Genomic DNA, 49043 nt, shown 5'->3' with positions numbered 1-49043 from the left:
GAACCGATGGGTCCGAGCGAGTACCGCCCGTCGGCCGGATGTCCGGCGGCTGACGGGTGCCAAGCGGCCACCTGACCGGCCCGGTTCACGTAGCGATGCGTGAGCCGGGCCGTCGGCGTACCCCGGGGTCCGGACGGGACCGCGGCGCAGTCGGTCCGCCGCGGCGTAGCGCACCAGCTACTCGGCGTACACGGCGACGTCCTCGTCGCACCTCGAACACCGTTGGAACGGCCGTTGTGATCTCAGTGAATCCCGCACCGTCAGGGGAGGGCGGGGAGTGGCGAGTGTCGGTACTCCTCCATCGCGTCGAGCAACCAGTCCGCGAGGTACTGGGCGAACGACCCGCGGACCAGGAGCCGGTACGACGGCGCCTCGTCGAGCTGGTGGAGCACCACGTTGACCTTGGACACCGTCGTCTGGGCGCAGCGGCCCGGCGCGAAGGCGCGCGGGTGCAGATCGAGTGAGCAGCCCTTCTCCAGCACCTGGCGTGCGGCCGGGCCGGTCAGTTCGAGCGTCGTGCGGTTGGCGGAGACGTCCACGACCGATCCGGGCTCGTCTGCCAGCGCCGCGCGCAGAACCCGCTCGGTGGTCGGCCCCGAGCCGTCGGGGCCGACGACGAGCCACTCGTCCGGGCCCAGCCACAGAACCTGGAGGTCGCCTGCTCGGACGGCGGTGTCGGCCTGGGCCGGCAGAGCCGCGCCGAGCGCCTTGCCGACCCGCGCCGCGGCCGCGCCGGCCGGGTCGAGCCGGAGGTTGAGCTGGGCATGGAACGGGACCTCGCGCAGCCGGACACCTCGTTCGCCGGTGACAGCAGGGCCGAGATGGGGGTACCCACGGCCGGAGGCTGGGGGAGTGTCGGTGAGGTGTCCGAGCGGACTCTGCCGCAGCTGGTCAGCCGTCACGGCGGGCTCCCTTCGGGTCGTAGAGGACGGGGTCGGCGACGGTCGCGGCGACCGTGCGGCCGTCTGCGAGCGGTGCGAGAACGGTCTCGCCGATCCTGTCCCGGCCGCCTCGGACGAGGGCGAGAGCGAAGGTCCGGCCGAGTGCGGCGCTGCGGTAGCTGGAGGTCACGTGGCCGAGCGAGGGCACCGGGCCGGCCGTGGTGTCGACGCCCTCGGCCACCAGCTGGGAGCCCTCCGGCAGCAACTCGGCGCGGTCGACCGGCAGCAGCGCGACCAGGTGCTTCCGGTCGGCCCGCGCGGTGTCCGCCCGCCGGAAGGACCGCTTGCCGACGAAGTGCTTGTGGCGGGAGACGATCCACTCCATGCCGAGGTCCTGCGGGGTGACCGTGCCGTCCGTGTCCTGGCCGACGATGGGGTATCCCTTCTCCGCGCGTAGCACGTGCATGGTCTCGGTGCCGTAGGGGGTGATTCCGGCCGGGCCGCCCGCCGCGATCACGGCCTCCCACACGGCGAGGCCGAACCAGCTCGCGACGTTGATCTCGTACGCCAGCTCGCCGGAGAAGGAGATGCGGCAGATCCGGGCCGGGATGCCGCTGGCCAGTCCGGCCTGACTGGCCGTCATGAATGGGAATGCCTCGTTGGAGACGTCCAGATCGGGCGCGAGGGCGGTAAGGACCTCACGGGACCGGGGGCCGACGACGGCGACGGTGGACCACTGCTCGGTCACCGAGGTGCAGCGCACGCGCAGCTCGGGCCACTCGGTCTGCAGCCACTCCTCGAGCCAGTCGAACACGGCCGCCGCGTTACCCGTGGTCGTCGTCAGGTAGTAGTGGTCGTCGGCGAGCCGCACGGTGACACCGTCGTCGAAGACCATGCCGTCGGGACGGCACATGATGCCGTAACGGGCCGATCCCACGGCCAGTTTGGCGAAGCCGTTGGTATAGATGCGGTCCAGGAACGCCCCGGCGTCGGGGCCGACGATGTCGATCTTTCCGAGGGTGGAGGCGTCCATGACCGCGACGCCTTCGCGGGCCGCTCGGCACTCCCGCAGCACGGCGGCGTCCATGTCCTCATCCGACTCCGGGTAGTACCGGGGGCGCTTCCACTGGCCGACGTTCTCGAAGACCGCGCCGTGCCGGACGTGCCAGGGGTGGATCGGCGTGGTGCGCACCGGGTCGAAGAGTGGGCCGCGCTCGCGCCCGGCGAGGAGGGCGAAGGAGACGGGTACGTACGGGCCGCGGAAGGTGGTGGTGCCCACCTCGCTGGGCGAACTCGCCCCCAGCAGGCGGGCGATGGCGCCGATCGCATTGACCCCGCAGCCCTTGCCCTGGTCGTGGGCGGTGCCGATGGTGGTGTAGCGCTTGATGTGCTCGACGGAGCGCATCCCGGCCCGGATCGCCCGCTGGACGTCGGCGACGGTCGCGTCGCGCTGGGAGTCGATGAAGTGGTCGCGCCAGGTGGCCGGTTCGCCGTCCTCGCCGGGCACGATCCAGACCGGACGCGGCGGCGCGGGCGGCTCGTCGCCCGTGCCGGGTGGCACCGGCGGGACGGCCGCGGGGAACCCGGCGCGGGTCGCGGCCTCCGCTCCGGCCGAGAAGCCCTCGCCGAGGCAGCCGGCGAGGTCGTACGTGCCGCGCCCGGCTCCGACGGCCTGGACGCGCTGGGCGTTCACGTCCGGGACGAACGCGGCGATCGCCTCCGCGTACCGCACGGTGCCCCGGGACTGGCTCCACAGATGCACCGCCGGGCTCCAGCCGCCCGAGACGGCGAGCAGGTCGCAGGCCGCCTCGCGTACCGGCCCGGTCAGCGCGTCACCGCCGGTCAGTCCGCTGATCCGCACCGCCGTGATCCGCTCCGCACCGGCGGTCGCGACCACGGCGGACCCGGGGAGCACCTCGATCCCGACGCGGCGCGCGGCGGCGACCAGCGCGGCGGGCGGCTGCGGGCGGGTGTCCACCAGTGCGGCCACTTCGGCGCCGGCCGCGGCGAGTTCGAGGGCCGTGGCGTAGGCGTGGTCGTTGGTGGTGAACACGACGGCGCGCCGACCGGGGAGGACCGCGTACCGGTTGAGGTAGCTGCGGACGGCGGCGGCCGACATCACCCCGGGGCGGTCGTTGCCCGCGAACACCATCGGACGCTCGTGCGACCCGGTCGCCAGGACGACCTGACGGGCCCTCAGGTGCCAGAGCCTCTGGCGGGACACGCCCGGGACGGGGTGCGGGCCCAGGTGGTCGGTGCGGCGCTCGGCGACCAGCAGGTAGTTGTGGTCGTGGTAGCCGATCGCGGTGGCGCGGGTGAGGATCCGGGTCTCGGGCTGGGCGGCGAGTTCGCCGCGGACGGCTTCGACCCAGTCGAGTGCGGGGCGCCCGTCGATCTCCTCGCGGCCGCTGAGCAGCGCGCCACCGAGTTCCGGCTGGTCGTCGACCAGGACGACCCGGGCTCCGGAGCGCCCGGCGGCGAGTGCGGCGGCAAGTCCCGCCGGGCCGCCGCCGACGACGAGGACGTCGGTGTGGAGGTGCATCTTGTCGTGGACGGCCTCGTCGGGCGCCTCGTCGAGCCGGCCCCGGCCCCGCAGGCTGCCGGCCCGCAGCCCGTCGTACAGCTCGACCGTGGTGGCGAGCAGCATCGGTTCCGAGCAGGGGCCGTCGACCTGCACCAGTGCGTGGGGTTCGTCGACGCCTGCCGTGACGATCCCGCGTGGACGCTCGCGGTAGAGGCTGGGGGCGGTGCCGAGGACGCCGTTGGCGAGCAGCGCGGAGGCGAGGGTGTCGCCGCGCAGCCCGGAGTACTCGACCCCGTCGTAGCTGAACCGCAGCACGGTCGTGCGATCGACGCGACCGCCCTCGGGGAGGCGGTGGGTCATGCGTTCACCTCGGGCTTCGGCTGCCCGGCCGGGTAGACGGCCAGGATGTCGTGGGTGACGGTGTGGCGGATGGCGTTGAACCAGCGGCGGCATCCGGCGGCGTGGGACCAGCGCTCCGCGAACGGGCCCTTGGGGTTGTCGCGGACGAAGACGTACTCGGCCCACTCGGTGTCGGAGAGCGCCTCGGGGTCGGCCGGGTAGGCGACGTGGGCCTGGCCGCCGTAGTGGAACTCGGTCTCGTCGCGTTCCCCGCACCAGGGACAGGCGATGAGCAGCATGTGTCCTCCTGTGAGGGCTGAGGGCTCAGTGTGCGACGGCGGCGGCGCCGTGCTCGTCGATGAGGGCGCCGGTGGTGAAGCGTTCCAGCGCGAAGGGCTCGTTCAGCGGGTGCGGTTCACCGGTGGCGATGGTGTGGGCGTAGACCCAGCCCGAGGAGGGTGTCGCCTTGAAACCGCCGGTTCCCCAGCCGCAGTTGAGGTAGAGGTTCTCGATCGGAGTCGGTCCGATGATCGGCGAGGCGTCCGGGGTGACGTCGACGATGCCGCCCCAGGTGCGCAGCACGTGGGCGCGGGCGAAGGCCGGGAACAGTTCGAGGGCCGCCGCCATCTGGTGCTCGATCTGGTGGAACGAGCCGCGTTGGCCGTAGCCGTTGTACGAGTCGATTCCCGCGCCCATGACCAGTTCGCCCTTGTGTGCCTGGCTGACGTACACGTGCACGTGGTTGGACATGACGACGGTCGGGTGCACGGGTTCGAGCAGTTCGGAGACCAGGGCCTGCAGCGGGTGGCTCTGGAGCGGCAGACGCAGGCCGAGCAGGTCGGCGAGGGTGCTGGTGTGCCCGGCGGCGGCCAGCGCGACCCGGCCGGCGGCAATCCGGCCGCGGGTGGTCTCGACGCCGACGACCCGCTCGCCGTCGCGGACGAAGCCGGTCACCTCGCAGTTCTGGATCAGGTCGATGCCGTACTCGTCGGCCTTGCGCGCCAGGGCCCAGGCGACGTGGTCGTGCTTGGCGATGCCCGCGCGGGGCTGGAGGGTCGCGCCGAGGACCGGGTAGCGCACGTCCGGCGAGGTGTTGACGATCGGGCAGAAGGTGCGGACCTCGTCCGGGTCGAGCCACTCGGCGTCGACCCCGCCGAGCCGGTTGGCGTTGACCCGCCGGGTGCCCTCACGGACGTCCTGCAGGGTGTGCGCGAGGTTGAGCACGCCGCGCCGGCTGAACAGGAAGTCGTACTCCAGCTCCTCCGGCAGCTCCTCCCACAGTTTCAGCGCGTGCTCGTAGATCGCCGCGCTCTCCTCGCAGAGGTAGTTCGAGCGGATGATCGTGGTGTTGCGTGCCATGTTGCCGCCGGCCAGCCAACCGCGTTCGAGCACCGCGACGTTGGTGATGCCGTGGTTGCGGGCCAGGTAGTAGGCGGTGGCCAGTCCGTGGCCGCCCGCGCCGACGATGACGACGTCGTAGGACGGCCTTGGGTCGGGCGTGCGCCACAGCCAGTCGGGGTGCTCGGGAAGCTGGTGGGACATGGCAGGACTCCTGGGCTCCTGGGCGGGGCGGCGGGGTGGCCGGGAACCGGGAGACCAGGATGAGCAGCCGCCGCCGATCGTCGGCGCCGTGCAGCCATCGTGACTCGCCTCCCTGACGTGTGGAGGGCAACGAAGCTGTTTCAGATTACGCACACAGTTGCGTCACCCACAACAGTCGGGAGGGGCTGGCCTCGGTGGAAAACCTGGCATCACAGGCTGGTACGGCTTGACGCCGATCCGAGCCGCGCGGAGACTGTTGCGCCATACGGAGCTGGTTTCACTTGAGGAAACTTGCTGTCGACGTCGTGTTGAACGTCAGTTCCCCTGCCCCATCCCGCCTCGCCATCGCCCGACAACCGCCTGGTTGCGGTACCGCACCCACCGGGCGCCGACAGCTACGGCAGGAACACATGACCTTTCAGCAGTACGACTTCATCATCGTCGGCGGAGGATCGGCCGGTTGTGCGCTCGCGGCCCGGCTGAGCTCGGACCCGGGGAACCGGGTGCTGGTACTGGAGGCCGGGCGGCCCGACTACCCGTGGGACGTCTTCATCCACATGCCGGCCGCCCTGACCTTCCCGATCGGGAGCCGCTTCTACGACTGGAAGTACGAGTCCGAGCCCGAGCCGTTCATGAACGGACGGCGGATCTACCACGCCCGGGGCAAGGTCCTGGGCGGCTCCAGCAGCATCAACGGCATGATCTTCCAGCGCGGCAACCCGCTGGACTACGAGCGCTGGGGCGCCGACCCCGGCATGAAGACCTGGGACTACGCGCACTGCCTGCCGTACTTCAAGAAGATGGAGAACTGCCTGGCAGACCGGGAGGCCCGGCGCGAAGCAGCCGATGGCCCCGGTTTCCGTGGCCACGACGGCCCGCTCGTCATGGAGCGCGGGCCGGTCACCAATCCGCTCTTCGACGCCTTCTTCGAGGCCGTCCAGCAGGCCGGGTACCCGCTGACCGATGACGTCAACGGTCACCGCCAGGAGGGCTTCGCCCCCTTCGACCGCAACCTGCATCGCGGCCGCCGCCTCAGCGCCGCCCGCGCCTACCTGCACCCCGTCATGGGCCGCCCGAACCTCGAAGTGCGGACCCGGGCGCTCGCCACCCGCGTACTCTTCGACGGCAAGCGGGCCGTCGGTGTGGAGTACGCCCGCCGGGGTTCGCTGGAGCGCGTGCAGGGCGGGAAGATCATCCTCTCCGGGGGCGCGGTCAACTCCCCCCAACTGCTTCAGCTTTCGGGCGTCGGCAACGCGGACGAGCTGTCCGCCCTCGGTATCAGGCCCGTCCACCACCTGCCCGGCGTCGGCGAGAACCTCCAGGACCACCTGGAGGTGTACGTCCAGCACGCCTGCAGGCAGCCCGTCTCGGTGCAGCCGCAACTCCAGCTCTGGCGGCGGCCGTTCATCGGCGCGCAGTGGCTGTTCCTGCGCAGCGGGCCGGGGGCGACCAACCACTTCGAGGGCGGCGGCTTCGTGCGCAGTAACGAGGACGTCGACTACCCCAACCTGATGTTCCACTTCCTGCCGATCGCCGTCCGCTACGACGGCTCCGCGCCGGCCGGAGGGCACGGCTACCAGGTGCACATCGGCCCGATGTACTCGGACGCGCGAGGCTCGGTGAAGATCAAGTCGCGCGACCCCCGCGTCCACCCCGCACTGCGCTTCAACTACCTCTCCACCGCCCAGGACCGGCGGGAGTGGGTCGAGGCCATCCGCGTCACCCGGCACATCCTCGGCCAGGACGCCTTCGCCGAGTTCAGCGACGGCGAGATCTCGCCCGGCCCCGCCGTGGAGACCGACGAGCAGATCCTCGACTGGGTCGCCCGCGACGGCGAGACGGCCCTGCACCCCTCCTGCACCTGCAAGATGGGGACCGACGACATGTCAGTCGTCGACCCGACCACCATGCAGGTCCACGGCCTGGAGGGGCTGCACGTGGTGGACGCCTCTGCGATGCCGTACGTCACCAACGGCAACATCTACGCCCCGGTGATGATGCTCGCGGAGAAGTCCGCCGACATCATCCTCGGCAGCACACCCCTCGAACCAGACCACGCCGAGTTCTACCGCCACCGCAAGGCGGCGTGAGCCGCGCGGAGTTCCGGCTGCGGCGGCGGGGAACAGCTGGACCGGCGATCGGCAGGGGGCCGGGTGGTGTCGAGCAGGGTGATCAGGCGCCGGTAGGTGTCGTCATCCGGCACTCTGTGTATTCCTGCACCGTCTGTGCCGTGGTGCGGTGCGTGCGCTCGATGGTCTGCCCCCAGTGGGTTCCGGCGATCATCAGTACGGCACCGAGGGCGGACCAGACCGTGAGCCGTTCGCCGCCGAGGCTGATTCCGATGGCGACGGCCCAGATCGGTTCGGTTCCCAGCAGAAGGCTGGCCCGGCTGGCGGAGGTGCGTTGCACGGCCCAGGTCTGGGCGAGGAAGGCGAACACGCTGCAGAACAGGGCGAGGTAGATCAGCTGGGTCCAGGTGGTAGCACTGCTGCGGGTCAGGTCGGACAGGTGGGCGACGGCGGCTGGCAGGAACAGTGCCGAACCGACGACGGTTTGGGCGGTTGTCAGGTGGAGCGGGTCCATGGGTCGGTCGGTGGTGAGCCGTCCGACGAGCGCGACGTGCCCGGCCCGTACGACTGCGGCGGCGAGCATCAGGACGTCCCCGAGTCGTGGTGCGTGCAGTCCGGTGCTGGAGGTGAGCAGCCCGACGGCCAGGACGCAGAGGCAGGCGGCGAGGAAGAACGTCGGGGGCAGGCTGCGGCCCCCGGTGCGGTCCATCAGGGGGGTGAGCACGATGGTCAGGCTGATGATCAGTCCGGCGTTGGCGGCGCTGGTGTGTGCCACCCCGTAGGTCTCCAGCACGAGAACGGTCGCCTGGGTGACTCCCAGGACGGACCCGGTGCGGACCTCGTCGCGGGACCAGCGGCGCGTCCGGTGTCGAGAGGCGACCAGAGCGCCGCACGCGAGTGCGGAGATCGCATACCGGGCGAACAGCACCGCCAGGACCGGGAGCGCGGCGGTGGCCGTCTTGGCTGCCAGGTAGCTGGAGCCCCAGACGAGTGCGACCAGGAGAAGTACTGCATCGGTACGGCGGGCAACGGGCATGCCCCCACGCTGCCCGACCAGGGAATTGAAGGCCACAACCAACTTCTTAAACAAGCCTGTAGTACCCCTACACTGTCGGCGTGGATGAGCGGCAGCTGCGGATCCTGCGGGAACTGGGAGAGCTGGGGAGTGTCACCGCGGTCGCCGAGGCGCTGCACGTGACGCCGTCCGCGATTTCGCAGCAGCTGCGGCTGCTGCAGCGTTCGATCCCCGTACCGCTCACCGAACGCGCCGGACGCCGGGTGGTGCTGACCGACGCCGGGCAGACCCTGGCGGGGGCGGCCATCGAGGTGGAGACCGCATTGGCCAGAGCACGCCACGCCGTCACCGACTTCACAGAACAACCGGACGGTGAGGTATCGGTGGCGGCGTTCCACAGCGCGGCCTCGGCGTTCTTTCCGCCTCTGCTGCGCAGCCTCGCCGGCCCGGGTCGTCCTTGCCTAGCTCTCGCCGACGAAGATGTCACCCAGGACCGCTTTCCCGTCCTCACCCGTGACTACGACCTTGTGGTCGCTCACCGCCTTGACCACGCTCCGCCGTGGCCGCGCACCGTGATCGCCGGCACTCTGCTGCGCGAGCCCCTCGATGTCGCCCTGCCGGTCGGCCACCCCCTCGCCTCCAACCGGCAGCTCTCGCCGCGGGACGTGGCCGACCAGCCGTGGATCACGGTCCACGACGGCTTCCCGCTGATGGCCACCATCGAGGCCATCGCCAGCGTCGCCAACCGCCGGCTCGACATCGTCCACCGCATCAACGAGTTCGCGGTGGTCGCCGAGGCCGTGGCCGCCGGCGGTGGCCTGGCACTGATGCCGCGCTGGACCGCCCGCCCACACCCCGACGTGGTTCTCAGGCCGCTGAGTGGAGTCCAGGCCCGACGACACATCGATGTGCTCCACCGGCCCGAGCGTGCGGCACGAAAGGCCGTCCGGACGGTCCTCGCCGAACTGCACCGCGCCGCCGCGGCGATCCAGGGCCGAGACACGGGCACGCCCCAGCCGGATGCCGGCACCTCAGCCGGACTGTGACCGGCGCAGCGTGGTGTGCGAGCTCGTCGGAACAGCAGCCGGCAGTGATCGGATCGCCGCCTCCCACGTCCTCGGAGTCAGCCGGAACTCCCGGCGGCTGAGCATCCAGGTCTCGCAACCCGGCCGTCAGTGGAGCGGGTGCTTCACCGCGAGGGTGGTGACGCGGGCCTTGAGGGCGGTGGCCTTGTCGGCGTCGAAGCCGGGGAGCAGCGCCTCGGCGATGACGTCGGAGACCCTCCGATGGGGCGCGGAATACGGCTCAGCCGGTCGCGACCGCAGCGGCCGGGACGAGGGTGCGGCGGAGCCGGTTGAACGCCTTGGCCTGGTTCATCGCGAGTACGGCGACGGCCTGCCCGTCCCGCAGGTACACGGCAGCGAAGGAACGGCTGTCGAGGTCCCCCTCGATGATCCGGGGTCCGTCGCCCGGCCGGACGTGCCCGGCGAGCTGGATCCGCGCCAGGTACTGGTCGGACCAGAAGTAGGGGGCGGAGGCGGGTCCGGGTGCGGACGCACCGGACAGGAGTGTGCGGGCCGCGGTCCTCGGCTGCTCCATCGCGTTGGTCCAATGCTCGATGCGCGCGTGCCGCCCGGTGAAGGGGTTGGGGCAGCGGGCCACATCGCCGACGGCCACCACGTTGGGGAGGCTCGTCGCGCACCCGGCATCGCAGACCACCCCGTCGTCCACCCGGACGCCGGAGCCCGCGAGCCAGCCTGTCGCGGGACGGACCCCGACGCCGACCACGACGACCTCGGCGGGCAGTACGTGTCCGTCCGCCAGCCGTACACCGGAGACACGGCCGTCGCCTTCGAAGTCGGCGACGCCCACGCCGCACAGCAGGCGGACCCCGTGGTCGGTGTGGAGCGAGGCGCAGACCCGGCCCATCTCGCGACCCAGCGCCCGCTCCAGGGGCACATCGGCGGTCTCGACGATGGTGACGTCCAACCCCAGCCGGTGAGCGGTGGAGGCCACCTCGGCGCCGATGAAACCGGCGCCGATGACGACGACCCGGGGCAGGCCGTCGGTGAGGTCCGCGCGCAGGGCCTCGGCGTCGTCCAGCGTGCGCAGGGTGTGGATGCCGGCCAGCCCTTCCGAGCCGGGGATCGTCCGGGGGCTTGCGCCGGTGGCGATGACGACCGCGTCGGTGCGCAGCTCGCGGCCGCCGGCCAGGGTCACCGTCCGGCTCGCCGGATCGAGGCATACCGCCCGCTCACCGAGCAGCCAGTCCACGCCCAGCTCCCGGTACTCGTCCGGGGTGCCCAGGGCGAGCGCTTCCGCGTCGATGCCGCCTGAGAGGAACTCCTTGGACAGCGGCGGGCGGTCGTACGGCCGGTGTCGCTCCTCGCCGACGACCACGAGGGAGCCGTCGTACCCCTGGGAGCGGAGCTCACGGGCGGTGCCGAGGCCCGCGAGCGAGGCTCCGACGACGGCGATCGTTCTCATGCCGGCTCGCCGACGGTGATGTCGAGCAGGACGAAGCCGTCCTGCACGGAGACCTGGTGGGTGCGCAGCGGCTCCTTGGCCGGGAGGCAGGTGGGGCGGCCGGTCCGCAGGTCGAACGAGGCGGCGTGCAGGGGGCATTCGATGAGGCAGCCCTCCAGCCAGCCGTCGGCGAGGGACGCGTCCTGGTGCGTGCAGGTGTCGTCGACGGCGTAGAGGGCTCCGTCCGCGTTGAAGATGGCGATGGGGAAGGGGACGCCCTCGGTGACCCGGAGGGCCTCGCCGGGGGGCAGGTCCTCGATCCGGCACACCGTGATCATGTGGAACCTCCAGAGCCGCCAGAGAGCGATTCATGTCGCGTATTACACAACGCGATTCGTTATGCGCAACATGGTTTCTCCGAGGTGAGGCCTTGTCAAGGGTCGCGGAGGCCACTGGATGTGCATAATGTTGCGCCATGAGCAACAGTGCGGGGGAATCCCCGGTGCAGTCCGTCGATCGGGCGGTGACGATCCTCGAACTCCTCGCCCGGCGCGGCGAGGCGGGGGTCACCGAGATCGCCGCCGAACTCGGTGTGCACAAGTCGACCGCGTTCCGGCTGGTCGCCGCCCTGGAGCTGCGTGGGCTCGTCGAGCAGCCCGGCGAGCGCGGGAAGTACCGCCTCGGCCTGGGCCTGGTGCGGCTCGCCGGCGCGGCGACCGTCCGACTCGATCTGTCCCAGCAGAGCCGACCGATCTGCGAGCGGCTGGCGGTCGAGGTGGCCGAGACCATCAACCTGGCGATCCTCGACGTGGACGCCGCCGTCAACATCGACCAGGTGCTCGGCCCGTCGGCGATCACGACGCACAACTGGGTCGGCCAGCGGACCCCCCTGCATGCGACCTCGAGCGGAAAGGTGCTGTTGGCGCACCTGCCCGAGGCGGCACTGGAGAAGCGGCTCGCCGAGCCGCTGGAGCGGTACACGCCGCGCACCGTCACCGACCCCGAGGAGCTGCGGAAGCAGCTTGAGTCCGCTCGCAGGGACGGATTCGCCTGCACGATCGAGGAGTTGGAGACGGGGCTGAATGCTGTGGCTGCTCCGGTCTTCGCTCACAACGGGCAGGTCGTGGCCGCGATCAGCGCCTCCGGGCCGTCGTTCAGGCTGTCCGAGGGACGCCTCCGCGAGGTGGCCGCTGCGGTCCGGGCCGCCGCCGAGGAGGTCTCCGGACGCCTCGGCTACATGCGCATCCGCTGAGCGCAGGGCGCCGGGTGTCCGCCCGGCGCCCCACTCGGGTCTCTCTCCAGCGAACGTCAGAGCTCCGCAGCGGCAGCCTCGACGACCGGGCGCTGCACCGCGACGCCCTTGCGGTACCGGAGGTACAGCCCCAGGCCGCTCGCAGTGATCACGGCGGTGAAGAGCACCGCGCCCCACTGGAAGTACCAGTGGTCATCGCCGTAGACGGCCGCGCGCGGCCAGGCCAGGTTGACCGTCATCGCCGCCCCGTAGAGCACCGCGAAGGCGTTCACCGGCAGGCCCCAGCGGCCCAGGTTGAAGTACGGGCCGTGGTCGGGCCCCGGCCACCGCCCGCGCAGTCGGCGTAGCAGCATCGGGCCGGTGACCATCAGGTAGGGGATGTAGAAGAGGATGATCGCGACCGAGGTGAGGATGTAGAAAACTCGCTGGTTGCCGATGTTGACCACCAGCAGGGCGATGGTGAGCACACCGGTGACGACCGCCGGGACGATCGGCGTCCTCGACCGCGGGGAGACCCTGGCGATGGCGTGGCCGAAGGGCAGCCGGCCGTCGCGGGCCATGGCGAAGAGCAGCCGGATGGCGGCGGTCTGTACCGCCAGGCAGCAGACGGTGATGGCGATCGCCGAGCAGATCAGGAAGGCGTCGCCGAGGCCGGTGCCGAGGGTGGACTTGATGAGGTAGGGCATGCCCAGCGTGCCGAGTTCCCGGGCGTCGATGTCGCCGACCGCCATCATGCCGACCAGCATCAGCAGGCCGCCCGCGAGGAACGCCGCCGTGATGGCGCGGAGGATGGCCCGCGGGGCATGGCGGCGCGGCTCCTTGGTCTCCTCGGCCAGGGCTCCCGCAGTGTCGAAGCCGTAGAAGACGTAGGCACTCATGATGGACGCGACCAGGAAGGCGCCCAGGTAACCCGAGGAGTGGCCGGCGCCGGTGCCTGCGGTCTGCAGGACCACCTGCGGGCCGCGGTGGATGTGGACGGCCAGCATGACGATCAGCAGCGTGACGCCGATCAGCTCGACCGCCACACCCAGGTTGTTGATCTTCGCCATCAGCCGGACGCCCACGATGTTGACGACCGTGGTGAACACCATCAGGCCGAGGGCGAGCACGATCGCGTTCTTGGCACCGTTCGGCGTCGAGGTCACCCCGGCGTCGTCGGCGCCGCCGACGATCTGGAAGGCCAGTGAGACCTGAGGCAGGATCACCTGGTAGGCGACCGCCACGGCGGCGGCCGTGACCACCGCGCCGATGGCCATGATCCAGCCGGACATCCACGAGGTGACCGGGCGGGCTGTCTGCTTGGACCACTGGTAGACGCCACCGGCCAGCGGGAACTGCCCGGCCATCTCGGCGAAGCAGAGGGCGACGGCGAGCTGCCCGAGGAAGACCAACGGCCAGGACCAGATGAAGGCCGGTCCGCCGGCGCCGAAGCCGAAGCCGAAGAGCTGGAAGACACCGGTCATGATCGAGATGTAGCTGAAACCGGCGGCGAAGCTGGAGAACGAGCCGAGGGAGCGCTCCAACTCCTGGCGGTAGCCGAACCGGGCCAGGTCGCGCGTGTCGTCAGCAGGTTGTCCGGAGGCAGTGGTGCTGGTGTTTCCCGAGGTGCTCATGGACGCTCCAGGTGCAAGGCAGGTGTCGGGACGCGGGGGACCCCAAGGACCGGCGGGGGCGGCGAAGGGGGCCGGGTCGGCCTCGGCCGGAGAACTTACTCAGCCGGAGAACCAGTGCTGGGGGACTGGGTTGACGGTGCGCCAGATGTGCTTGGTCTCCTGGTACTCGCGCAGGCCGGAGGGGCCGAGTTCGCGGCCGGTGCCGGACTGCTTGAAACCACCCCACTCGGCCTGCGGGACGTACGGGTGGTAGTCGTTGATCCAGACAGTGCCCAGACGCAGCCGGGCCGCCAGCCGCTCGCCGCGGCCGGGGTCCCGGGTCCAGACGGCACCGGCCAGTCCGTACGGCGTGTCGTTGGCCAGGACCAGTGCCTCGTCCTCGTGGTCGAAGGTCTCGACGGTGAGGACGGGGCCGAAGACCTCCTCGCGGACCACGGCCATGCCGGCGTGGCATCCGTCGAGGACGGTCGGCCGCAGGAAGTAGCCGGCCTGGAGTCCGGGCTCGGAGCCGGGAGCCGGCCGAGTAGACCTGTCCCGAGTGCAGGAACGCGGCGGTGAGCGCGAAGTCCACCGCCGCCTCCAGGTCGGCATCGGCGAAGACGATGTTCGGGTTCTTGCCGCCGAGTTCCAGTGCGACCTTCTTGACCGTGGCAGCCGCCGCCCGCATGACGGACTGTCCGGTGGCCAGGCCGCCGGTGAAGGAGACCAGGTCCACCCCGGGGTGTTCGGCCAGTGTCGCCCCGACCGGCCCGGCGCCGAGCACCAGGTGCGCCGTGCCGCCGGGTGCGCCGGCCTCGGCGAGCCGTTCCCGGAGGATCTCGAAAAGGCGGATGGTGGTGAGCGGGGTGATCTCGCTGGGCTTGGCGACCACTGTGTTGCCCGCGGCCAGCGCCGGGGCGAGTTTCCAAGTGATCTGCAGCAGCGGGTAGTTCCACGGCGTGATCAGTGCGCAGACGCCGACCGGCTCGTGGACCATCCGGCTGACCGCGTCCGAGCGCCCGGTGTCGACCGTGCGGCCCGCGTCGGTGGTCACCAGGGCCGCGTAGTAGCGCAGGACGGCCGTCGAGTCGTCGACGTCGAACCGGCTCTCGGCCAGGGTCTTGCCGGTGTCGAGCGACTCCAGTCGGGCCAGTTCGTCGCGCTGCTCCTGGAGCGCGTCGGCGACGGCGGTCAGCGCGGCGGCGCGCCGGGTGGCCGGGGCGCGGGCCCAGGAGCCCTCGTCGAACGCGGCGCGGGCGGCCCGTACGGCTCGATCGGCGTCGCGCGCGGACGCCTCGGCGACGGTCGCCAGGGCGGAGGCGTCGAACGGGTTGACGATCTCGCGCTCGCGACCGTCCTCGGCCGCCGTCCAGGCATCGGCGATGAGCAGTGATGCGGAGCGGATCGATGGGCGCATGGCCGCCGCCTCCTCGGATGAGTTGCGTAATTTGAGACGATTGTCTTTATCCGCAACGTGCCGCCGAGTATGGAAGGACGGAAAAGGGGTGTCAAGGGGGTGGGCCGTGACTCCTCCCAGGCGCACGGGAGTTGGGGGTGGAGTCTTGACACGGTCCGACCGGCGGTCGACGCTGTTCCATATCGCGCATTGATTTGCGCATTATGCAACTCCGATCTCCCAAGAGGGGGCGGATCACTTGACAGCTCACCCGAAGGTCGTGATCGTCGGCGCCGGAATCGTGGGATGCGCGCTGGGCGACGAACTCACCGCGCGCGGTTGGACGGACGTCACGGTGCTCGAACAGGGACCGCTGTTCGCCACCGGCGGGTCCAGTTCGCACGCTCCCGGTCTGGTCTTCCAGACCAACTCCTCCAAGACGATGACCGAGCTCGCGCGTTACACCGTCGACAAGTACTCCGCGCTCTCGGTGGACGGACAGTGGTGCTTCCGCAAGGTCGGAGGCCTGGAGGTCGCCACCACACCGGAGCGGGTGGAGGAACTCAAGCGCAAGCACGGCTACGCCGCCTCCTGGGGCGTCCGGGCCCACCTGCTCGACGCGGACCAGTGTGCCGAGCTCCACCCTCTGCTCGACCGCAGCCAGGTGCTCGCAGGATTCCACACCCCGGACGACGGCCTGGCCAAGGCACTGCGGGCCGCCGAGGCGCAGGCCCGCCGGGCGATCGCGCGGGGCGCGCGGTTCCTCGGGCGCCACACCGTGACCGGGATCGATTCGGCGCACGGCCGGGTCGCCGCCGTGGTGACCGAGCGGGGCACCTTCCCCGCCGACGTCGTGGTCTCCTGCGCCGGGTTCTGGGGGCCGAGGATCGGGCGGATGGCCGGTCTCGCCGTGCCGCTGGTCCCCATGGCCCACCAGTACGCCAGGACCACCCCGGTGCCCGCACTGGCCGGCCACAACTCCAAGCTGCTGGAGGCGTCCAAGCCGATCCTGCGGCACCAGGACCGCGACCTGTACTTCCGCGAGCACGTGGACCGGATCGGCATCGGCTCCTACGCCCACCGCCCGATGCCCGTCGACCTCGCCGGGGTGGTCGCCCCCGGCGGTCCGATCATGCCCTCGATGAAGGCGTTCACCGAGGAGGACTTCGAGCCGGCCTGGAACGATTCCAAGACGCTGCTGCCCGCGCTGGCCGGGACGAAGGTCGAGGAGGGCTTCAACGGCATCTTCTCCTTCACCACGGACGGCTTCCCGCTCCTGGGCGAGGCGCCCGAGCTGCGCGGCTTCTGGGTGGCGGAGGCCGTGTGGGTGACGCATTCGGCGGGCGTGGCGCAGGCCATGGCGGAGTGGCTGGTCGAGGGCAGGCCGCGCACCGACCTGCACGAATGCGACCTGAACCGCTTCGAGCAGGTCCAGCTCGCACCCTCCTACGTGCACCGGCGCAGCTGCCAGAACTTCGTCGAGGTCTACGACATCCTCCACCCGCTGCAGCCGATGGAGGAGCCGCGCCCGCTGAGGGTCAGCCCGTTCCACACGCGGCAGCGGGAACTCGGCGCGGTCTTCCTGGAGGCCTCCGGCTGGGAGCGCCCGCACTGGTACGAGGCCAACGCCGACCTGCCCGAGGTGGCCGGCATCCCGGGGCGGGGCGAATGGGCCTCGCGGTACTGGTCACCCATCGCGGGCGCAGAGGCGCTGGCCACCCGTGAGCGAGTCGCGCTCTACGACATGACGGCCCTCAAGCGACTGGAGGTCACCGGCCCCGGAGCGCTCGGCTTCCTGCAGTACCTCACCACCAGCCAGCTGGACAAGCCGGTCGGTTCGGTCACCTACACCCTGCTGCTCGACGAATCCGGCGGAGTGCGAAGCGATCTGACCGTGGCTCGGCTCGGCGGGCACCGTTTCCAGGTCGGCGCCAACGGCAACCTCGACCTCGACTGGCTCACCCGGCACCTGCCGGAGGACAGCACGGTCCAGGTCCGCGACATCACCGCCGGCACCTGCTGCCTCGGCGTCTGGGGCCCGCTCGCCCGCGAGCTGGTCCAGCCACTGACCGACGCCGACTTCTCGCACCGCGGCTTCGGCTACTTCAAGGCCAGGCACGCGTACCTCGGCAACGTCCCGGTCACCGCGATGCGCCTGAGCTACGTCGGTGAGCTCGGCTGGGAGCTGTACACCACCGCCGACGCCGGGCCGCAGCTCTGGGACACCCTGTGGCGGGCGGGCCGACCGCTGGGCCTGGTCGCCGCCGGCCGCAGCGCGTTCAACAGCCTCCGCCTGGAGAAGGGCTACCGCTCCTGGGGGGCGGACCTGACCGTAGAGCACAACCCGTACGAGGCCGGCCTCGGCTTCGCCGTCCGGATGGACAAGGGCGACTTCCTCGGCCGCGACGCGCTGGTCGGCCTCGGTGAGGAGACCGTCTCCCGCCGGCTCACCTGCTTGCTGCTGGACGACCCGCAGGCCGTGGTGATGGGTAAGGAGCCGGTGTACGTCGACGGCGCACCGGCGGGCTACGTCACCAGCGCCGCGTACGGGTACACCGTCGGCAGGTCCATCGCCTACGCATGGCTGCCGACCGCCGCGGCCGTCCCCGGAAACCGGGTGCACGTCGAGTACTTCGGGGAGCTGCTACCCGCCACGGTCGCCCAGGAGCCGCTGTTCGACCCGGAGATGGCACGCATCCGCCGGTGATCCCGGTCGGCCATCCGTCAGGCATCCCGGTTCCCCACTCACGAGAGGCGACCGCCGTGACCGCGACCGAACTCCCACCGAGCCTGATCAGCACCCTGCCCGGATCCTCCTACACCGACCCGCAGATCTTCGCGCTGGAGCAGGAGAAGATCTTCGAGGCGATGTGGTTCTGCGTCGTGCGCGCCGCCGACCTGGATGCGCCGGGCAAGTTCCGGACCGTGCAGGTCGGCCGGGAGAGCGTGCTGGTGACCCGTTCCCGAGACCACACGATCAAGGCCTTCCTCAACATCTGCCGCCACCGCGGTGCCCGGATCTGCACCGAGGAGTCCGGCGAGGTCAAGCGGAACTTCCAATGCCCCTACCACGCCTGGACGTACGGGCTGGACGGCAAGCTGGTGGCCGCGCCCAACCTGACCAGCATGCCCGACGTCGACCGGACGGCCTACGGCCTGGTCCCGGTGCACGTGCGGGAGTGGCTCGGGTACGTCTGGGTCTGTCTGGCCGACGACCCGCCGTCCTTCGAGGACGACGTGATCGGCGCCGCAACCGAGCGGCTCGGCGACCCGCACGCGATCGACCACTACCAGGCCGACGAGCTCGCCGTGGGGCGGCGCATCCGCTACGAGGTGCGGGCGAACTGGAAGCTGATCATCGAGAACTTCATGGAGTGCTACCACTGCGCCACGATCCACCCCGAACTCACCGAGGTGCTGCCCGAGTTCGCCGGCGGCTACGCGGCCCAGTACTACGTCGGGCACGGTGCCGAGTTCGCGACGGAGGCCGAGGGCTTCACCCTGGACGGAAGTGCCGGGGTCGAGCGGATCCCCGGCGTCTCCGAGGAGCAGGACCGCAGGTACTACGCGATCACCGTCAAGCCGCAGGTGTTCATCAACCTGGTGCCCGACCACGTGATCGTCCACCGGATGTACCCCCTCGCGGTGGACCGCACGGTCGTCGAGTGCGACTGGCTCTTCATCAAGGACGTGGTCGAGTCGGGTACGGACCTGTCCCGCTCGGTGGAGCTCTTCCACCGGGTGAACGTGCAGGACTTCGAGGCGTGCGACCGCACCCAGCTTGGCATGGATTCCCGCGCCTACGCGCGGGGCGGCGTGCTGGTGCCGAGCGAGCACCACATCGGGGCCTTCCACGAGTGGGTGACGGAACGGCTCTGCGGCTGACCCGTCCGTCCCTGCCGGATCACACCCACAGCGAAAGGTGTCGTGCAATGTCCCATCAGGTCAAGGGAGTCATCGCCTCCGCCAAGGGCGAGCCGGTGCGGGTCGAGACGGTCGTGGTGCCCGACCCGGGCCCGGTGAGGCGCTGGTCGCCGTGCAGGCCTGCGGCGTCTGCCACACCGACCTGCACTACCGCGAGGGCGGCATCAGCGACGACTTCCCGTTCCTGCTCGGCCACGAGGCCGCGGGCGTGGTGGAGGCGGCCCGCGAGCTGACCGGCGGCTTCGGCGCGGACGTGGTGGTCGAGGCGGTCGGCCGCCCGGGGACGTACCAGCAGGCCTTCTACGCCCGCGACCTGGCGGGGACGGTGGTGCTCGTCGGCGTTCCGACCCCGGAGATGAAGCTGGAGCTGCCCCTGCTGGACGTCTTCGGCCGCGGCGGCGCCCTGAAGTCCTCCTGGTACGGCGACTGCCTGCCCTCCCCGGGACTTCCCGATGCTGATCGACCTGTATCTGCAGGGTCGCCTGGACCTGGACGCGTTCGTCACCGAGACCATCGCCCTGGACGAGGTGGAGAAGGCCTTTGAGCGGATGCACGGGGGCGACGTGCTCCGCTCGGTCGTGGTGTTCTGACAGCGGCCCGGGTGAACGCCTGGTCTTGCGGGGGTTCCGCACCGCCCAGACGTGCCCGCCCACATGCCCGCGCAGAGAGACCAGCCGTGCAGCTTCGTGTGCTTTGCCGCAGGTCAGGTAGGGTGCCAGAGTGTTCCGCCGATCTGGGGTGGGGGCAACGCTCTGTCATCTGCACGTTGGCGGGCGCCGTGGTTTGGGGCGTCGATTGCTGCTCTGATCGGCGTACCGGGCGGCGAGCACGAGCAGTCGGCTGCGGTTGACGTGGAACCAGCTACGCCTGGCGCGGATGCTCAAGGACGCCGGGGCATCCCGGCGCACGGGAACCAGCGGTCGGAGTGGGACGCGGGGTGCCGGTTCGACTTCGAAAATCCGGAGCATCGCTGACAGCCCGAGTGGTGGCGATGACGGTTGAATCACCGTTGGGGCATGCGAGCTGATGTCGACGTTTCTGGCGAACAGTCAGTCAGCTGTCTGGGCCGGGCCACCCTGTAGGGGTGGTCCCGGGTGTCCGTTCAGCCGGCGGTGCGCAGGAGGCAGGTGAGGCGGGCGGTGCACACCCGTCGGGCGGTCTCGTCGGTGATGACGATCTCGTAGGTCGCCGTGGTGCGGCCGAGGTGTGCGGCGGTGGCGACTCCGGTCAGCAGGCCGGAGCGGACGCTGCGATGGTGGGTGCAGTTCAGGTCGACGCCGACGGGGTACTTGGTGGGGCCGCCGTGCAGTGCGGCTGCCGTCGAGCCGAGGCTCTCGGCGAGGACGGCCGAGGCCCCGCCGTGGAGGAGGCCGTAGGGCTGGGTGTTGCCCTCGACGGGGAGCGTGCCGACGACGCGGTCGGCGGAGGCGTGCTGGATGCGGATCCCCATGCGGTCGCAGAGCGCGCCCAGGGAGAAGACGGCCGGCAGGTCGATTCCCGTGGCGGCCCACTGGTCCAGGATCTCCTGGGGGAAGGTGGTCGTGGTCTGGTCGAGCATGTGCGTCAGGCTCCGGTTTCGTTGTCGTGCGCCGTCGCGTCTCCGTCAATTGCTACGGAAATGTAGCTTCAGTACCGTAGCTTCAGCTGTGTAGCTTCGCAAGGTACGATCCGGGACATGGCCAGAGCGCAGACCACCCCCAAGCGGCCCTACGCTCCGCGGATGCCGCCGGCCGAGCGCCGCGAGCAACTGCTCGACGCCGCACTGGAGATCATCAACACCAGCGGCGTCGCCGCGGTGTCCGTCGACGCCGTCGCCCGCCTCGCGGGTGTCACTCGCCCGGTGGTTTACGGCCAGTTCACCGACTCCGACCACCTCCTGCGCGACCTGCTCGAACGTGAGGGAGAGCGCGCCCTCGCCCAGCTCGCCGACGTCATCACCACCGACCTGGCCGACGCCGACCCGGCCGACATCTTCACCGCCGTCGCCCGCGGCTTCTACGACGCCGTCCTCGCCCACCCGGCACGCTGGCGCGCCATCCTGCTGCCCGTCGACACCTCACCCGCACCGGTGCGCAGGTACAAGGAGGCCGCCGAGGCCGACATCCGCGCCCGCTTCGCCGAGGCCATCCGCCGGCTCCTCCAGGACCGGCCCGACGCCGAGACCGTCGACGTCGACCTCCTCGCCCACGTCGTGCTCACCACCCTCGAGGACGGCGGCCGACTGCTCCTGCGCGACCCCGCCACCTACCCCCCGGAGCGGCTCACCGACCTGGCCCGCTTCCTGGTCGAGACCTTCCTCCACCGCTACCGTTCCTGAAGGGCTTGGCCAGGTACGGTTCGAGGGGGAGCCCCGTGAACCGCGCGGATGGCTCCAGAAGCCGAAGCCGGTCCGCGCCGTTCCCCGAGCCCCGGTGGGTCTGCTCTGCGCCGCGCGGGCCGTGCGGGCAGCCCGCTGCGTGGCCCCTCGACTATGACGAGCGCTTCAGCGCGGTCCGCGAGTCCGGCCACCGCTGGGACGTGTGCGCAGCCTGCTACCTGATCGGCGGCTGGTTCTCCGACGACGGCTTCATCGACTTCCGTGCGGGCCTCATCAGCCTCGGTCGGGAGTGGTTCGAGCGCGTGGCGACTGCGCCGGACTCCCTCGCCGACTACCCGCTGGTCGACGGCTCCGGTTCCGTCGACGACCTGGAGGAGGCGCTCCTCCAGGAGGACGCCAACTACGCGGCGCTCCGGGCTTACGACCGGGTCACCGGGGTACGGCTGTCCTCGGACCTTCCTCTTGATGTCAAGTTGAGAACATCTCCGCGTCGTCACGGCTGGCGTGGTCTACGCAGGGGCATGCCGGCTGAGGTGCTCGAACGAGAGCGTCTCCGCATCAACCAACAGGCCGGGGATCCGCTTGACCGAGCCGTGCAGCAGGTAGAGGCACATCAGGTGTCATCGCCTATGAGCACCCAGTCCGGCTGGTACTCGCCCACCTCTCGTTGCGTTCGAGAAGGTCCTGCGGGCCGTGACAGACTCCTGGTCATGCCCAGCATCCGGTTGTCCGGCGGGCGTTCGCTGCTTCCGCCAGCGGGCCTGGTGGAAGATCGGCTCGACAGCGACGACGCAGAAGGCGTGCATGGGCTGGTCCGTGCCGTTGGGGTCGAAGAAGCCGACCAGGTCGCCGAGGAAGCTTTCGCCGTGCTGCTGGACGTGGCGGTCTTGGGTGGCTCGGTCGCCGACGGCGGTGAGCCAGTCTCCGATCCAGAACAGAAGTTCGGCGCGGGCGGTGATGACGATCGTCGCGGCGTGCTCGCCGAAGCGGGCGGGGTGGCGATCGGCTCGGCGACGGACGTCGTCGGGACGGTCGGGAGATCGCGTCGCTGGGGCGGTCACCCTCAAAGGCACCGAGGCACGGCGCATCCTGTGTCGCAGATCCGGCCAGTCGGAAGGCCGCAATCCCGTGTCCTCACGGGCCAGGAGCACAGGTAGCGGATGGGTGTCGTTGCCGCTGAAGGTCATCGGTTGGGCGCCCGGCGGGACCGGGATGTAAATCGCACTGTGCGAGCTCGTCGCGGCGACGCGGAATAGAGCGCCGAGCCGAAGGAGATCGGCACGGTTGGCGTTCAGATACCCGAGCTGGTTGTTGGGCGGGTAGACGAAAGTGTTGCGGAGCATCGGACCGGTGCTCAGGATCCGGCTAAGCCCCGAACCTGGATCGGCAACACGATGGCTCGTCACTCGCAACCGCATCCGGCCGTCGCCAACCCCCATGCGCCAAGTACAACACGCGCGCCAGTGGGCCTCAAACTACTTTTGCGAAGCCCCGCCCAGCCAGGGCTTCGGCGTAGTTGGCGGACGCCCGGATTGGTGATCTGTTGACTGGTGGGTGCCCTGGAGGCAGGACAGGCGCGGCTTCCAAGACCATGGAGCTCTCGACGCCCCGTGACCTGCCTGGAAGGTCGTGCCTGCCGACGCACCATCCCCGATCCGTGGGAGACCGGTTGCCCGCCCGCGCTGCCGCGCCTCTTGCGGCACGGTCCTGTCAGACAGCGGAAAGGCGCAGCTTGAACGGAGAACCGTTGGAGCTGGGCGTCCAGCCGTTCGACCGCGCAGCACGAACACCCGCGGCGACTTCGCGAGGCAGGATGACCTCAGTCGGCACCATGTTCGGTTCGAGAACGGCCGGTCGACCGGTCTCCACGACGAGCGTCGTTCCGGGACAGGCCGCGTCCTCCACCATGTAACCCAAGGTGCTGACGTCATAGTCGCAGCACCAGTGTTTCCTGCTCACTCGCCAGCGGTACTCGACGCCGTCGACGACAATGCGGCGGGAACCCTTCTTCGCCAGTGCCACTCTCTGCCCTTCCGCTTTCGACTGCTCGTACATGTCCGTCGCCAGTCTCCCTGTACGGCACACGCGTGTCACCGTGCTTGGCCCAGAGCTTCGGCGTAGTCGCTCGATGTCAGCGCCAGGACAGCGCAGCGACCTCCGAGCCGAAGCCCACCTCCAGCCGCCCGCCCGGTGCCACGGCCAACGCGCGTACCGGCAAGGGGAACACCAACGGTGAACCGACCTGCTCACGCGTCGCCAGGTCCCACAGTCGCACCGTCTTGTCCTCACTGCCGGTCACTGCCAGCGTGCGGCCGTCCACCACCAGAGCCGCCCCCGCCCAGATTCTGTCGTCGTGGCCGGTGAGCGGCTCGCCGACCTGCTCACCGGCGGCCACGTCCCACACCCGCACCGCCCAGTCATCGCCGCCGCTGATCGCGAGGGTTCGGCCGTCCACCACGAGCGTCGCCACCCCTGTCTCCCCCGGCGCGACCCCCTCCCACTCGGCCCCGACGAGCGGTTCGCCGATCTGCTCGCCGGTGGCCACGTCCCATAGCCGCACGGTCCCGTCGTCGCTGCCGGTGACGGCGAGGGGGCGGCCGTCGACCACCGTTGTCGCCATCGACCATACCCACCCGAGCCCGTCGTCGCGCTCCGTCCACCAGGGCTCGCCGACCTGCTCACCCGTGACCAGATCCCACACCCACACCCACCACTGGGTGCAGCCGACCGCGAGGGGGCGGCCGTCGACCACCGTCGTCGCCACGGCGCGCACCTCGCTGCCGGGTCCGTCGCCGTGCTTCGTCCAGCCGATCTGCTTGTGCGTGACCAGATCAAACTGCCTCACCATTCCGACGAGCGGTTCGCCGACCTGTTCACCGGTGGCCAGGTCCCACCGTCGCACCGTTCCGTCGTCGCCGCCGCTGACCGCCAGGGCGCGGCCGTCCACCACCGCGGTCGCCACCGCGCGCACCCGGCTGCCGTGTTCGATGAGGGGTTCGCCGACCTGCTCACCGGTGACCGCGTCCCATACCCGCACGGTCCCGTCGTCGCCGCTGGTGACGACGACAGTACGGCCGTCCACCACTGCCGACGCCACCGACCGCACCGAACCGGCGTGGCCGGTCATGGCACGTCCGGACCGGTGGTCGAGCCGGGAGCCGGTGGCCCAGTCCACTCGCCACCGCGCCGCGGGCGCCCCCGCCACCGGTGTTGCGATGATCCGCGCGGACAGGTCCCGGTCGCCGAAGCGGGCGGCATCCAGGGCCAGCAGCTGCCGGCGCACGTCCGCGGTGGCATCGCGGTGCAGGTGCGCCGAGGCCCGGTACACCGCAGCCGCCGACAGTGCGCGGGAACCCGACGCACGATCCAACAGCGCACCGACTTCCTCCGGAGCCGCGCCCACGAGGAACTCGGGGGCGGTCAACCGTTCGTCCACCGTTGCGGGTTCGGCGTGCAGGGCGTCGTATGACGTACCATCAGACATGATCGGGACTCTAGCCGACCACACCACCACACCCTCCGCCCGCCGTAGACCGGCCCGGAAGTACCGCGAACTCGTCCCCACGAGCACTGCGGCCCAGGGCCGGAGAACCAACACACGATCACGGAGCGTTGCGACTTGGGCGACGGGAGACACGCGCCTGATGGGCGCAGGGGTGCCCATTCTGCCCGTCAGCGCGACTTCTAAGCCGCCCGGCAGTCCCTGATCCGGATCATGTGAGGCTGCTCTGGCGACCCCCCGGCGTCGCACACGCCGAACATTCAACGGCGCACCTTGCCGGAACGGGTATGGCCGGTGCGGTGTACTGGACCTCGTCGCTCTCGTCGTCGGCTACCTCCCAGCCGAGCAGGTCGGCGATCTTTTCTGCCAGTGCCAGTGCGATGGCGTAGCCCCCGCCGGACGAGGAGCAGATCAGCAACACCTTGTTGACTCGCTGTGGCACCCGGTCTGCATAGACGGCGTAGCTCCCGGTGCTGTTGCACGCGGCGATGGTCACATGGATCCAGTCGAGACCTTCTTCGGTCTGGTAGGAAGACAAGCCGGTTCTCCGGAGGCCAGGCACCGAGTCCAGGTACGTCACCAGCACACATGTCGACACGCTCTCGCCGTAGCGACAGTCCGAGCGAACAGTCAGGTACCACGTCATACCCGCATCCTCGCATCCGCCCTGAACAAGCAAGGCGGGACAGAATCACCAAAGCTCGAAGGACGGACGCTCGCGAGTTCCCAGACGCTCTCCGACTGATCGCAAGGATCGCCGGACTAGTCTGTGGAGGGAAGATCGGCTCCAGGAGAAGGCACCCCCATGATTGGGGTGATCTGCCGCAGCGGGGAGTGCTGGTGGATCAGGGCCGCACTGAGCCGTCAGTTCCGGATTCGAGCATGTGGGGATGGCTGTCGTGAACTGGGAAGACTGGGTGTCGGATCCGGCGCCGGCGCTCACCCTCGCCGACATCCGCGATGTCGAACAGGCGATCGGGGTCAGCCTGCCCGAGGATCTCCGGAGGCACTACCTGTGGGGGAACGGCGGGTTCGCCATCCGGTCGGAGTTCATCCTGCCGGAGAGAGGCCTTGAGTACGACGTGGCCGAGTGGGACTCGATGAAGTACCTGCGGTCCGCCGAAGGCGTGCTGTTCGAAGACACCTATCGGAGGTTGGTCCGGGACAGGAAACTGATCCCCGACCAGCTGATTCCCTTCGCAGTCAACGGAGGTGGTGATTTCTTCTGCATGGATCGCGCCACTCAAGGGATCGTCTTCTACGTGATGGACTACTGCGCAGAGCCGGAGGTTGCCATCCGGCACCTGACCGGATCGCTTCGTGAATTCCTGGACATCCTGGTGACCGAGGAGGGAGCAATGCTCAAGACCTGTGGATCGGTTCCGGGAGGAACGCGGAGGGCGTACCTTCCCGAATGATCCTGTGATGGTCATCGAGTAGGCCCGCGTTCGCAGCGCGGGTCGGGAAGGCGCGCCCGTGCTCACCGTAGTCAATGCCGACGGCTCGACGAAAGACGGTTCCCTGCTGGACGAGATCGTCCGCGAGGGCGCCAGGCGGATGCTGGCCGCCGCACTGGAGGCCGAAGTCAACGCCTACATCGCCGAGTTGGCCCACGAGAAGGACTAGAGCGGGCGCCGCCTGGTGGTCCGCAACGGCTACCACCAGCCGAGGAAGGTCACCACCGCCGCGGGTGTGATCGAGGTCAAGGCCCCGCGGGTGAACGACAAGCGGGTCGATGAGGCCACCGGCGAGCGCAAGCGGTTCTCCTCGGCGATCCTGCCGCCGTGGTGCCGCAAGTCCCCGAAGATCGCCGAGGTGCTGCCCCTGCTCTACCTGCACGGCCTGTCCTCGGGCGACTTCGTGCCGGCGATGGAGCAGTTCCTCGGCTCCTCGGCCGGGCTGTCCCCGGCCACGGTCACCCGGCTGACCGCCCAGTGGCAGGCCGACCAGGCCGCCTTCCAGGACCGAGACCTGTCCGGCACCGACTACGTCTACGTCTGGGTCGACGGCATCCACCTGCGCATACGCCTGGACGAGACCAAGGCCGCCGTCCTCGTGGTCATCGGCGTCCGCGCGGACGGCACCAAGGAACTGGTCGCCATGGCCGACGGCTACCGGGAGTCATCGGAGTCCTGGGCTGGGCTGCTGCGGGACTGCGCGAGACGGGGCATGCGCGCCCCCGTGCTCGCAGTCGGCGACGGCGCCCTCGGGTTCTGGAAGGCCCTGCGCGAGGTCTTCCCCACCACCCGCGAACAAAGATGCTGGGTTCACAAAACCGCCAACGTCCTCGACGCCATGCCCAAGTCAGCCCAGCCGGCGGCGAAGAAGGCGATCCAGGACATCTACAACGCCGAGGACCGCGAACACGCCGAGCAGGCCATCAAGACCTTCGCCAAGCTCTACGGCCCGAAGTTCCCTAAGGCCGTCAAGAAGATCACCGACGACCAGGACGTCCTCCTGGCCTTCTACGACTACCCGGCCGAGCACTGGATCCACCTGCGGACCACCAACCCGATCGAGTCGACCTTCGCCACCGTCCGGCTCCGCACCAAGGTCACCAAGGGCGCCGGCTCCCGCGCCGCCGGGCTCGCCATGGTCTTCAAGCTCGTCGAGTCTGCCCAGGCCCGGTGGCGCTCGGTCAACGGCGCCCACCTCGTCCCACTCGTCCGTGCCGGAGCCCGCTTCGAACGTGGCCAGCTCATCGAGCGCGCCGAAACCCTCACCGCCGCATGAACAAGATCTACCGAGCGCCTGCCCCAGCTGTAGGGCGAACTGGCCGATCCTCCAACTCGCTCTGCCAGCAACTGTATTCATGTGTGGAAGGATGAGGGCATGTGGTCACGACTGCCCTTCGGGGAGAAGCTCAGGACTGAGCTGGGTTCGCCCCAACGGGCCCGCAGGCTGGGCAGCAGCCCGCGATCGCGGGTATGGCGGGCCGAGCTGTCGGGCACACCCGTGGTAGTCAAGCAGCTCATCGACGGCCCAGAAGCAGCAGAGAGGTATGCCCGCGAGGTCACGGCCCTGCAACTCGCGTCCAAGGTCGACCCGCCCGTGGTGCCAATGCTCCTCGCCACCGATCCGGGCGAACGGGTGCTGGTCCTGGAGCATTTGGACCACCAGGAGCCGCGCGAGGATTGGATCGTGGACTACGCGTCAGCGCTGGCCCGGCTCCATGCGGCCACCCGCGCCGACGCAACGGACAGTCTTCCGACCTGGTCGGGCCCGACCCAGGATGACGCCGACTCCTTCCTCAGGCTTGCCCAGACGCTCGGCGTGGTGGTGCCGTCCGGCGCGCGAACTGAGCTGGACGGCCTGGTGAACCGCCTGACCTGGATGACGGGCCATGCCCTGCTGCACGGTGATCCCTGTCCCGGCAACGACATGCACACCACCAGCGGCGTGAGGTTCATCGACTTCGAACAGGCCTCGCTGGGCGACGGGCTCGTGGAACTCGCCTACCTACGCATCGGGTTCCCGACCTGCTGGTGTGCCACCGCTCCGCCTCCGGTACTGCTCGACGCGGCAGAGACCGCCTACCGGACGGCATGGCGCAACGCGACTGGCACCGAGGTCCAGGACGATCTCACAGACGCATGCGCCGGCTGGCTGCTACGGGGCGACGCATTGGTCCAGCGGGCCCAGCGCGGGACCATCGACCACCTGGGCAAAATCCCGAATCGCGACTGGAAGTGGGGCACCGCGACCGCCCGCCAGCGGCTGGCACACCGTCTCCGGACCGTCAGCCAGATGACCGCCGGGAGCAGCGAGCTGAAGGATTTCGGACGGCTCGCCGCGGCCATGCGCGAGAGCATGCTCACCCGCTGGCCCGAGCTTCAGCCGCTGCCCTCGCAACGGCCATAAAGGACACTCCGCCCGGCACCCCGGCCAACGGCACGAGCCCCCCGAACCACAGGTCTTGACAATTCCTCGTCCTGCACCGGAGACCCGTCGTTAGATCGTGCATGAGTTCTTCTCCGGATGTTCCAGTGCGCCGTCGTGGCCCTGCGTTGGAGCCGTTGTTGCTGTCCGACGACGATCGGGCGGTGATGACGCGGTGGGCCCGCAGGGCGACCTCTGCCCAGGCGTTGGCGCTGCGGGCTCGGATCGTGCTGGCCTGCGATGGTCCAGGTGTACCGTCGATCGTGGGCGTGGCAAGGGAGTTGGGGATCGCCGCGGACACGGCTCGCAAGTGGCGGCGGCTCCTGGCCGAGGGGCTGGACGGTTTGGCGAACGAACCTCGGCCGGGCCGGCCACCCACGATCGCGGTGGACGAGGTGGAAGCCGTGGTCGTGGCGACGCTGGAGGAGATCCCGAAGAACGCGACACACTGGTCGCGGAGCTCGATGGCGGCCCGGTCCGGACTGTCGAAGTCGACCGTCGGGCGGATCTGGCGGAAGTTCCAGCTCAAGCCTCACCTGGCGGACACGTTCAAGCTCTCCACGGACCCGCTGTTCGTGGAGAAGGTCCACGACGTGGTCGGGCTCTACTTCGACCCGCCTGAGGGTGCGGTGGTGCTGTCGGTCGACGAGAAGTCGCAGGTCCAGGCGTTGAACCGGTCCCAGCCGGTGCTGCCGATGATGCCGGGCATGCCCGAGCGCCGGACCCACGACTACGTGCGCAACGGCCTGACCACGCTCTTCGCCGCGTTCGACACCAGCAGCGGGAAGGTCATCACCTCCCTGCACCGCCGGCACCGCGCGGCGGAGTTCAGGAAGTTCCTCGTCAAGATCGACCAGGAGGTTCCGGAAGGCCTCGACATCCATCTCATCTGCGACAACTTCTCCCCGCACCTGACCACCAAGAAGTGCCAACGCGTCGGCACCTGGGCCGCGGCGAACAACGTCGAAATCGCCTACACCCCCACCAACAGCTCCTGGCTCAATCGCATCGAGGCCCAGTTCACCGCGCTGCGCTACTTCACCCTCGACGGCACCGACCACGCCAGCCACAAGGAACAGGGCAGCATGATCCGCCGCTACATCATCTGGCGAAACCGCCACGCCGACGACCAGCGCCTACGCGCTGTCGTCGACAGGGCTAACGCTGCCTGATCCGGCGCTAAACGCCGGTGGTGCCATCGATGCGTTCCCGGACCAGGTCGGCGTGGCCGTTGTGGCGGGCGTACTCCTCGATCATGTGGACGTAGATCCAGCGGAGGTTGACGTCCTGCTCCATGAAGCGGCCCGTATCGGTCAGCGCACGGTCAGCGCAGTGCTCGCGGGCGCGGGCGATCTCCGCGTGCCAGGTCGCGAGGGCGTCACTCAGGGCGGCGCCCGCAGCAAGGTCGAAGCCGCCGTCGGGGCCGTCCGGGTCGGCCTGCGGGTCGTAGATGGGCGGGGCCTGTTCTCCGGCGAGCACGCGGCGGAACCAGTTCCGCTCCACCTCCGCCATGTGCTGGACCAGGCCGGTCAACGTGAAGCCGGACGGCGGCACGGACGCGACGGCGGCCTGCTCATCGTCCAGACCCTCGCACTTCATGGCCAGTGTGGTGCGGTGAAAGTCGAGCCAGCTTTCAAGCGTCGTGCGCTCGTCGGCGTTCAGGGGCGGCATAGGGCGATCGATGGCGCTCATCGGTCGATTATCGCCAGCGGCCGAAGCCGTCGACAGGCGGGGCCTCACTACAGGGCGAACGTTGCCTGATGCGGCACTAGCATGCACGGGTGAACCTTTCGCATCTCGGTGAGCCGATCGGGCCGATGATCCGTGTCCACGGCGGGTTCGCCAACCGGATGTACCGGCTCGACACCGACCAAGGGTCGTTCGCGGTGAAGGAGTTGAACCTCGTCGACCGCCGCTTGACCTATCGCGTCGAGGACGTGTTCAGGTTTGAGCGGTCGGCCTTCGTCGCCGGCATCCCGATGCCAGAGCCGATCTCGGCCAGCCACGACACGCTCGTTCACCGATGGGTCGAGGGAGAGAAGGTGCCCGAAGCACCGGTGTCGGCGGCGTACGCGTTCGAGATCGGTGGAATCCTCGCGCGCATCCACGCGCTCGACGTCGCGTGGACCCATGTGTCGATCGAGGACCCGACGGCACGGGACTGGCCCGAGCTCGCCGCGCGGGCGGTGGCGACCGGACAGCCGTGGGCCGACGAACTCGCCTCTCACGTCGGGACGTTCCTCGCGATTGCCTACTTCGTCGACACCTGCGAACGGCCGGGCCCCGTCGTGCTGACCCACAAGGACATCCGACCGTGGAACCTGCTGGCCCGAGAGGGTCGGCCGGTGGTGCTCGACTGGGAGCTCTCGGGGATGCTCGACCTGTCCACTGAGCTCGGCTCGACCGCGCTGAGCCTCGCGAAGGGGCCTGGCTTCGACGACATCGAGCCCGCCGTCTTCCGCTCGGTCCTCGACGGCTATGTCGCGGGGGGCGGAGCGCTGCCGCCGTCGGGTCCGAGCTGGTTCGTGTTCATGATCGCCGGCTGGCTGGGGCACACGAGGTGGAACATCCTCCGGTGCCTCGCCGGTGTCGAGGCGGGCACCGGCCCTGACCTCGCGCTGTCGCACGAGTCCGTGCGCAACGGCGTGCGCGGCCTCCCCGACCTGTTCGGCCGACTTCCGGAGTTCGAGGCGCTGCTCCTGTGACAGAGACCCGACCGTGCGTGTGCTCAGGGCCGGGTCAGCTCACGGGGGCGGCGTAGATGTCCGCGTTCTGCTGAAGGTAGAGACCGCGAACACGGTTCCGTCGGCGGCCGTGACGGCCCCGATGTCGCGCTCGCCAGGTGTCTTGGCGCTCCACCGGGGCGTGCCGTCGTCGAGGTTCCCCGCGTACAGCGTGCTCGGGGACTCCATCGTGCAGTAGAAGCCGTTCGCATCCGTGGCGAAGACCTCCCGGGCCAGCGGTGGCGGCGTGATGTAGGTCCATTTGCTCGTGCCGTCGAGGCAGTTGACGGCCTGCATCTCGTTCTTGTCCGCCGTCAGGACCAGCCCGCCGGCGATGGCGATGACCGCGGGCTGGTTCGGGCGGGTCCAGACGGCCTGCTTGCGGCTGATGGACCATCCGGTCATACGGGACCCGTCCTTGCCCATCGTGAGGCAGAGCACGTCACCGCTGGCCGCGACCGGGGCTCCGACGGCGGACGTGAGGGTCCAGGTGTCCGTCCCGGTCGCGAGGTCGAAGCCGTCGGCGGTCTTGCCGTTCCACAGGTAGAGCGTTGAGCCTTCCGTCACCGCGTAGGCGCTCCTGAAGTCGGGATTCGTCCACCTCGCGGAGCCGGTGTCGGTGTCCAGGGCGACCGTCCCCTTGTTCAGCAGCAGAACGAGGGTCTTCGCGGAAGGTACGGGCACCAGGAACCAGGCGAAGTCGGTGGCCGGGTAGTGCCAGAGCGGCTTCAGATTCGACGTGGGGGACGCGGCGGGCGGCGTTGGTCGCGGCGATGTGCCGGTCGACGAGCAACCAGGCCGTGCCGCCGGTGGCGGCGAGCGCGCCGCCGGCGAGGAAGAGCCGCCGGGACAGCCGGCCCAGGGCCCGGCGGCGTTCCGTCGGGGCGGGCGTCGTGGTGGGCGTAGGTGCGGGCTCGGGGTCGGGCGCGCGGTCGGGCGCCCGGCGCCCGCTCGACGGGGGGTGCGACCGGGCGCGTGCGCTCCCCGGTAGCCGACCGTCAGGCCGCCCGCGTGGATCGCGACCAGCGCCTCGGCCAGGGCGGCCCCGACGGCCCGGATCGTGTGCTCGGGCAGCGGCCCGAACCGGCCGACCACCGTCGCCAGCGAGGGCCCGGAGACGTAGGAGGTGGCCAGCCACGGCAGCGCGGCCTCGGCGTCGGCGTCGATCACGGGGGCGGTGTGGTCACTGCCGACCGAGCGGGCCGCGGCCACCTCGCGCCGGAACCGACGGCGGAACTCCGGGTCGTCGGCGAACTCGGCGCGGACCACCTTCACCGCCACGGTCCGCCCCTGCGCGGAGCGCGCCAGGTAGACCCGGCCCATGCCGCCGGCGCCGAGCTTGGCGAGGAGCCGGTACGGTCCGATCGTCTCGGGGGCGTCCGGGGCGAGCGGTCCGATGCTCGCTAAAGCGGGTGATGGTATGGATAACGGATGGTAGTTCAGTGCCTCCACGGCGGGATCGTGGCTCAGCCCCCATGGGCCCCTGGCCGACGAGAGCGCGACGATGCCACGGAACAGGCACATCGTCAGCTCTCCTCATGGGAAAGGATTTGGTCATCAAGGCGCGCAGCAGCCGTCGCGCCGCAGGGCCTCGCCGACCGCGAGCCAGTCCTCGTCCCGGCCCGCCGACCGCGCTGCCACCTGGGCCTGCCCGGCGCCGCCCACCAGGTCCGCGCGCCGGTACACGACACCGTCCCGCATCACCCACGAGGTCCGGACCAGGTCCGTGAAGTCGCGGAACGGGTCCCCGTCGACCACCGTCAGGTCCGCGAGTTTGCCCGGCTCCACCGTCCCGAGGTCGTCCTGCACCCCGAACAGCCGCGCCGGCGCCACCGTGGCCGTGCGCAGCGCCTGCGCCGGTGACAGGCCCGCGTACTGGTGCAGGGCGCGCAGGCCGAGGTGAAGGTGGAGGCCGACGGGCGTGATCGGGCAGTCCGTGCCCAGGGCCAGCGATCCGCCGTCCGCGAGGATCCTCCGATAGACGTCCGTTTCCATCCGCACGGCCCGGCGCTGCGCCTCCGTGGGCGCCGTCGCCGCCTGGCGCTGCACGCCGGCGGCGTCCCACGGCGGCATCAGGGTGGTCACCCGGGCGTCCTGCGCGAGCGTCGGATCGTCACCGAGCAGGTAGGCCGCCGAGAACGGGGTGATGATGATCGCGAAGTCCCCGCCGCGGTAGATCTCGTGGACGTCCTGGTAGGCGCGCCCGGTGGGCGAGACCGCCCGGCCGTACTCCTGCCGCTGGGTGGCCGACAGGTGGGTCGTCAGGTCCTGCCCCACCTGCGCCCCGGGGGTCAGCAAGTGGCTGCCGGCCGGCACCCCGAGGCGCTCGTGCGCCGTTCGCGCCGCCTCGGCCATGATCCAACCCGGGGCCCTTACATAGGTCTTGACGAAGTCGTAGTCCAGCGCCTCCGCGCGTTCCAGGCTGCGCCGCACCCCGTCGGCGGTGCGGTGGGCCCGGCCCATGCTGTAGGCGACCCGGCTGCCGTCGAGCAGCTCGCCGGTCGTCAGGAACCGGGGCCCGTCCATGACCCCGGCGTCGACGGACTCGCGGATGCGCGCCTGCTCGTAGGCGAAGCCGCCCATGGAGGCGGTGCCGGTGATCCCGTAGGCGAGCATCAGGCGGGACTGACGGCCGCCGTAGGTGTTCTGGTAGGGGTGGGTGTGGGAGTCCCACAGGCCCGGCAGGACCGTGCAGCCGGTGGCGTCGACCAGCCGCTCGCCCGAGCGCCGTGCGCCCGGGCGGTGCGGTTCGACGGCGGTGATGCGGTTGCCGGAGACGACGATGTCGACGTCCTCGCGGACGTTCTCGCCCGTGCCGTCCCACAGCCGGGCCGCGTGGATGCGGGTGACGTCGGAGCGCGGCGGCAGGGCGCGGGCCGTGCGCAGCGGGAGGGGGACGGTGCGCCGGTCGGCGCCGTCGAGGCCGGTCAGCCGCAGCTGCCCGTTCGAGAGGTGGAGCAGCCGGGCGGAGTCGCCGGACCAGGACGGGTGGTCGGCTGCCTCGACGGTGATCCGTCGGGCCTCGCGCGCGGGCGTGCCGTCCGGCTCGACCGGCAGCACCCACAGTGCGGACTCCACCACGAGTGCCAGCCACTTGCCGTCGGGGGACCAGACCGGACCGCTGTCGCAGCGGTCGGCGACGGAGGTGTCCGGCAGGGGGAGGAAGGACCTTGAGGAACCGTCCCGGGTGTCGAGCACGCGGATGACGTTGTAGCCCTCGCGGAAGCGGTGGTTGAGGCGATTGCGGTCGCACAGTGCGATGTAGCGGCCGTCCGGGGACCAACTGGGCCTCCCGGGAAGGCCGTTGCCGCCGAATGGCGGGGTGGGCCGGCTCTCCGCCCCGGTGGCGAGGTCGACGACGAGGAGGTTGCCCAGCACGTCCTGGCAGGCCAGCCGCGTGCCGTCGGGCGAGAGCGCCGGGTTGAAGCGGCCGCCCCCGGCGAGGACCGTGTCGGCCCCGTCCTCCAGCATCAGGCGGTGCACCGCGCCCAGGCCGTCGCCGTTCCCGTCGTACACGTACAGGATGCTGCGCCCGTCCCGGCTCCACGACGGCATCTGCACGTAGTGGGCGGGGGCCGCCTGGAAGAGCTTGCGCGGCCGCCCTCCGATCGGCATCAGCCACAGCGCGTTGAGCGCGCAGAAGACGACGGACCGCCCGTCCGGTGAGAGTGCGGGCAGGTGGACACCGCGCACGTCCCGCTCGGCGGTGGCATCGAAGTCGCGTACCTTGCGCCGGTACTCGGGCCGTGGCACCTCCAGCCGCGCGGTGAACGGGATCTCCTTCGCGGTGCTCAGCGTGGGGGAGCGGTCGGTGATCCGGCCGTCGGCGAAGTAGACGATCCCGCCGTCGGGAGTCCAGGCGGGCGCAGCGGTGAGACGTCCTCGTCGCCGGAGACCACCTCGCCGTCGACGACCAGCGAGGAGCTCGCCGCCTGGTAGGAGGTGGCGGCGGAGGCGCCGGGCGCCCGGCGCGTCCGCCCCCTCGGCCCCGGCGGCCGCCGCGACCGGCCCGAACGCCGCACCGGCGCCCACCAGGGCCGCCGCCCCGATGAACCCCCGCCGGCTGAACTCCCGCCCGTGCTCGTCCCTGCGAAGCGACGCACCCGTTCCCTTCCGGCCACCCGTGAACCCGGCCCCGACGCATCCGTACCCGGCCCCGACGGCCAGGCGTGTTCGACATGTCCATTATCGTTCGGGGTCGACCGGGGGAGCGCGTCTTTCGAGGTTCCGGGGTGTCAACATCCGGCGACCATCGGGTCTTTCACCGCACGGGTCACCCGCGCTCCGGTGTGCCGATCCGCCGGCTCACCGCCGACGCTGCGTGGACGGGGCGGGTCGCGGTGCCGGAGCCTGCGCCGCGGCGAGCAGCCGATGGCCGAGCAGCGTGCAGCTGTGCCGCACCGCCCGGCCGGCCCGCACCGTGCTGACCAGCCCGGCCCGCCGCAGCGCCCGGGCGTGCTCGGAGGCGCTGGCCACCGAGATGCCCAGCTCCCGGGCGAGCTGACTGGTGGTCGGCTCGCGCAGGGTCAGCCGCAGGACCGCGGACCGGGTCCGGCCGAGCAGGGCCGCCACCGGCTCGTCCGGGTCCGCCCCCGGTGCGGGCGACTCCTCGGCGAGGTAGGGCAGCGGGGTGAGCGCCGGGTACACCAGTAGCAGCGATCCGTCCGGCAGCGGGCCGCACAGCGGCTCGCCGGTCCACTGCGCGGACGGCAGCAGCAGAACGCCGCCGCCCTCCAGGCGGTACTCCACCTGCTTGGCGACCGCGATCTCCAGCGTGCTGCCGCGCCACCGGCTGCCCGGATGGAGGCCGGCCAGCATCCCGCGCAGCCCCTGCTCACGCTGCACCTGCCCGCGCCAGGCGACGTCGGTGTCGAAGCCGGCGCGCAGCCGCGGCCAGACTGTCTCGACCAGCGCCGCGTGGGCGGCGCGCAGGCTGCCCTCCAGGTACTGCCAGGCCTGCCGGTCCTCGCTCGCCAGGCCCCGCATCAGTGGGGTGACGGGCAGCCCGTTGCGGCAGACGCGATCGAGCTCGCTGCGGACGAGTGTGTTGGTGGAGGAGCGCACCGACTCCAGCCCGTGCGCCAGGTCGGTGCTGAGCGGATCGAGGAAGAACGGCCCCGCGCCGCTCGCCGGGACCAGCTCGCGCAGCGGCGCGACGGACCGCCCGGCCGTGGCACCCAGCAGGCGGTGCCGGCGGGCGAACGCCGGTCCCACATCACGCCGTTGCAGCATGGCGACGGCCAGTTCGAGCTCCATCAGCGGCGCCGGACCGTCCGCGAACCGGGTGCCGAGCAGGTCCTCGGCCGTGAAGTGGATCCGCAGTACCATGCCCCGCCTCCCCACGCGCGCCCGGGCTTTCGGCTCAGGCCGAAAGCATCGCGCCGGTGCCGCCGCGGTCCGACGATACCCAGGGCACGGCCGCGGCGGCAGTGGGCTGCCGAGCGGCCGTCCGGTCCCGACTCGGCTCCCAGGAGGCTTCCATGCGCATGCCGTCGTACCTCACCCGACCGGCCGCCCTCGGCGCGACCCTGGCGACGGCGGTCCTGCTGCTGGCCGCCCCGGCCGCGCAGGCCGACGGCGATCACGGCTGGCAGCCGTACCACGGTCAGGACTCCGACGCGCCTGCCGGGACGGTCTGCCCGTTCCACCTGTACATCACCGACCTGCTCGACCAGGAGGAGACCAAGACCGTCACCCGCTACCCCGACGGCTCACCCGAGAAGGTGCTCTGGCGTGGGCCGCTGATCCTGCGCTACACCAACGTGGACACCGGCGCCCACGTCGACCGCGACCAGAGCGGCCGGGCCACCGAGTACCGCCGGCCGGACGGCAGCACGCTGTGGGAGGTCCCGAAGGCTTCGCACATCTCCGCCCGGGTCCACCCCGGCAACCCGTACCTCGCGGCCGGTGCCTACCTGTTCAGCGGCGGCGCGGTGCTGCTGGTGCACCCGGACCACCAGGTCGAGGCGCTGGTCCAGCACCGGGTGGAGAACCTCTGCCAGACCCTCGCCTGACCGGCCACCGGGGGCCGCCCGCGACAGGGGTGCGGGCGGGTCCCGGCGACGTGACGGTGCACTTCATCGGGATGTCATCGGTCGCTGCCACTGTCGTCCGGTGACCTCGGCCGGGCGCGTACCGCATCGGAGAGCGGACGCGTAGGCCGACTGCGTGGAGAGGATCGCAATGCGAGCACGAAGGATCGCGGCCGCGTCGGCCGGAGTCCTGCTGACGGTCGGACTGACGGTGGCGCAGGGGGCCACGGCGCAGGGGGCCACCGCACGAGTGGCCGCTCCGTGCGAGGGCACCTACACGATCGTCGTCGGGGGCACCGGCAGCTCCTGGAACAACGACGGTTTCTACGGCAACATCCAGCAGCACGTCGGGTACCCCACCCAGATCCCCAACGGCGCGAGCGCGCGGGCGGGCGTCAACGAGCTGAACCGGCTGGTCCGCGACCAGCGCGCCGCCTGCCCGGACCAGCACGTGAAGATGGCCGGGTACTCCCTGGGCGCCGGGGTGGTGCACATCTGGGTCACCGAGAACTGGCAGACGTTCGGCAACGTCAACGCGATCCTCATCGCGGACCCCAAGCGCCAGGGCCCTCCCGGTGCCAACGGCGGAGCCGTGCCGTTCGGCGGCATCATCGGCGCTCCGCTGGCCGGCGCCGACAAGTTCTTCGGCAACGTGCCCGTTAAGACGATCTGCCACTGGGACTACGTCTGCGACGAGTCCGCCGGGATCTGGACCTACCCGAACAACCACATCAAGAACTACCCCGAAGACTTCAACATGGATCACCACAACGACAGCGCCAACGAGGTCTGGTACAACGGCGCCTGGTATCCCGCGTAACCACCGAACGCCCCTCGGCCGAGTCCGTTGGCCGAACCCCTCACCACCTGTCAGCGGCCCGGAACATCCGGCCACCGACAGGTGGTGATCTGTTGTGCGCGGCCCGGGGAGCGGCCCGTTCATCGGGATGTCATCGGTCCTTCCTAGCGTGACAGCGTTCAGACAACTACCTGGACCACAGGGGAAGGACGGCGCGATGGCACGGAGGAAACCCAAAACGAGGCTGCCGCTGGCGGTCATGGCCGCGGTGGCGTTGATGAGCACGATAGCGGCCACCGGGGCACCGGCCACCGGGGCACCGGCCGCTGGAGCGGGGCCGGACAAGCCGACGATCCGCTACACCGAGTACGGGATCCCGCACATCATCGCCTCGAACTGGGAGGGGCTGGGCGAGGGTTACGGCTACGCCGCGGCCAAGGACAACATCTGCACCCTGGCCGACACCTATCTGATGGTCAACGCCCAGCGGTCCCGCTATCTGGGGGCCGACGGCAAGGCGAGCCCCGGCCAGAACCAGAACAGCACCACCAATCTCAACAGCGACCTGTACTTCCAGCGGATCAACGACAACCGGGTGGTGGAGCGGCTGATCGACCAGCCCGCCCCCAACGGGCCGGAGCCGGAGGTCAAGGAGGGCATCCGCGGCTACGTCCAGGGCTACAACAGGTACCTGGCCGAGACCGGCGTGAACAACATCTCCGACCCGGCCTGCCGCGGCGCGGCCTGGGTGCGGCCGATCACGGAGCTGGACGTCTACCGGCACGCGCACGCCGAGATCATCATGGGCAGCGCCGATCCGCTGCTGGACGGCGAGGTGAACGCCGCACCCCCGGGGGCCTCGGCCACCGCCGCGCCGCCCGGCGCCCCGCAGCCGGCGGTCTCACCCGAGGAGACCGCGACGAAGATCCGCGAAGCGATGGCCGCCAGCCGGCAACAGGGCAGCATGGGCAGCAACGCCCTGGCGATCGGCTCCCAGGGTGTGTCCGGGGGCACCAGCATGCTGCTGGCCAACCCGCACTTCCCCTGGCAGGGCAAGAACCGGATGTGGCAGAGCCAGCTGACCATCCCGGGAAGGATCAACGTCTCCGGGGCCAGCCTGCTCGGCCTGCCCGCGGTGAACATCGGGCACACCGACGACGTCGCCTGGAGCCACACCGTCGCCACGGTGGCCCCGTTCGGGCTGTTCGACGTGCAGGTGGACCCGCTGCACCCGACCAACTACCTGGTGGACGGCACCTGGCAGCCGATGACCTCGCAGCAGGTCGGCGTCGACGTGCTGAACCCGGACGGCTCCGTCGGCAGGGTCGCCAGGACGATGTGGTCCACCCGCTACGGCCCGATCACCACGTCGATGCAGGGCGTCCCGCTGCCCTGGGTGGTGAGCGCGCACGCGGTGCGCGACGCGAACATGGACAACCTGCGGGCGTTGAACACCTGGTTCCATCTCGACCAGGCCAAGGACGTCAACGACGTGGTGAACACCCTGGAGACCACCGAGGGCGTGCCCTTCTTCAACACCGTCGCCTCCGACCGCAAGGGCAACGCGCTGTACGCGGACATCCAGGCCACCCCGAACATCACCGACGCCCACGCGCAGTCGTGCCTCACCATGACCGGCCAAGTGCTGTTCAACCAGCAGCTGCGGCTGCCCAACGTGCCGCCGATCTCCATCTTCGACGGCAAGCGCAGCGAGTGCGACTGGCCGAACGACCCGAACGCGGTCGCGCCGGGACTGCTGGACCCGCACAAGCAACCGCGCCTGATCCGCTCCGACTTCGTCGGCAACGCCAACGACAGCGCCTGGCTCGCCAACCCCGAGCAGCCGCTGTCCTTCCCCAGGGTGATGGGCGACACGGCCGCGCCGCGGTCGCTGCGCACCCAGGAGCTGATCCTGACCGCGCAGAACCGGATCAACGGCACCGACGGCCTGGCGGGCCGGGGCTTCACGCCGGAGAACATGCGGCAGCTGCTGTTCGCCGACAACAGCAGGGCGGCCGCCCTCGCCCTCAACGCCACGGTGAGCATGTGCCAGAGCGTCCCGTTCGGGCTCGTCCTGGTGGACGGCAACCTGGTCAACGTGAGTGAGGCGTGCCCGGTCCTGGCCGCCTGGAAGGACCACAAGTACACGGCGGACAGCCGGGGTTCCTGGCTGTTCGAGAACTTCTGGGCCTACCTGAGCAACGGCCAGGCGATCGAGAAACTGCCGTGGCGGGTTCCTTTCGACCCCAAGGACCCGGTGCACACGCCCAATTCGCTGGACCCCGGAAGCTCCGCCGTCCGCGACGCGCTCGCCCGGGCGGTCCTCGCGCTGCGCAACGCGGGCATCGCGCTGAACGCGCCGCTGTCGGACGTCCAGAAGATCACCCGCAACGGCGAACAGATCCCGATCCACGGCTCGATCCACGAACTGGGCGTGCTGAACGTGGTCACGCCCGGCATGGTCGACGGCAAGCTGGACATCGTCTTCGGATCCAGTTTCATCCAGCAGACGCAGTTCACCGCCGACGGCCCGCCCCAGTCCTCCTCGGTGCTGGCCTACTCCCAGTCGGCCAACCCGAACTCGCCGCACTATTCCGATCAGACGAAGCTGTTCTCGGCCGGCGGGTGGGTGACCGAACGGTTCACCGAGGACCAGATCGCGGCCTCACCAGCCCTGGAGGTCAAGGTCCTTGACTGAGGCAGCGCCGCGCACGACAACGCTCAGGAGGGGGAACATCGTGACGAGGACACTCAAACGCTGGCGAACGGTGGTGGCGCTGCTCGCCGCCGTCGTCGGGATCGTGGCAACGGCCACGACGACCGCTCCGGCCCAGGCCGCCACCGGCACCGGGGCGCCGCCGAGGATGGCGGACGGGTTCGGCCTGACCCAGGTCGACCCGGCCGTGGGCGGTGCCACCAACTTCTACCTCACCGTGACCACACCCGAGGTCACGGGCAAGCACCACATCAAGATCATCCTGCCGAGCGGCTACTACGACGACCCGGCCAGGCGCTACCCCGTGCTGTACTTCCTGCACGGCTCGCCCGACGACCCCGTCCACCAGAACTATCCGGCGCTGACCACCTCGAACGCGATGATCACCGTCATCCCGGACGGCGGCGCCCGGGGCTGGTACGCCAACTGGCTCAACCAGAACACCCAGCTCGGAGCCCAGAACTGGGAGAACTTCCACCTCAAGCAGGTGATCCCGTTCATCGACGCGAACCTGCGGACCATCGCCACCAAGAAGGCCAGGGCCGTCGCCGGTGTCTCCATGGGCGGGTTCGGAGCCCTCCACTACGCCCAGGACCACCCCGAGCTGTTCAGCCAGACCGCGTCCCTGTCCGGGGACATCGACCTGTCGGTCGACTCCATGGACCTGCGGCTGGCCGTCGTCGCCTCCCTCATCGACGGGCAGGGCGCCATCTGCGGTTCGGCGTCCGGTGTCTGCGACCCCGCGAACGATCCCTACAAGCCCGGCGTGGACAGCGACGCCCTGTTCGGTACGCCCTACCCGGTGTTCAACGCGGACTGGCGGTGGAACGAGGCCGACCCGTCACAGCACATGGACAAACTCGCCGGAGTCGGGGTCTCCATCTACGTGGGCAACGGACACGGCTCGGCCACCGACCTGGAGTTCTGGCTCGAAGGCGCCTCCAAACACGTCAAGGACCACATGGACGCCCTGGGCATGCCCTACTACTACGTCGACTACGGCGACGGCTCCGCCTGGGGCACCCAGTGCAACGGCGGCCACAACGGCGGCTGTTGGGAACAGGACCTCCGGGACCTGATCCCTCGGCTGGAACGGGCCTTCGCCTCCTGACCGTCGCGTCCTGACCGTGCGCAACCGCCGGGGCTCCACCGGGCACCACCCGATGGAGCCCCGGCCTTCGTCGGAACGGTCAGCGGGTGGCTCCGGTGAGGCCGAGGCCGGCCTCGTCCCCGCGCAGGATCATCTGGCACGTCCGCCGCAGCATCCGACTCGGCGGAACCCCCAGGTCGTCGGCCAGCCGGCGGCGGGCGCGGTCGAACACGGCCAGTGCGTCGGCCTGTCGGCCGCCGCGGTACAGCGCACGCATCAGCAGCGCGGCCAGCGGCTCGTTCAGGGGATGTTCCGTGGACAGGGCGATCAGCTCGGCGATCGCCTCGGAGCACCGGCCCAGCCCCAGCTGCCACTCCACCTTCCGCTGCGCGACGGTGATCCTGCGCTCGGCGAGCCGCAGCCGCTCCAACTCGGCGAGCGGGCCGGGCAGGCCGGCCAGGAGCTCCCCGCGAAACAGCTCCAGCGCCTGGGAACAGAGACGGACCGCCTCGGCCGGTTCGCCCGTCCGATGGGCCGTCCCGGCGTCGGTGACCAGACTCTCCATGCGCGCCAGGTCCACTTCGGCCGCGCCGGAGACCAGACGGTAGCCACACCGGTCGTGCTCGATCACCGAGTCCGGGCTGTCCCCGATGCGCAGGGTCTTGCGCAGCCGGTAGATGTGGACGGGCACCACGTTCGTGACCGGCGGCTCCGACCCCCACACCCCGTCGAGCAGTTCCTGCTGGCTGACGGTCCGCCCCGCGCGCAGCGCCAGCGCCGCCAGCACGGCTTGCTGGCGCAGGTGCCCCAGGTCCAGCGGCCGCCCGTCCTGCCATGCCCGCAGCGGTCCGAGCACGGAGATCCGCACCCTCGGTGTGGCCGCTCGGCCGGCGGCGCTGCGCGGCACCGGGCTCACCGCCTGCGTGCGGGGGCCGCAGCCGGGGGCGACCAGCCCGCAGTCGAAGGCGTGGACGATGGCGGCGGCCCGGTCGCGCAGCCCGAGCTTCACGAGGATCCGCGCGAGGTGTCCGGCCACGGCGTCCTCGGGGATGGCGAGGGTGGCGGCGATCTCGTCGTCCCTCAGGCCGCAGCCGACTGCGTGGAGCACCTCGTGCTCGTGCTGCCCGAGCACGGCGGCGCTCGGCCGGTTGGTGGTGGCGGTCGTCGGCATCGCTGCTCCCTGGGCTCTGGGCCGGCCGGTCTGGCGGAGGCCGTCGACACGGTAGTAAGGGGAGCGACGGGCGAGGAATCCGGAACGATCCGGAGGCGCGCGCACGACGGTCCGCGCCGGACGGGCGCACGCGGGTGATCACCACCCGGTCGGTGGCGGGAGCTCACGGCTCGGTCAGGGGCAGCGGGCGAGGCTGGGGCGGTCCTTGGTGCGGACGGCGGGAAGCCAGGCGGTGGTGGGGCCGGGGAGGTGGACGCGGTACCAGATGGTCGAGCTGATGTCCTCCTCGTTGATGATGGGGAGACCGGTGGGGAGTTGGCAGTCGGCGTCGAGGGTGTCGTCGTTCCAGACGCGCGTGGTGACGACGTTGCCGGCGGTGTAGGGGCGCTGGGGGTCGACGGCGAGGCCGAGGCTGCACTCGGGGTCGCGGTCGGTGCGGCCCTGGCAGCCGTGTTCGGCGTTGAAGACCTTGATGCGGACGAAGTGCCCGGGTGGCTCGGGCTGTGGCCAGAGGGCGGCGGCGGTGGCGGCGGCCGTGGCGCAGGTGGCGAGGGCGAGCAGGGCGGTGCGCGGCCGTGGGCGGCGGGGGCGGTGGGGCCGGCGGCCGGACTGGTGGGCGCGGATGCGGGAGAGCAGGCTCTCGGCGGTGTGCGGGGCGCGGGCGGCGTGGGTGGGGGCGAGGCAGTCGGCGGCGAGCGCGCGCCAGAACGGGGGGACGGCGGGGGCCAGGCGCAGCGCGGCGCGGCCTTCCGCGTACTGCTGGGCGGCGGCGCCGCGGGCGGTGGGGGTGGCGCCGGGGAAGGGCGGGACGCCGGCGGCGAACACCTCGTGGATCACCACGCCGAGCGCCCAGATGTCGGCGGTGGTACGGATCTTGACTCCGTGTTCGCCGAGTGGCGCCTTCCAGCGTTCCGGCGGGAGGTAGTCGGGGGTGCCCATGGGGGCGGAGTGGCCGTGGGTGCCGGTGAGTTCGATGGCGAGGCCGAAGTCGGAGAGTCGGACCTCGCCGTCCCGGCCGATGAGGACGTTCTCGGGCTTCAGATCGGTGTGGACCCAGCCGGAGCGGTGCAGATGGGCCAGGCCCTCGCAGATGCCCGCGACGATCCGGCCGCCCCGGTCCTCGTCGACGCCGGTGGCGAGCAGGTCGCGCAGGGTGCACCGGGCGCGTTCCATGACCAGGACGATCGCGCCGTCGAGCGCGGGGTGCTCGGGGGCGGCCAGGACGAGGGTGTCGAGCAGGCGGACCAGTCGGGGGTGGGGGACGGTGCGGGCCAACTCGGCTTCGCGGCGGGCGGCTTCGGCGACCTGGCGGGCCTGGCGGGGGGCGAGTCCGGCGGTCGGCAGCACCTTGAGGGCGACCGTGTCGTCCCCACTGGCGGTGTCGTCCGGAGCGTGTGAACGGTCCGAGCCGGCCGTGTCCTCGGTTCGGCGGGCGGCGTACACGGTCGCCCAGCCGCCTTCGCCGATGAGCCCGGTGACGGTCCAGTCGCCGACCCGGTGGCCGGGCGGCAGCAGGTCCTCGCCTTCCCCGCCAAGGGCCAGGTCGTGCACCATCGACACCCCTCCCTACCGTCCGGGCTCGGCCGCTTCGGGGCGCGGCAGGAGTGCGAGGTGCTCCTCGCGGACGATGCCGAACTTCAGGGCGAGCCCGACGACGGCCTCGCGCTTGCCGTTGCGGCGGTCCGCGCGGCCCGCGCCGTCCGGCAGGTCGATGCGGAGCTTCTCGTCGGCCAGGTAGTCGAGGTGCGAGCTGACCGCGCGGGCGGTGAGCCGAGCGCAGGCGGGGTGGGCGCGCAGCCGCGCGACCACCTGGGGGGTGGTGGGCACGGCGGCGGGGGAGTGGTCGCGCAGCCACGGCTCGCAGAGCGCGACCAGTACGAGGAAGTAGGTGGCGGTCTCGTCCAGCGAGTACGCCGTCATGGTGCGGCTCTCCCAGGAGCCGACGCGGGCGTGCGGGTCCAGGTAGACGTGGTCGGGCGCGAACACCTGGAAGGACAGCGGGGTTTCACGCCGCGAGGGCAGCACCACCCGGGAGAACTCGAAGGGGATCGGCGCGCCGATCCGCCGCGGCGGCACCCGCAGGTACTCGCCGGCGCCCTCCGGGTTCTCCACCAGGTAGGCGTGGGTGTTGCTGAGGTTGCTCAACTGCCAGTGGTCGTCGGTCGCGTGGATCTCGCCGGCCAACCGGGAGACCGTCTCGTCGCCGAGGCGCAGCTCCACCGGCGTGCCGACGGAGCCGCGGCCGAAGCGCGCCCGCTCTCCCGGACCGAGCCGCAAGGTCACCGCGTCGTCGCCGTTCCCCTCCGGCAGGTGGACGAGAATGCCGCTCATCGTTCCCCCGTACCGCGCACCGCTGTCCCGTTCCGCATGCCGACCGTTCCCCCTGACGGACGAACGTTACCTCTTTGAGCATGACAATAAACCGCCCGGTGGCGCACGCCACGTGACGGGGGAGCGGGGGAGCGGGCGGACGGGCACTCAGAGCATCGGCGCCCCCGAGCGCAGCGGCGCCCTGCGCTGATCCAGGCCGGTGGGCGCCACGTTGGCGGCACGGCCCGGGAGCGGGAGCACGAGTGCTCCCGCTCCGGCCGCCCGCAGCAGGCGGCGCCTGCTGATCGGGGACATGGTCTTGCTCCAGGGGACTACCGGTGTGGTCAGCCGACGGCGGGTCCGGCGGTGGTGTTGAGCCAGGCCCAGTCGGACCAGGTGGAGAAGCCGGTCTGCCAGCGGTGGTAGACGCCGGCGCTGCTGGTGCCGAACACCTCGATCCGGCCGTCGGCGTTGGCCGTGGCGACGATCTCGGTGCCGGCGCCGCCGAAGGTCTCCCACTGGCTGTACGGCGCGTTGACGCCGGTCTGCCAACTGTGCTGCGCGGTGGTGCCGTTGATGGCGAAGACCTCCACCCGGCCGTCCGGTGAACGCTCACTGGTCAGCTGGGAGTCGGCGGGTCCGCCGGTGGCCTCCCAGTCGGACCAACTGGTGGGGTTGGTCTGGTACTTGTGGTAGACGCCGGCGGGGCCGGAGGCGAAGACTTCGAGGCGGCCGTCCTGGTTGTGGTCGACGGTGAGGTCGTGGCCGCCGCCGCCGAAGGTTTCCCAGGTGGACCAGGCGCCGTTGACGGCGGTCTGCCACTGGTGCTGGAAGGTGGTGGCGTTGAGGGCGAAGACTTCGAGTCGGCCGTCGGGGGCCTTGCCGAGTCCGATCTCGCTGTTGGCGGGGCCGCCGCCGGCGGATTCCCAGTCGGACCAGCCGCTGTTGGGTGCGGTCTGGTACTTGTGGTAGACGCCGGCGGGGCCGGAGGCGAAGACTTCGAGGCGGCCGTCCTGGTTGGCGCCGACGGCGATGTTGTGACCGCCGCCGCCGAAGGTCTCCCAGCTGGACCAGGCCCCGGAGGGCTGGAGCTGGTAACGGTGCTGGAGGGTGGTGCCGTTGAGGGCGAACATCTCCAGGCGGCCGTCGGGGTCGGGGCCGATGGCGAGCTGCGCGCCGCCCGGGCCACCGAGGGACTCCCAGTCGGACCAGGCGCCGCTCACGGCCGTCTGCCAGGCGTGCGAGACGCCGTTCACGCCGGCCGCGAACACCTCCAGACGGCCGTCCGCCGAACGCGCGGACACCACCCGGCCGGACTGCGCCGGATACACCAGCGGCGCCGGCCCGGGGTCGTGGTGGCCGAGCCGGTCCGCGGCGGCCCGCGCCGCGTCCAGGTACCGCAGGTGCGCGCCCTCGTTGTAGGTCGACCAGGGCTGCCAGTTGGTGCCGCCGTTGGAGATGCGGTAGGCCGCGTTGGCGTTGCACTGGGCGTTGTAGGCGCAGTCGTCGGTGACCTCGGGGTGCCAGTAGCTGTTGATCTCCCACAGGCCGCGGTCGGTGGACGGCGGCCTGTTGTTCTGGACGTTGGAGGCCAGCGGGTTGCAGCTGGACTCGGCCATGCCGACGGCGATCGCGGTCACCAGGGCGTCACCCCGGAAGCCCGCGTTGTAGCCGACCTCGGCGCACAGGTCGATGCCGGTGGCGGCCGGCGCGGGCGCGGCACCGACCATCAGGCCCGCCGCCACGCCCAGCGAGACGAGCGCGGACAGCAGGACGCGGTGGGGCGCCCGGCGGGCACGTGATGTGCTGGTCATGTGATGGCTCCTCAACTAACTGCTGGTCCGGCGGTGGTGTTGAGCCAGGCCCAGTCGGACCAGGTGGAGAAGCCGGTCTGCCACTTGTGGTAGACGCCGGCGCTGCTGGTGCCGAACACCTCGATCCGGCCGTCGGCGTTGGCCGTGGCGACGATCTCGGTGCCGGCGCCGCCGAAGGTGTCCCACTGGCTGTACGGGGCGTTCAGGTTGCTCTGCCAGGTGTGTTGCGCGGTGGTGCCGTTGATGGCGAAGACCTCGACGCGGCCGTCCGCGGTCGGCTGGCTGGTGAGCTGGGAGTCGGCGGGTCCGCCGGTGGCTTCCCAGTCGGACCAACTGGTGGGGTTGGTCTGGTACTTGTGGTAGACGCCGGCGGGGCCGGAGGCGAAGACTTCGAGGCGGCCGTCCTGGTTGTGGTCGACGGTGAGGTCGTGGCCGCCGCCGCCGAAGGTTTCCCAGGTGGACCAGGCGCCGTTGACGGCGGTCTGCCACTGGTGCTGGAAGGTGGTGGCGTTGAGGGCGAAGACTTCGAGTCGGCCGTCGGGGGCCTTGCCGAGTCCGATCTCGCTGTTGGCGGGGCCGCCGCCGGCGGATTCCCAGTCGGACCAGCCGCTGTTGGGTGCGGTCTGGTACTTGTGGAAGACGCCGACAGGGCCGGAGGCGAAGACTTCGAGGCGGCCGTCCTGGTTGGCGCCGACGGCGATGTTGTGACCGCCGCCGCCGAAAGTCTCCCAGCTGGACCAGGCCCCGGAGGGCTGGAGCTGGTAACGGTGCTGGAGGGTGGTGCCGTTGAGGGCGAACATCTCCAGGCGGCCGTCGGGGTCGGGGCCGATGGCGAGCTGCGCGCCGCCCGGGCCACCGAGGCTCTCCCAGTCGGACCAGGCGCCGCTCACGGCCGTCTGCCAGGCGTGCGAGACGCCGTTCGCGCCGGCCGCGAACACCTCCAGGCGGCCGTCCGCCGAACGCGCGGACACCACCCGGCCGGACTGCGCCGGATACACCGGCGGGGCGGGACGGTGGCCGGTCCCCGGCGTGCAGGGCATGGTGATGCCGCGGTCCGCGAGGTAGGGGATCGGGTCGGTGCGTACGGTCGCGTCCGGGTCCGCCCAGACCCGCAGGTGCAGGTGCGGGCCGCTGGCGGTGCCCTCGCTGCCCATCAGCGCGATCTGCTGACCGGCCGCCACGTGGTCGCCGGTGGCCACGTCCCGCTCGCGCATGTGCCCGTACTCGGTGATCGTCCCGTCCGGGTGCAGGATGCGGATCCACTGGCCGTAGCCCTGCGCCGGGCCGGAGACCAGCACCTGGCCGTCGCCGACCGCGTAGATCGGGGTGCCGTAGTCGTTGGCGATGTCGATGCCGTTGTGCTCCGGGGTGTAGCCCTGGGAGATGTAGCCGGCGGCCGGGCAGGACGCCGTGAACCCGGCGGCCGCGGCGGGGGTGGTGGCGGCGGCCGCGGCCGGGCCGGCCGGCACGGTGACCGGCAGCAGCAGGGCGACCGCGGCCAGGGCCAGGCGGGAGGCGCGGCGGGAGAAGGAGGGGAACACCTGAGCGCTCCTCAGGCCTTGCGCAGGCGGTCGATGATGCCGTCGAGGTCGAGCCGCATCATGTCGGGCCGGATGATGTGGCCGCCGTCCACCTCGTGCGAGTCGTGCGGGATGCCGGCCTGGTCGAGCAGGGCGCGGAACTCGCGCTG

General features: G+C 70.8%; 38 protein-coding genes and 4 pseudogenes (1 of these 42 cut by a window edge). 18 read left to right on the top strand and 24 right to left on the bottom strand.

Going from position 1 to position 49043, the window contains the following annotated elements; genetic code table 11:
• Positions 1-260 precede the first annotated feature (260 nt).
• Genes ACIRYZ_RS31375 through ACIRYZ_RS31360 form a run of 4 tightly spaced genes read right to left on the bottom strand, consistent with a single transcriptional unit; the run spans position 261 to position 5286 of the window.
• Positions 261-902: a sarcosine oxidase subunit gamma gene (locus tag ACIRYZ_RS31375; RefSeq protein WP_402950762.1), complete on the bottom strand. Its 642-nt coding sequence runs from the start codon at positions 900-902 to the stop codon at positions 261-263.
• Positions 892-3765 carry a sarcosine oxidase subunit alpha family protein gene (locus ACIRYZ_RS31370; protein ID WP_402950759.1) on the bottom strand — a complete coding sequence of 958 codons (2874 nt, stop codon included), beginning with the start codon at positions 3763-3765 and terminating at the stop codon, positions 892-894. Before ACIRYZ_RS31370 ends, ACIRYZ_RS31375 begins: the two co-directional genes overlap by 11 nt.
• Positions 3762-4043 (bottom strand): sarcosine oxidase subunit delta, encoded by a 282-nt coding sequence (locus ACIRYZ_RS31365; RefSeq protein WP_402950756.1) that lies wholly within the window; start codon positions 4041-4043, stop codon positions 3762-3764. Before ACIRYZ_RS31365 ends, ACIRYZ_RS31370 begins: the two co-directional genes overlap by 4 nt.
• A 25-nt stretch (positions 4044-4068) precedes the next feature.
• The gene (locus tag ACIRYZ_RS31360) at positions 4069-5286 is read right to left on the bottom strand and encodes a sarcosine oxidase subunit beta family protein (RefSeq protein ID WP_402950753.1); all 1218 of its coding nucleotides are present in this window, start codon (positions 5284-5286) and stop codon (positions 4069-4071) included.
• A 410-nt stretch (positions 5287-5696) separates the two neighbouring features.
• Between ACIRYZ_RS31360 and betA the strand changes: the two genes are divergently transcribed.
• Entirely contained in the window at positions 5697-7376 is a 1680-nt protein-coding gene (gene betA, locus ACIRYZ_RS31355) for a choline dehydrogenase (RefSeq protein WP_402950751.1), read from the top strand.
• A gap of 82 nt (positions 7377-7458) precedes the next feature.
• On the opposite strand, the gene ACIRYZ_RS31350 is transcribed toward betA, so the two are convergent.
• Complete coding sequence (locus tag ACIRYZ_RS31350; RefSeq protein ID WP_402950768.1) at positions 7459-8391, bottom strand: DMT family transporter; 933 nt, start codon at positions 8389-8391, stop codon at positions 7459-7461.
• Between the two features lie 80 nt (positions 8392-8471).
• On the opposite strand from ACIRYZ_RS31350, the gene ACIRYZ_RS31345 reads away from it, so the two are divergent.
• Entirely contained in the window at positions 8472-9416 is a 945-nt protein-coding gene (locus ACIRYZ_RS31345) for a LysR family transcriptional regulator (RefSeq protein WP_402950749.1), read from the top strand.
• Between the two features lie 259 nt (positions 9417-9675).
• Here ACIRYZ_RS31345 and ACIRYZ_RS31340 read toward each other — a convergent pair whose 3' ends face one another.
• Together ACIRYZ_RS31340 and ACIRYZ_RS31335 are read right to left on the bottom strand one after the other, a co-directional pair.
• Positions 9676-10857: an NAD(P)/FAD-dependent oxidoreductase gene (locus ACIRYZ_RS31340; protein WP_402950746.1), complete on the bottom strand. Its 1182-nt coding sequence runs from the start codon at positions 10855-10857 to the stop codon at positions 9676-9678.
• Positions 10854-11174 carry a bifunctional 3-phenylpropionate/cinnamic acid dioxygenase ferredoxin subunit gene (locus tag ACIRYZ_RS31335; protein ID WP_402950743.1) on the bottom strand — a complete coding sequence of 107 codons (321 nt, stop codon included), beginning with the start codon at positions 11172-11174 and terminating at the stop codon, positions 10854-10856. Before ACIRYZ_RS31335 ends, ACIRYZ_RS31340 begins: the two co-directional genes overlap by 4 nt.
• 137 nt (positions 11175-11311) lie before the next feature.
• On the opposite strand from ACIRYZ_RS31335, the gene ACIRYZ_RS31330 reads away from it, so the two are divergent.
• A complete protein-coding gene (locus tag ACIRYZ_RS31330; protein WP_402950741.1) occupies positions 11312-12088 on the top strand; it encodes an IclR family transcriptional regulator in 777 nt (258 codons plus the stop codon).
• Between the two features lie 56 nt (positions 12089-12144).
• Here ACIRYZ_RS31330 and ACIRYZ_RS31325 read toward each other — a convergent pair whose 3' ends face one another.
• Together ACIRYZ_RS31325 and ACIRYZ_RS31320 are read right to left on the bottom strand one after the other, a co-directional pair.
• Positions 12145-13701 (bottom strand): APC family permease, encoded by a 1557-nt coding sequence (locus tag ACIRYZ_RS31325; RefSeq protein ID WP_402950738.1) that lies wholly within the window; start codon positions 13699-13701, stop codon positions 12145-12147.
• Positions 13702-13800: 99 nt separating this feature from the next.
• Positions 13801-15097, bottom strand: a pseudogene (locus ACIRYZ_RS31320) (aldehyde dehydrogenase family protein).
• A gap of 238 nt (positions 15098-15335) precedes the next feature.
• Here ACIRYZ_RS31320 and ACIRYZ_RS31315 point away from each other — a divergent pair.
• The 4 genes and pseudogenes from ACIRYZ_RS31315 to ACIRYZ_RS31300 all read left to right on the top strand — a co-directional run.
• Positions 15336-17783, top strand: a complete 2448-nt coding sequence (locus tag ACIRYZ_RS31315) for an FAD-dependent oxidoreductase (RefSeq protein ID WP_402950735.1) — start codon at positions 15336-15338, stop codon at positions 17781-17783.
• A gap of 56 nt (positions 17784-17839) precedes the next feature.
• Positions 17840-18961, top strand: coding sequence for an aromatic ring-hydroxylating dioxygenase subunit alpha (locus ACIRYZ_RS31310; protein ID WP_402950733.1), 1122 nt, complete (start codon positions 17840-17842; stop codon positions 18959-18961).
• 47 nt (positions 18962-19008) lie between these two features.
• Positions 19009-19590 (top strand): annotated as a pseudogene (locus ACIRYZ_RS31305) (zinc-binding dehydrogenase).
• Positions 19591-19846: 256 nt separating this feature from the next.
• Positions 19847-19974 (top strand): annotated as a pseudogene (locus tag ACIRYZ_RS31300) (flavodoxin family protein); the annotation flags it as partial.
• A gap of 128 nt (positions 19975-20102) precedes the next feature.
• Here the strand turns inward: ACIRYZ_RS31300 and ACIRYZ_RS31295 are convergent.
• A complete protein-coding gene (locus ACIRYZ_RS31295; protein WP_402950730.1) occupies positions 20103-20558 on the bottom strand; it encodes a PaaI family thioesterase in 456 nt (151 codons plus the stop codon).
• A gap of 117 nt (positions 20559-20675) precedes the next feature.
• On the opposite strand from ACIRYZ_RS31295, the gene ACIRYZ_RS31290 reads away from it, so the two are divergent.
• Positions 20676-21317, top strand: a complete 642-nt coding sequence (locus ACIRYZ_RS31290; RefSeq protein ID WP_402950727.1) for a TetR/AcrR family transcriptional regulator — start codon at positions 20676-20678, stop codon at positions 21315-21317.
• A gap of 35 nt (positions 21318-21352) precedes the next feature.
• Complete coding sequence (locus ACIRYZ_RS31285; protein ID WP_402950724.1) at positions 21353-22474, top strand: DUF4240 domain-containing protein; 1122 nt, start codon at positions 21353-21355, stop codon at positions 22472-22474.
• Between the two features lie 553 nt (positions 22475-23027).
• On the opposite strand, the gene ACIRYZ_RS31280 is transcribed toward ACIRYZ_RS31285, so the two are convergent.
• The 3 genes from ACIRYZ_RS31280 to ACIRYZ_RS31270 form a co-directional block, all read right to left on the bottom strand.
• On the bottom strand, positions 23028-23372 hold the full coding sequence (locus tag ACIRYZ_RS31280; RefSeq protein WP_402950721.1) for a hypothetical protein: 345 nt from the start codon (positions 23370-23372) through the stop codon (positions 23028-23030).
• Between the two features lie 76 nt (positions 23373-23448).
• Positions 23449-24831, bottom strand: coding sequence for a WD40 repeat domain-containing protein (locus ACIRYZ_RS31275; protein WP_402950718.1), 1383 nt, complete (start codon positions 24829-24831; stop codon positions 23449-23451).
• A 199-nt stretch (positions 24832-25030) separates the two neighbouring features.
• Positions 25031-25465: a hypothetical protein gene (locus ACIRYZ_RS31270; RefSeq protein ID WP_402950715.1), complete on the bottom strand. Its 435-nt coding sequence runs from the start codon at positions 25463-25465 to the stop codon at positions 25031-25033.
• 244 nt (positions 25466-25709) lie between these two features.
• Between ACIRYZ_RS31270 and ACIRYZ_RS31265 the strand changes: the two genes are divergently transcribed.
• The 4 genes and pseudogenes from ACIRYZ_RS31265 to ACIRYZ_RS31250 all read left to right on the top strand — a co-directional run bounded on the left by ACIRYZ_RS31265 (position 25710) and on the right by ACIRYZ_RS31250 (position 29870).
• On the top strand, positions 25710-26237 hold the full coding sequence (locus ACIRYZ_RS31265) for an SMI1/KNR4 family protein (RefSeq protein WP_402950712.1): 528 nt from the start codon (positions 25710-25712) through the stop codon (positions 26235-26237).
• A gap of 58 nt (positions 26238-26295) precedes the next feature.
• A pseudogene (locus ACIRYZ_RS31260) lies at positions 26296-27552 on the top strand (IS256 family transposase).
• A gap of 99 nt (positions 27553-27651) precedes the next feature.
• Positions 27652-28680 (top strand): phosphotransferase family protein, encoded by a 1029-nt coding sequence (locus ACIRYZ_RS31255; RefSeq protein ID WP_402950710.1) that lies wholly within the window; start codon positions 27652-27654, stop codon positions 28678-28680.
• Between the two features lie 101 nt (positions 28681-28781).
• Positions 28782-29870: an IS630 family transposase gene (locus ACIRYZ_RS31250; RefSeq protein ID WP_402950707.1), complete on the top strand. Its 1089-nt coding sequence runs from the start codon at positions 28782-28784 to the stop codon at positions 29868-29870.
• 7 nt (positions 29871-29877) lie between these two features.
• On the opposite strand, the gene ACIRYZ_RS31245 is transcribed toward ACIRYZ_RS31250, so the two are convergent.
• Positions 29878-30390, bottom strand: a complete 513-nt coding sequence (locus ACIRYZ_RS31245; RefSeq protein ID WP_398258625.1) for a DinB family protein — start codon at positions 30388-30390, stop codon at positions 29878-29880.
• 89 nt (positions 30391-30479) lie between these two features.
• Between ACIRYZ_RS31245 and ACIRYZ_RS31240 the strand changes: the two genes are divergently transcribed.
• Positions 30480-31403, top strand: coding sequence for a phosphotransferase family protein (locus ACIRYZ_RS31240; protein WP_402950705.1), 924 nt, complete (start codon positions 30480-30482; stop codon positions 31401-31403).
• Between the two features lie 39 nt (positions 31404-31442).
• Here ACIRYZ_RS31240 and ACIRYZ_RS31235 read toward each other — a convergent pair whose 3' ends face one another.
• From ACIRYZ_RS31235 to ACIRYZ_RS31225, 3 genes are all read right to left on the bottom strand, one after another.
• Positions 31443-32873, bottom strand: coding sequence for a PQQ-binding-like beta-propeller repeat protein (locus ACIRYZ_RS31235; RefSeq protein ID WP_402950702.1), 1431 nt, complete (start codon positions 32871-32873; stop codon positions 31443-31445).
• A gap of 105 nt (positions 32874-32978) precedes the next feature.
• Positions 32979-35453 carry an amidohydrolase family protein gene (locus tag ACIRYZ_RS31230; RefSeq protein ID WP_402950699.1) on the bottom strand — a complete coding sequence of 825 codons (2475 nt, stop codon included), beginning with the start codon at positions 35451-35453 and terminating at the stop codon, positions 32979-32981.
• Positions 35454-35726: 273 nt separating this feature from the next.
• A complete protein-coding gene (locus ACIRYZ_RS31225; RefSeq protein WP_402950696.1) occupies positions 35727-36749 on the bottom strand; it encodes an ArsR/SmtB family transcription factor in 1023 nt (340 codons plus the stop codon).
• 152 nt (positions 36750-36901) lie between these two features.
• On the opposite strand from ACIRYZ_RS31225, the gene ACIRYZ_RS31220 reads away from it, so the two are divergent.
• The 4 genes from ACIRYZ_RS31220 (at position 36902) to ACIRYZ_RS31205 (ending at position 42079) form a co-directional block, all read left to right on the top strand.
• A complete protein-coding gene (locus tag ACIRYZ_RS31220) occupies positions 36902-37435 on the top strand; it encodes a hypothetical protein (RefSeq protein ID WP_402950694.1) in 534 nt (177 codons plus the stop codon).
• Between the two features lie 169 nt (positions 37436-37604).
• Entirely contained in the window at positions 37605-38273 is a 669-nt protein-coding gene (locus ACIRYZ_RS31215; RefSeq protein ID WP_402950692.1) for a cutinase family protein, read from the top strand.
• 196 nt (positions 38274-38469) lie between these two features.
• The gene (locus ACIRYZ_RS31210) at positions 38470-40950 is read left to right on the top strand and encodes a penicillin acylase family protein (RefSeq protein WP_402950690.1); all 2481 of its coding nucleotides are present in this window, start codon (positions 38470-38472) and stop codon (positions 40948-40950) included.
• Positions 40951-40990: 40 nt separating this feature from the next.
• Positions 40991-42079 carry an alpha/beta hydrolase gene (locus tag ACIRYZ_RS31205; protein WP_402950687.1) on the top strand — a complete coding sequence of 363 codons (1089 nt, stop codon included), beginning with the start codon at positions 40991-40993 and terminating at the stop codon, positions 42077-42079.
• 79 nt (positions 42080-42158) lie between these two features.
• Here ACIRYZ_RS31205 and ACIRYZ_RS31200 read toward each other — a convergent pair whose 3' ends face one another.
• The 7 genes from ACIRYZ_RS31200 to ACIRYZ_RS31170 form a co-directional block, all read right to left on the bottom strand.
• On the bottom strand, positions 42159-43229 hold the full coding sequence (locus tag ACIRYZ_RS31200; RefSeq protein WP_402950685.1) for a BTAD domain-containing putative transcriptional regulator: 1071 nt from the start codon (positions 43227-43229) through the stop codon (positions 42159-42161).
• A gap of 174 nt (positions 43230-43403) precedes the next feature.
• Positions 43404-44783 (bottom strand): serine/threonine-protein kinase, encoded by a 1380-nt coding sequence (locus ACIRYZ_RS31195; RefSeq protein ID WP_402950682.1) that lies wholly within the window; start codon positions 44781-44783, stop codon positions 43404-43406.
• A 12-nt stretch (positions 44784-44795) separates the two neighbouring features.
• Positions 44796-45560, bottom strand: a complete 765-nt coding sequence (locus ACIRYZ_RS31190) for a serine/threonine protein kinase (protein WP_402950679.1) — start codon at positions 45558-45560, stop codon at positions 44796-44798.
• Positions 45561-45707: 147 nt separating this feature from the next.
• Positions 45708-45854: a hypothetical protein gene (locus ACIRYZ_RS31185; RefSeq protein WP_402950676.1), complete on the bottom strand. Its 147-nt coding sequence runs from the start codon at positions 45852-45854 to the stop codon at positions 45708-45710.
• Positions 45855-45883: 29 nt separating this feature from the next.
• Positions 45884-47353, bottom strand: a complete 1470-nt coding sequence (locus tag ACIRYZ_RS31180) for a hypothetical protein (RefSeq protein ID WP_402950674.1) — start codon at positions 47351-47353, stop codon at positions 45884-45886.
• An 11-nt stretch (positions 47354-47364) separates the two neighbouring features.
• Positions 47365-48894: a peptidoglycan DD-metalloendopeptidase family protein gene (locus ACIRYZ_RS31175; protein ID WP_402950671.1), complete on the bottom strand. Its 1530-nt coding sequence runs from the start codon at positions 48892-48894 to the stop codon at positions 47365-47367.
• Between the two features lie 11 nt (positions 48895-48905).
• Positions 48906-49043, bottom strand: partial view of an alpha/beta hydrolase gene (locus ACIRYZ_RS31170; RefSeq protein WP_402950669.1) — the final stretch only. It continues 852 nt past the right edge of the window; only the last 138 of its 990 coding nucleotides appear in the window; the start codon falls outside the window, past its right edge — the gene reads right to left on this strand; its stop codon occupies positions 48906-48908.

Origin of the sequence: Kitasatospora sp. NPDC101155 (genome assembly GCF_044768305.1) — a bacterium.
Taxonomy (GTDB): domain Bacteria; phylum Actinomycetota; class Actinomycetes; order Streptomycetales; family Streptomycetaceae; genus Kitasatospora.
This window is presented reverse-complemented; position numbering and strand designations above follow the sequence as displayed.

Excerpts from the sequence above, each read along its gene's own strand:
- ACIRYZ_RS31200 (WP_402950685.1), bottom strand. The coding sequence starts at position 43,229 with ATGCCGACGACCGCCACCACCAACCGGCCGAGCGCCGCCGTGCTCGGG.
- ACIRYZ_RS31265 (WP_402950712.1), top strand. The coding sequence starts at position 25,710 with ATGGCTGTCGTGAACTGGGAAGACTGGGTGTCGGATCCGGCGCCGGCG.
- ACIRYZ_RS31245 (WP_398258625.1), bottom strand. The coding sequence starts at position 30,390 with ATGAGCGCCATCGATCGCCCTATGCCGCCCCTGAACGCCGACGAGCGC.
- ACIRYZ_RS31280 (WP_402950721.1), bottom strand. The coding sequence starts at position 23,372 with ATGTACGAGCAGTCGAAAGCGGAAGGGCAGAGAGTGGCACTGGCGAAG.
- ACIRYZ_RS31190 (WP_402950679.1), bottom strand. The coding sequence starts at position 45,560 with ATGAGCGGCATTCTCGTCCACCTGCCGGAGGGGAACGGCGACGACGCG.
- ACIRYZ_RS31220 (WP_402950694.1), top strand. The coding sequence starts at position 36,902 with ATGCGCATGCCGTCGTACCTCACCCGACCGGCCGCCCTCGGCGCGACC.
- ACIRYZ_RS31365 (WP_402950756.1), bottom strand. The coding sequence starts at position 4,043 with ATGCTGCTCATCGCCTGTCCCTGGTGCGGGGAACGCGACGAGACCGAG.
- ACIRYZ_RS31335 (WP_402950743.1), bottom strand. The coding sequence starts at position 11,174 with ATGATCACGGTGTGCCGGATCGAGGACCTGCCCCCCGGCGAGGCCCTC.
- ACIRYZ_RS31340 (WP_402950746.1), bottom strand. The coding sequence starts at position 10,857 with ATGAGAACGATCGCCGTCGTCGGAGCCTCGCTCGCGGGCCTCGGCACC.
- ACIRYZ_RS31350 (WP_402950768.1), bottom strand. The coding sequence starts at position 8,391 with ATGCCCGTTGCCCGCCGTACCGATGCAGTACTTCTCCTGGTCGCACTC.
- ACIRYZ_RS31370 (WP_402950759.1), bottom strand. The coding sequence starts at position 3,765 with ATGACCCACCGCCTCCCCGAGGGCGGTCGCGTCGATCGCACGACCGTG.
- ACIRYZ_RS31180 (WP_402950674.1), bottom strand. The coding sequence starts at position 47,353 with ATGACCAGCACATCACGTGCCCGCCGGGCGCCCCACCGCGTCCTGCTG.
- ACIRYZ_RS31360 (WP_402950753.1), bottom strand. The coding sequence starts at position 5,286 with ATGTCCCACCAGCTTCCCGAGCACCCCGACTGGCTGTGGCGCACGCCC.
- ACIRYZ_RS31290 (WP_402950727.1), top strand. The coding sequence starts at position 20,676 with ATGGCCAGAGCGCAGACCACCCCCAAGCGGCCCTACGCTCCGCGGATG.
- ACIRYZ_RS31270 (WP_402950715.1), bottom strand. The coding sequence starts at position 25,465 with ATGACGTGGTACCTGACTGTTCGCTCGGACTGTCGCTACGGCGAGAGC.
- betA (WP_402950751.1), top strand. The coding sequence starts at position 5,697 with ATGACCTTTCAGCAGTACGACTTCATCATCGTCGGCGGAGGATCGGCC.
- ACIRYZ_RS31210 (WP_402950690.1), top strand. The coding sequence starts at position 38,470 with ATGGCACGGAGGAAACCCAAAACGAGGCTGCCGCTGGCGGTCATGGCC.
- ACIRYZ_RS31225 (WP_402950696.1), bottom strand. The coding sequence starts at position 36,749 with ATGGTACTGCGGATCCACTTCACGGCCGAGGACCTGCTCGGCACCCGG.
- ACIRYZ_RS31330 (WP_402950741.1), top strand. The coding sequence starts at position 11,312 with ATGAGCAACAGTGCGGGGGAATCCCCGGTGCAGTCCGTCGATCGGGCG.
- ACIRYZ_RS31325 (WP_402950738.1), bottom strand. The coding sequence starts at position 13,701 with ATGAGCACCTCGGGAAACACCAGCACCACTGCCTCCGGACAACCTGCT.
- ACIRYZ_RS31255 (WP_402950710.1), top strand. The coding sequence starts at position 27,652 with ATGTGGTCACGACTGCCCTTCGGGGAGAAGCTCAGGACTGAGCTGGGT.
- ACIRYZ_RS31185 (WP_402950676.1), bottom strand. The coding sequence starts at position 45,854 with ATGTCCCCGATCAGCAGGCGCCGCCTGCTGCGGGCGGCCGGAGCGGGA.
- ACIRYZ_RS31195 (WP_402950682.1), bottom strand. The coding sequence starts at position 44,783 with ATGGTGCACGACCTGGCCCTTGGCGGGGAAGGCGAGGACCTGCTGCCG.
- ACIRYZ_RS31250 (WP_402950707.1), top strand. The coding sequence starts at position 28,782 with ATGAGTTCTTCTCCGGATGTTCCAGTGCGCCGTCGTGGCCCTGCGTTG.
- ACIRYZ_RS31215 (WP_402950692.1), top strand. The coding sequence starts at position 37,605 with ATGCGAGCACGAAGGATCGCGGCCGCGTCGGCCGGAGTCCTGCTGACG.
- ACIRYZ_RS31295 (WP_402950730.1), bottom strand. The coding sequence starts at position 20,558 with ATGCTCGACCAGACCACGACCACCTTCCCCCAGGAGATCCTGGACCAG.